Below are 54422 nucleotides of genomic sequence, written 5' to 3' on the forward strand. Positions count from 1 at the left end.
GACCGAGAAGCGGTGCTTGCCGCGCGCCGAGGACCCCTGTGCGGCGAAATCCTTCGTCTTCTGATCGGCGACCAACTGGGCGCCGATGGTCTTGTGAGCGGACGTCTTGTCGCCCGGGCGGCGAACGATTTCCTGCTCTGCCGCCGTGAGGCGCGCCTGGGCTTCGTTCAAGGCTCCCTTGAGAGACGTCTGCTCGATAAGAAGCTTGTCGACATCGGACTTGGTGGCGGTCAGAAGTTCGCCCTTGTTCTTGACCTCGGCCAGGGCCTCTTCGGCCTTTTTGGACAATTCGTCCGACTTCTGGTTGAACTTGGTGGTGACCTCCGCGAGTTTGTCGGTGAGGGCCTTGAAGTCCTGCGCCGATACTGCCGCCGCACCCTCGGCGATCAGCAAGCCGCTCGAATGATGTGTGGTCAGGATGTCCGGTCCAAGGCCGAAGGCTACGGCGATCACGGCAAGGGTGAGCAGCCCGGCAATCGCCAGGAGCGTATAGGTCTTATTCATTGGATTTCTCCTAGGGGTTGATGTCTATGCGCGACAGGACGTTCATCGCCTGGCGCATTTCGGCTTCACCAACGTCACGTGTGGTGTCATCGGCAACGTCACGTGTGCCGGTCTTCAGTTCGGAAATCAGGCGCTTGCGTTCGGCCTGTGGCAGGCCGGCCTTGGCAAGTGCCAATTCGACCCGGCGAGCGGCTGCGCTGGCGCCGAGTTCAAGGCTGGCCTTGGCGTCCTTGGCGACCTGGTCGGCCGGCAGGAACGCATCGGCAAATCCCTTGTCGACGGCGTCAGAGCCGGCAAGCCAGGTTTCCTTGTCCATCATCTTGGCAATGTCCTTGGCGTCCATACCAGAGCGGGCGGCGTAGACGTCCGCGGACGCCTTATCGAAGGATTGAAGGACATCGGCAATGTCATGCAAGTCGTTGCGATCGCCGACCGCCATTACCCAGGTATTGTGGATCATCAGGAACCCGGCGCGGGGAACCTCGATGCGGTCGCCCGCCATACTGATGATCGAGGCCGCCGATGCGGCCATGCCTAGAACCTTGACGGTCACCTTCTGCTTGTGATCTCGCAGCAGGTTGTAGATGGCGAGGCCTTCCATGAAATCGCCGCCGGGCGAATTGATGTTGACCACGACCTCACGATCGCCAATGGCGCGCAGCGCGCCGGCGATGCGGCGAGCCGTAACGCCATCGCCGAAGAAGTCGGCGCCGATGACGCCGAGGATCGAAATCGTGTTCTCGGTGGTATCGTCGGATGCTGCACGGATGTCGGCCTGCCAGCGACCAAGCGCCGACGGGCAAATTTCAGATCCAAGACCGGAGCGCATGGATATGGCCGGCATCGCCGGCAGGTCACGAACGGTCATGCCGCTTTCCTTTCCTCGCGCTCTTCGATCAGCCAGGCACGCAGCGCATTGCGCACCGAGTTCGCGTCACTTTGCTGCTTTCCGATCTGGTCAAGAGGCACCAGGGCGGACTGGACGGTGAGAACGTCGCCGCCCGGCTTGGGCGCCAGATTGTCGAGCTTTCGCAACTCGTCCCGGGTGCGCAGTCCGTTCTGCGCCAGCGACGACATCAGCGCGGCACGGCCGGCGCTGTCGGCGCGGAGGAGCCCCTCGAAGTTGAATTCGAAATAGATGCCGGCGGCCCTGTCGGTCGGCGTGACCAGGCGCGTGTTTACGGCTGATTCGATGCGCTTTAGGTAGGCCCGCAGACCAAGGATCAGCCAGCCGAGGATGATCTGTTCGACGCCGGAACCCCACATCGTCTGGCCTTCCGAGGCATGGCCGACGAGAATTGGCGGCACACCCATCCAGCGGCAGACATCTTCCACGGAGAAGCCGCGCGCCATGATCAGTTCGGCATCGCGAGGCGTGATGTTGAGCGACTGCCAATCGAAGCCCGGCGGCATGATGATGCCCGAGCCCTGGCCTTCGTGGCCCTCGAAAGGCTTGACGTAATTGTCCATGAACTGCTGGCGTTGATCCTTGTCCATCGTGACCGGCGGCTTCCAGAACCCGCTGTTGCGAAGGCCCTTGGAAAACAGCCGGGCGGACGCCCGTTCCGCCGAGATGGCTGCGCCAAGCGAACGAGCGGCATAGGCGACGGGCGAAAGCCCCTCGTCCTCGTCGTTGGGTGCGAATCCCTTGATGTGGAAGACCTTGTCTTTCGGCAGGTCTTCGTTCTTGCCGCGGTCATTGAACCTATAGAACAGCCGGTCCGACGAATCGCGCAGCGGTGTGGTGTTTTCGGCCTTCATCGGCTGCAGGGCCACCAGCCTGTCACCGATGAATTTTTTCTCGGCATACGAATTGCCGAAGTCGCAAAGCGGGGCGATACGCCCTTCCCAGAACTCCACCGCCGTCTGATCGGCATTCGGCGTGATCTGAAGGATCTCGTAGAGCCGATGGTCCTTTCGCGCCGTGCGCTGATCATTCGATGCTGTCGCGAAGACGCCGGCGGGCAAGGTGGAAATCGTCTCCGAGATCAGCCGCTTCGCCGCCCACCATGTCGACAGCTTCATGGCGCTGTCCGGCGTCACGTTCTGGCCGGAATCGTGGTCGAAGCCCCACATCATACGCCACTTGTCCAGATCGGAGGTGACGTTCAACCGGCCGGTGAGCCATTTCCAGATCGCCATCTACATCACCGCGGCCGGTTGTGAGAGCCATGAAGCAAGATCGACACGTGGCTTTGCCTCCGGGTTCCAGCTCATCAGGATCGCCGCGCAAAGCATGGCGATGACGGGATCGATCTTGGTCCGGCCGGCAGCCTGTTTGGTTGCCATGTTGCCGTTGCCCTTGACTTCGATTTTCACATTTCCGACCGACCAGGCCATCATGGCCGAGCCGTCATGGCTAATCGAATTGTCGCTCAACTTGTGCTCCAGGCCCCACAAGGCCGGAGACAATGCCGGACCCTGGCGCAGCCGGTGCAGCATCAGCCCTGTGATTTCCTTCAAGGCCAGCGCGTCGACGAAGGCGGCGATGTTGTTAGGATCGAAGCCGACCGCGTTCTTTTCAGGCAGCAGGCCGGCATCGAGCAGTCGTTCGGCAATCGCCGCGATTTTCGCCACATAGGCCGAAACCTCGCACAGCGTGAGCGAGCCTTCCTCGACGAAGCCGAGCAGCCGCGGCGCAATCTCCTTACGGATTTCAAGCACCTTCGGATGCGCGAATGCATGGGTCCAGACCAGCCAGCGTCGCGTCACCTTCTCGCGACCGATGACGCAGACGCCGAACAGATCGTCGAGACCGCCGCCATCGGCGCCGACCACGGCCACTTCAGAGCGCCGAATCAGCTCTTCCAGCGTCAGCGTCTCGTCGGCGCATTCTTCCCAATATTCGGCACCGCGCCAGCCGTCGCCGGCGATGCCGACGCCGATCTCGATATTGAGATGCTGGCTGGCCCAGATCTGTTCCGTCTCGGCTGTCGCCGAGCCGTTGTTCTCGTAGTCCTCGATCAGGCGCTGCGGGCTGATCGAGCGGCCGATGTTCGGCAGCAGGTATTTCCAGTGTTTGCGATCGCGCCAGAACGTCTGGTCGCGCTGCTGCTCGGGAGGAAACTCGTATAGGACCGGCAGCATGATCGGCGCCTGGCCGCCCCTGCCGTCGCGTATCTTGCGCGCCTTGTCGAGTTCCGTCTTCCAGATACCGGCCGGCTGTTCGTCCGACTGTGTCGTGATCATCAGCAGTTGGCCACCCTGCATGGTGATGCCGCCGCCCCTGATCTGCTGCATGACCGCCGCGGCCTTCGCTTTCTTGCCCAGCTCGTGCACCTCGTCGATGATCGTCAGGATCGGTATTTCGCCGGTGACGATCGAGGTGTCGAAGGATTTGACGTCGAGCTTCGTGCCGGTCTTGCGGCGCTCGATGCATTTCAGGTGATCCTGCACCTTGAAGATGGCATCGAGCCGAGGATCGAGCCTGATCATGCCCTGCGCCTGGTCGAAACACCGTTCCGAGATGTTCTGGCTGGGCGCGACGATCAGCATCTGTCGGTTCGGCGCTTCCTCCATGAACAGCGCGGTCAGGCCGAGGGCGGCGACATAGGTCGTCTTCGAATTCTTCTTGGGAACCATGCAAAGCAGTTCCCAGACCAGGCGCTGCTTGGTGTCCGGATCCTCGCTCGCCAGGAAGGCGCACAGGATATCGCGGAACCATTCGCCACAGGCCTCAGACAGCGGCGGATTGCCGGGCACGTCTGGCAGCTTCAGCCTGTTGAAGAAAGCCAGCGCCTTGGCCGCCTTCTCCTGGTTGAGCGGGACATCGGCCATTGGCGTCTGTCCGGCCTTGATACGCTCCCACCAATCTGGACAGGCGAACCGCGGCAACGCCTCAATGGCGAGCATTTTGCGCGGCTGCTTCGCTTTCGAGCTCGGCCATCAGATCGGCGTCTGCGGCATGGGCGCGCTGCTCGTCGATCATCTTCTTGCCAACCTTGTCTTTCGATGCCGCCGGCTGGTCGCTGCCCTTGCCCATGGAAGCCTCGATCGTCATGCGGTCGTTGCGGTCGATCATGGCGCCGAGTTCACGCAAGGCCGTGACGTTGCCGGCATTGGCTTGCTCGAGGGCGATCTCAAACCGCCTGGCATCGAGCCGATCGCGCATTGCGTCGCGCTCTTTCATGTCGGCTCTAAAATACCGCTTCAACGTCGCCGGCGAGATGCCAAGAGCGTTGGCGATCCGGATGTTGACCCAGCCCAGCGCCATCAACAGCTTGACTTTGTTGCGATCTTTTTCGGTCGGCTCATACGGCGGACGGCCGCGGTTACCGAAGCCCTCACGAACCGGCTGACCGAACAGGTCAAAATTCGGCTCCATCAGAAAAAAATCTCCGAATGTGGGGGACGCGGGTCCGGCGGGGAGGGGCTTCCGGACTTTCGACCCGCCCCCCCGGTTGGTCGGCGATGGTCAGTACCAGACGCCTCGATGTTGCAGGCTGACCTGCTCGGCCTTCTGCGCTTCGCTGTCGTGCCATTCCTTGGACACGGCTATCAGGTTGTCTTCATCCCAGAACAGCACCTCGTCGCCACGATGTTCCTTGTCGTGGTGGATGACTGGGCTGTTCGGGGCAGGGTGCTTGCCGATCAGCAGCACGCCTGTCTTGCGGCAGGTGTACATGTCGCGAAGCAGGATGCGCTGCCGCACCTGCTGCCAGCGTGCGGTCTTATACCAGCGCCGCCAAGGCGCTGTGTTGCTGCTCATTGTCTGGAATCTTTTCCATTGCGGTGAAGCTGCTCGCTTCACCTGGGTCCGCCTGGCGCTTCCCTCATCCTCACTGGGATGGGTGCGAACACAGCCTCGGAAGCGAATGTGCTTCACGGTTCGGATCGTCCTAGGACGGACTCGCTATTCTGTCTTGCTGAGATTCGCAAGGGGGATCATCGCCGACACGGTGCCGCCGAACAGCATTATGTCGACCCAGAGGGAGGCGTCATTAGCCTCCCGCGATACCGTGCCTTTGCGACCAGCCAATGCGCCATCGGTCACCGTCACTCGATCACCTTCGGCTATAGGCTTGCGCCTCTTCATCTCCTCGGCTGCAAGCTTGCGGCGCTCACGCTCTGAGAGCTTGAGGAAAGCACGAAAGCCATTGATATCGCTTTCCGAAACAGGCTTTGGCTGCATCCATCCGCCGACGATGTCGACAACCTCATCCACTGCCTTGATGCCGATCAGAACACGGTCGGTGTCCGAGACGTAGATCATCAGATAACCGGGCAAAGCAGGGTTGTCCTGTTCTTCCCGCTTGGCCTTGGAACGACCTCCGCGGCGCTTGGGCTGTGTGCTGTCGACCGGCAACCACGTTTCCACGAAGAGTTTCCGCAGAGCTTCATCCACAGCATTTTCATGACCAACCGAAACGCGAAGAACGTACCAGCAGCGCACCGGTCCTGATTCGCCGGCTCCCGCCAGCAGCGCTTGTGCCCTTCGGCTCATGCCCTGCTGCCTGTCCGATTCGGCATAGCAGCGGTCGAGATTGATCACTTCCGCATCACTCAGCCGCTTCACGTCCGCCCGCATCATGGTTTCCTCGCACCGCTTGTTCAAACGTTTCCAATCCTGCCGGCCCGCCAGCCGGCATCCACACCCATTCGACGTGTCCCGGTGCAGGCAGCCAGGGCCAGCCGCGCCGATGGTGCTCGACCTCCCACTCCGTCCAGCGATCGGTGCCGACACGGACCTGCTCCATCATCTCGGCCAAGGGCTGCAGCGTTGCCGCCACCGTCACGCCACCGCCGAAGCGGGCACGGTCGTGCATGGCGTTCACCGCTGGCCATCCGTGCTTGGCCTGACGCTCCAGCTGCAGCGCTTCGCCGTCCATGGTGCCGGCCGCAATTGCGTCCTGCTGGAACCGCGTCATTGGCGGCATGGCGGCTTTCGGCCCGGTCAGCAGTTGCTTCATCCGGGCTGCCTGCCACAGCTTGCCGAAGGGTGCCGCGGTGGCTTCTTGCGCCGGCGCCGTCGCTGCGGCCAGACGCGGCAGGAACGGCACCCACATGCGGTCCTTGATGAAGGTGGCCACGGCGCAGGCCTGCTTGACGCCGGCCTTGCGGCACTCGGCCAGGAACAGCGGCACGCACGGTGCGCACTCGGCTTGGTCGGCGGCGGAAAGCTTGAACCACTCGGCCAGCATCGGCGGCTTGGGCGAGACGTCGAAACGGTCCCATCCCTTGAACGATTTGTAGAAAAGCGCCTCTGATCTTCGTCGATCCTCGCGCTCGCGCTCTCTCTCAAAACTACTGTCAGGTTTTGCTAAACCATCAGTATTTACTAGTGTTGGATTCACCGTCGACGGCATCACCGTCGACGGGTTTTCAGTCTGCGGCAAAGATGCAACACCTTCGCCGGCGGCACTGTCGCGAAGCTCGCGCGGCTCGTCGAAGATGACCAGCGAAAGCTTGCCGAATCGCCCGTCTTCGCGCTCCTGTTCCTTGTCGGCATAGCCGTGCTTGACCAACTCGTTGACGATCTTGCGCGCCTTGTCGCGCCCGCAGCCGCCGCGCCTGGCGATGTCGCCGAGAATGACGGTCCAGTTGTCCGGCTTCGACAGGAGATAGCCCAGCAGCCAGCGCGCCTCCATGGAGAGGCGCACATCTTCGAACACGTGGTTCGGCACCGTGGTGTAGCGGGCATTGCGGACGCCGCGCCGGATGGTGGCTTCCTCGCTCATGCCGCCCTCCGATTGGACAGCGGCAACGGCATCTGCCAAGGGGCAGGAGGTAGCGCGATGGCAATTCCGACAGCATCACAGTAGCGAGCTGCTTCGGTCCAGGAATTGGCATTACGGCCTTGTTTGCGCGCCGCATCGCTCCAGGCCATGCTGTCGGCGCTGTAGAGCAGGGCTCTGACGCCGGGATGGCTGAGCGCGGTGAGCTTGATGCCGAAGCCATGCAGCCGCAGATCGGCCCGCGCGGCATGGATGGCGCTCAGCACCTCGACGATGCGTGCCGGGTCGCCATTGCGCTTGCACACCGAGCCGACACCGACCCACATGTCGGGTTTCAGCCGGTCGCCATACATCTCGATGTGCCGGACATAGTCCTCGGGCGCATAGCCCTGCAGGACCGGCAGGATCGGAAACGGCAAATCTTCCGCGACCAGTAAGTCGTAGCGCTCGATGGTCAGCTTCTGGTGTTCGATTATGGTCAGGCCGGTGCTTTCCAGCGCAATCGGCTCGCACATGTAATCCTGCGCCACGGCGCCAACGATGGTGGCGACGCCATCGGCATGAAGACGGCGCAGTGCGGCGGCGTATTCGGCCACGCTGCTGCGATAGCCGCCATGCTTAACCACCTCGGTAAAAGCACCGCTATCGATCAGCACCTCGCCGCAACCGAGCGGCTTTTTGCGGCCGAGCAACCGCCGCCAGCTGATACAAGCGCGGCCGAAATGCTGACCATCGGATGGCTGGTGTAGTCCGACGTAGAAGAGGACTTCGCTCATTCCGCAGCCTCCGCAAAGGCATGCCGCACCAGCCCATCGCAGCCACCGCCCATGCCGGCGGAGAGAACGACCGTCATCCGGTTGTCGAGTGAAAAGGGTGCGTTCATCGTTCCGCCTTCAGCCATGCGGCGAAGCTGGCGCGCAGCGCTTTCCACGCTTCGCTTGCCGCCCCGCCATTGTTGAGTTCTTTTCGCGATTGCACGCCGAGCAGGCTGCGCACCTTTTGCGCCACGCGCTCGTCGGTCAGTGGCTTTTCCAGCCCATGCCGCTCATGCAGGAACACCTTGAACGCCGGCTCCTGGCACTTCATGCCGCACTCGGCGGCGAAGTTTTTCACGTCGCTCGCCGCCGGTTCGCCGCGCTGCTCGATCTGGCGGCGTGGCGCCGGCTCGCCCCTTAAGTCACGGATCTTGCCGAACGCATCGTCGAGCAGCCGCAGCAGGAAGGCCACGGTGTCCGGCGCATTGCAGACGAAGTCGATCTCGTCGACCGTCGCGGCATCGAAGCGCAGCAGCACCAGCAATTCGCCCATCTCGCCGCGCGCCTCTACGAAGGCTCCGGCCTCGCCATGCACGCGCGTCCAATCGGCCGGCGCGATGGCCGCGAGTGACTCGCGGATGGCGAGCAGCTTTGTCGCGTTGGGCGAGAGAACGGCGGCGTTCATGGCATGCGCCCGTGTTTGCGCATGGCGCGGCCCAAGACCTTCGCCGCCCGTTCCAGCGATTTACGAGCGGCGATCTCGCCTGCACCGAACTTCGCCTGCGCCAAACGGTCGGCCGCGCCGGCAACCTGGCGACACGCCTCCATGATGTCGTCATCGGCCTTGCTGATTGTCCTCGGCTTTGCTGCCGGGATCGCAGCCGCTATTCGCTCGACCTCCGCCATCAGCATTTCGCGCACCACGGGCGCCAGCGCGCGGGCAAGGGGATCGACTTGTCTGCCGAGCGCGGTCATGAAGCACCTCCCGCGAATTCAGCCAGGCCGGCGCGGAACAGTTCGGCACTGGCGGCGAGATCAGCGGGCGGCATGCCTGCGGCATCGCGCACGGCGAGACCAAGCGAAAGCCGCAATGCGACGAAGTTCCAGCCGGCTTCGAACCCAGCCCGGCGACAGGCGGCTGCGATGACCTCGTGATATTTGAGGATCACGGAATCGGGCATGCGGAGCAGGGTGTCGGCGCGCGCGCGATCACCATCGGCATCGTGCAACTCGCGCAGGATCGGGAGCATGAAATCGGTCATCCATCCATCCTCCCGATTGATGATCTCCGCCAATTCCTGCGACTGGCGGTCTTGTTCGGCCTTCCAAGAACCAGTCATCGCGCATCGCCTTCATGCCGCGTTTCACATGGAACGCATGCTGTAACAGGTTGACTAAGCAGTGTTTTCCGCGTCACACGGCGGCGTTTCACATCGGCGAGATAGAAATCCATCGGTCGCAGTCGAAGCGCCTTGCAAAGGGTCAGGAAGCTGCCCACCGTCAGGTTTGAGCGGCTCTGCTTGGCCCGTGTGATCATGGCGACGTTGAGCGCAGGGAAGGCGTCCACAGCTTGGCGGACAGAGACGCCGTCAAGACGGCGGCGCACGGTTGCGGCGAAGCGGTCGCGGTCGAACGGGTCAGCCATTGCCGGCCTCCCGCAGCTTGCGGTCAAGCGCACGCTTCAGCTCCTTCAACTGGCGTTCGGTCTCAGGATCCGGTGCGCGCTCTTTCGGCTCGGGATAATGTGCATCTCCTCGGAGCCGCTTCGCCTCGATCGCGGCTGCATAACAACCTGCTGAATTCTTATCGGGATCGTATTGGGGCGGCTCGCACGGTGCGTGCTTTCCGCCGCCAAAGATGTATTCCCGCCACGGCGTCCAACACCAGGTACCGTCACGGTAGCGGAAAAATCCCCACTTTCGTGATGGTCGCCCAGTCCAGACGATGGTGATGATCTTGCGCCCATCGAAACACGGCAGAGGCGGGGCTCCACGCACCCGCCCGGGCCAGTCGTGCCACCATTCTCCTGAGAAGCGCCCCAGAACCCTGTGCAGGTATCTGGCATTGCGGTGGTGGATGCGAAACGCGCGAACCAGCCTTCGCTTGGTAGCCCATCCCATCTTGAGGGCCACCATTGGCAACTCGGCATGATCGCGATCACTTTCGAGTATCGGGAGCGTGAACTCCTCGACGTAGCTGGTCAGCGGGAACGTCCAGAAATCCCACGGATGGTCATGAGGATTGGGATCGGCATCGCCACGATGGAAGATGTGCAGGCGCAGCCGGCCAAACCATAGACGGGTCATGTACGGCGTCGAATACTCGCCGTCGGTGCCATAGATCGTTTCGCAGCCAAGGAAGGTCACTCCGCCGCCTCCGCAACATTGCCACCGATCACAAGCTCATCGCCATCCTCGCCGTAGGCGTAGAGCAAGCCGTCGTCGAACCCGTTCCATTCGCGTGCAAGGTCGTCATCGGACAGGGTGAGCAACCGATCACGCAGTGCCCGCAACGTGCGCCGGTTGGTGGTTCGCGCCTCGGCGATCGTTTCCGCCACGGCCTCGCGATATTTCTGCTTGCCCTTCGCCTCGACGGCCTGGTCGATCTCATCAATGCCCAGCATGTCGAACATGGTCGGCACGGCGCGCTTGGCTTCCGCCTCGCGGCAGTAGCGCGTGCCGTCGCGAAAATAGGTGTCGGAAAGTTCGGAGGCCTGCCCGCGCCGGCCCTTCAGGATGGCGCGATAGGGCACGGTCATCAGCCCGCCGAACGGGTCGTAGACGATGTCGCCGGGATTGGAGTAGCGGTCGATCAGCCGGTCGACGATGTCGAACTGCAGCGGGCAGACATGCTTTTCCAGGTTGCGGAACGCCTGCTGCCCGTTCAGCGTCAGCATGCGCACCACGTCCGTCCAGATTGCCGGATGCTTCGAAGGCGGATCGAGCGTCATGTAGGTCTTCGACAGGCTGTCGCGCGCGGCCAGTTCCTCGCCCAGCTTCACATGCATCTCGAAATCGTAGATCGCCTCTTCCGAGACTTTTTGGAACAGCGTCCGCAGCGGCTTCGGCCCGAGCCGTACAAGCTCATCGGTGGTCAGCAGCCGGTCGCCTGACGACGGCCAGAAGGCGTGCGCGTCGAGCTGCCAGCGCGCCAGCGTGTAGCCGCTGTCGGGCACCTGCGGCCGGCGGTCGCCATCGCTCCAGCGCTCGTGCTGGCCATCGGCCGCAACCACCAGCGGTTTTGCATGCGCCACCGGCTGGTCGGCATAGCCGCGCGACAGGTCGCTCTGCGGCCGGCGAAACAGCAGCACATATTCCGGACAGCCGACGCCCATCTTGGTGGCGTCCTTCATCATCTCGGAATAGGTCAGCCGGTAGGTCTGGTTGTTCTCCTTCACCACGTCGGTGGCGATGGTGATCATGCCGATGTACTGAAAGCCGTGCTTCAGATAGTGGAAGATCGCCTCGGCGTGGAACGGCGACACGGTGGGCACGCCTTCACCGGTCACCGAGCCGAACAGCACCCGGTCCTTGACATGGATACAGGCCAGCCGGCCGGGCTGCAGGATGCGCAGCAGCTCCGGCGTCAAAAAGTCCATCTGCGCCCAGAAATGGTCGTTGTCGTCGGTGTGGCCGTAGTCGTTGTAGCTCGCCGTGTATTCGTAGTGGTTGGCGAACGGGATCGAGGTGACGATCTCGCCGACGCTGGCGCTTGCCGTCTGGCGCGCCTCCAGCACCGCATCATTGTGGGCGATGACGAACATGTCGCCGCGCTCTTCACGTCTAGCGACGCCGATCGAGCGTGATAGCACGTCGTCGAGCGGCAGGCCGTCGAGTCCATAGCGGAGGATGATCTCCGCCATGCGCGCCATCAGCCGCTCATGCTCGGCCCATTTGCCTTCCAAGTTGCGGCGCACCTCGCGCTCGGCTTCCGAGAAGATGATGTCGATGCGGCATTCCTGCAGCTGGCCGAAGCGCACGATGCGGTGCACCGCCTGGATGAAGTCATGGAACTTGAAGCCGACGCCGACGAAGATCGCCCAGTGGCAGTGTTTCTGGAAATTGTTGCCGGCCCCCGACATTTCCGGCTTGGTGGCCAGGTATTTGAACTTGCCGTCCTTGAAGCCGATGGCGTTCTGTTCGTTCGGGTCCAGCCCCTGCGTGCCATAGATCGAGCGCACGCCCGGCACCACCGCCTCGATCGCCCGCCGCTCATCCTCGAGGTCGTGCCACAGCAGGGCGTGCGAAGCAGGATCCTCGGCAAGCAGCGCGCTCATCTTGTCGATGCGGGCTGCCAGGCTGTCGCGCTTGGCGGCACTGGCCTGCACCACGCCGAGCGCCGTGTTGCGGATCAGCAGGCCTTGCCCATCGCGGTCGTAACCGGCCGTCGAATGGTCGATCGGCACCTCGTGCCAGTTCACCGTCACCGCCGGCAGCACATAGCCGTCGTCGGGAAAGCCGAGATCCGACGGCGATTGCAGGAACACCGCCCAGCTGTGCACCCACAGCCAGAACTCATCTTCCTTGTGCGGGAACAGCGTCAGGTCGCCGGCCGTCTCCGAATTGCGCTGGAAGAACCGCGTCAGCGCCTGGCCGGTGTCCATGATGCCGAGGAAGCCGGCATAGTGAATCAGTTCCTTGGTCCGGTTCGGCGACGGCGTCGCCGTGGCGACGAACTTGAAGCGCACCGCCTTGAACAGCGGCAGGAATGTCTGGAACGTCTTGGTGCCATAGCCGCGCAGCACCGCCGCCTCGTCCAGGCTGGCGGCAACGAAGCGCGACGCGTCGATCTTGCCGGCCAGCACGCTTTCATAATTGGTCAGGTAGATCGTGTCGGCGCTGTCGACCTCGGCATCGCTGCGGATGAATTTCAGCGTGACGCCGAATTCACCCTGGAACCGCTCCGCCGCCTCGGCGAAGAACTCATGCCGCACCCCCAACGGAATGACGATCAATCGCAGCCCGGGCGCGAACTTGCCGATCAGGCGCATCAGCTCGATCTGCATGAACGTCTTGTGCAGCCCGAACGACGCGAAGATGCCGCGGCTGCCGCCCTTCAGCGCCCAGCGCACGATCGCCCGGCAATGCGGGGCACCGGCCGGGTTGATGTCGTCGAGTGCTACATCGAAGCCGTCGGCTTTCGCCAGCTGCATCTTGCCGCGCAGGAAGGTCAGGTAGGGATCGTCGGAGGCGAGCGCGTTCATGCCGGCACCGCCTTGATGTCGCGCCCGAACTGCACCGCAATCTGGGCAAAGCCGCATTTCTCGGCCAGGGCGAACATCCGGGTGTTGTGACAGAGCGCGCCGAAATCCAGTCGCCCCGCGCCCATCGTCGCAGCCGCTGCGGACGTGCGCTCGATCAGGGCCGTGGCGATGCCGAGGCCACGATGCGACGGCTCGACATAGAGCAGATCGAGCCAGACCAGGTCATGGCCTTCCGGCTGGTAGTAGATCGCCATGCCGACCGGCTTTGACCGCTGCCCCGTTCCTTCGAGCGCGAACACGCCCCATTCGAAGCCTGTCAGTTTCTCCCGTCCGGCATCGATCGCCCCCTCAGTGATCATCCTGGCGAAGAAGCGTTTCGCAATCTTCATCCAGTCGGGCGCCAGAGGCACGTTCATGTAACGGATCGTCATGCCGGCCTGCCCTCCGTAGCCTTGGCGAAGGCGGGCACCGCCTTCTGGAGCCTGTCCAGATCACGGCCAATCATCGCGTGCTGAACGCGCAGGGCCGCCAGGTGAGCAGCCATTTGATCCGGCGGGATATCCTCAGTCCGCTTGAGCAAGCTACGCAGCTCAAGCGCGTCGGCGCGGGCGAAGGCGAGATGTTTCGTAAATTCGGTCATGCCGGCACCGCCTTGCGCGGGCGCCCTCGTTTGGAAACAGGTGCCGTCTCTCCGGCTGTCGCACCACTTTCGGCGGCTGCTCGCTCGCAGGTGTCGCTACCCGTCTCTCCGGCTGTCACGCCATTCTCGCTGGCGTTCACGTCCAGTTCTCTCCGCATGACTAAGGCGCTGCAGGCACTGGCAACCCCGCCCACCTTCTCGGCTGCCGCTTCCGGCAAATCTCCAACCTCAAAGCCCCAATGATCCCAGCCCGGCCGTGGCGCGCGGCAGAACAGTTCGATCTTGGCCACTCCGGGGAAAAGCCGCTCGATCGTCTCGGCGAAGAAATCCGGCTTGGCGGAATGCTTTGTCTTGCGCTCGCGGTGCACCGTCTCCGGCTGCGAGCCAGGCAAGGGCGCGGCGACATCGCCGCGGCGGCCGATGAGCAGGATTTCGTGACGGTCGCGGCCCCAATAGCCGGTGCCGGCAACTTCCTTGTCCCAGATCCAGTGATGCACATAGGTGAAGCCGAGCTCGGCCAGCACCCGCAACCCGTCGAGCAGCATCGGGTTGGTCGCCCAGCAATAGATGACGGCGTTTTCGCTGAACGGATCGAGCTGTTTCAACAGATCGATGATCTCGTCGGTCGTCATCGTCGGATAGTGGTTTTCGGCGCTCTTTTCGCGCCCCGTCACTTCCGAGCGGACACCATATTTCCACGGACAATCGAGATAGCCGACCGGATAGGTGCGCTTGAGCTTGCCCGGCGCCGTGGCTCGGCCGTTGGCCCGCACCATGTCCATATGCGTCAGCCGCACGGCGTGGCGCAGCTTCTGCCGCTCGGCACGGATCTCTTTCGCCCGCGCCACGATGTGCTTTTCCTCGCGCGCCAGCACCTCACGCTGCGCCTCGACAGCCAGGTCGGACAGCGCCTCGCCGGCGTGCACGGAAACCCGGCCGTCGCGGATGGCCTCAATCAGTTCGGCCGCACCATGGTCTCGAATGCGCTTGGCGGCGATCACCGCGCGTTCCGAAATCGACAGCCGTCTAGCTGCCTCCCGGGTCGGCAAATTTGCTGACCCGGCGGTGCTCTGGTTGATGCCGATATCCCAGTCGACCAGCCGCGCCGCCACCATGGCGCGTTGGCTCTCCGACAGATGCCGGCGGTGCAAGTTCAGCGACAGCACGAAGCCGAGCGGATCATCGCCGTCATAGTCGACCAAGACCGGCTCGACCTCGGCGAAAACGCACGCGGCATAGCGGTTGCGCCCGTCCAGTATCTTGCCGTCCAGCAGCACGATCGGCTCGCGCTGGCCATAGGTGACGATGTCGTCGGCCATCTCGTGCATTTCCTGCTCCGACAGCATCGGAAACAGTTCGGCCAGCGGGTGCGCTAGAAGGTCGCTCACTTGGCCACCTCTTCGGCAGGCCACACGCCACGCCTGCGAAGCTCCGCTTCCCACCCCTCGCGAACAGGCGTCGAGCAGTGCGCGATCGCGTCTCGCCAGGTCGGCCAGCGGCCGTTATCGGCATAGAACGCATACTGGTAGTAGAGGCTTTGCGCGTTGTGCGGCTCGTCTGAACCGTGCGCTGGACGATGGCCGCACACATGACACGCGTCCAACGCGGGAGGCATGAGGCCACAAGAGGCCTCCCGATCTTCGGTCACCTCACCCGTGGCCATGTCGACGACTTGGATTTTCCCAGGGAGGGCCTTCATTTCTTCACCGCCTTCCGCCGCCTGCGCTTCCGCCGCACCACGCCGTTGGCGGCGTCACGCCGTTTCTGGTTTTCGATGTGACTGACCATCTCCAGATGATCCGGATTGACGCAGCGCCGGTTGTGGCACTTGTGGTCGATCTGCTTGTTGCGCGGCACATAGCCGAATTCATTGGTGAAGCTGACTATGTGAGCGGCGACCGTGCGGTCGTTCAGCTTCATGCGAGGATAGCCGCCGCCGCGACCGGTGCCGCTGTCGCCCATAGTCCAGAACCAGCACGGCGTGCTGAAACCGCCATCGCGGATATCGATGGCGGCGTTGATACGCTCTGCGATGTGGGCGCGGCGGTCGAACATCAGGACACCTTCGCCATGCGATAGGACCCGGGGTTGCGCGACGCCGGTCGCACCACGGTTGTGACTAGGCCGGTGTCGATCAGCTCGGCCATGTAGTCGCTGCCATGCCCGGCACTGATCCTGGCGGCGCTGGCGAACTCGCGCAGGCCGCCGCTCACCACGCCTGCGGCATTGGCTTCCCTGCGCATGACGTTCCACAGCTTTGCGGCCTGGCTCGAAACGCCGTGCTGGCGGGCGAACGCATCGGCGCAAAAGCCGGTGTCATCCGGCGGCTCGTCAACGATCGCTTCGAAGTGCCGCTGCACGAAGGTCGTAGAGCTGACCCCCGCCTTGCGCGCGGCGGCTTCGATCTTGAGGTTCGTCAACCGGTCGCACTTCACCGAGAACCGGTAAAAGCTGTCGGCGCGCTCTTCGGGGTCACGGCGGGCAAGGCTGGCCATCACGCTGCCACCTTCCGGCGCGCCCGGTAGAGCGAGCTGATGCCTTCGTCGATCTCGCGAACCGCCGCCCGCTTTGCCGCGGCGATGTCGGAACGCCCGGCGACGACTGCCGCGAGCGATGTCACCGCCTCGCTGGTTTCCTTGTGCACGTCGGCCAGGTCATCGACCCCGACGGCTGCCGGCGGTTCCGGTTCAAGCGGCACGAGCGTGTAGCCGAGCATGTTGGCCAGCTCTTCCAGCATCATCGGCGCGCCGAGCTGCCGATCGAGTGCCACGATGACGGCGGCGTTGATGAAGTTCGGCTCCGAGCGGGAGCCGTATTTCGACAGCATGTCGGTCGGCACGCCCGCGACGTGCTGGAAGACGCCAGGTCCGCCGGCGAGCTTGATCAGCTGCTCGGTGCGCGCCTTGATCCGAATGCGATCTTCGGCCGTGGTCAGGAAAAGGGCAGGGTCGAGCTTGGACATGGCAGCTTCCGGACAAAGCAAAGCCGTCAAGGAATTTTTCTTGCGAAAAGATTCCGTGCAGGCAGGAAGGGGTTTGATTCAGTGTGCGGGCGTCAGTTCACGGAGGCCCGCAAGCAGATGCACTCATGGTCCGCCACCTCGAAATCGGTTTGCCGCCCGGCGCGCATGCGCGCCGGCGAGATCGTCATCCAGATCGGCCACCGCACGGGCCAACACCCCGGCGCCGATCATCGTGGCGTATTCGGTCAGCGCCAGGGCGACGGCGCGCGCGTTCGTGCAGCGCTCGTAGGCGGCGACCGCGCGCACCAGCACCATCACATGGTCGGGCAGCAGGATCGCGTTGCTGGAAAGATCAGGCGCGCCGGCCGAAGAGGCATCAACTGCCGGCGCGCTGTCCTGGCCGGCACGAACGCTAGCCGGACAGGAGGACCCGTCCTCCGAAGCACGCAGTGCGCAGGAGGATTCAGTGAAATGGGCAAAGGGGGCGCCGCCCAGGGAGGAGCCGGACGGCGCGGCTGCGGCTTGGGAGGCCAACGCAGCGGGGAATTCATAGTCGACGGCGCCAGCCTGGCGCGGCACGAGGCGTTCGGTGAAGCCGACACCGGCAAGCCGTGCGCCACGATCGGCAAGAGCAGGAGAGGCGAGGCGCTGGCTCATGCTGGCACCGCAATCTCGGGTGCACGATGATGGCCGACAGAAGCAAGCTGACCGAACCGACCATCATCTTCGACACGTTCTGCACAAGCGTCGATGTCGATGCGCACGAAGAGTTCGTCAGGCTGACAGGGTGCGATGAAGTACCGGTCGTCGGCTACGACGGCCCGGAACTGCGCATCGTCGCGCGCATGGTGCTGCCGCGCGAAACCGCGCGAGACCTGGCGGTTGATCTGCGAAGACAACTCGCGAAGCGGGAGCGCTGAAATCATGCCGCGTCCTCCGCTGCCGGGTTGGCGATCAACCGCTCGAGCAAACGCTTCACAGGGCGGCTCGGCTCGGAACCTGTCTCGATCCGGGAGACGGTGGCCTGGTCTACGCCGAGTTCATCCGCCAGCTGCTGCTGCGTCCACTTGCGACTGGCGCGCAGGGCCTTGACGGACTCTCCAGTGATCGGTGCGGCGATGTTCATGGCGCGCAGTTATGCGCAACGCATACTCACCTGTCAATGCCCTGCGCATAATGAAATTCCTCAGAGTGCATATCATGGCTGAAGAAATCCACGACAGACTGAAGGCTTCCCGACTCGCTGCCGGCTTCCGAAGCGTGCGCGAGGCGGCAACCTCGCTAGGCATCCCCTATCAGACCTATGCGTCGCACGAAAATGGCAATCGGGCGTTCGACAACCAGGCCGCAGCGCAATATGCGCGTCGGTTCAAGGTCTCGATCGACTGGCTTCTGACCGGCCGTGGCGAAGCGCCAGAGGCGATGCCGTCGCTGGTGCCGCTGATGGGCTACGTCGGCGCCGGCGCTGAGGTTGAGCCGGATTTCGAACAGGTCCCGGAAGAGGGCATGGAACAGATAGAGGTTCCTTTCCCCCTGCCAGCCGACATGATCGCGTTGCAAGTGCGGGGTGATTCGATGCTTCCGCAGTTTCGCAACGGCGTGATCATCATTGTCTATAGGGAACAGCGCAGGTCGACCGAAAGCTTCTTTGGTGAGGAAGCAGCCGTGCGCACGACTGACGGCCGCCGCTTCATCAAGACGATCCTGCGCGGCACCACCGGCGTCAACCTGATCTCGTGGAACGCACCCGCCATCGAGAATGTGCATCTTGCATGGGTCGGCGAAATTTTCACCTATTTCCCGGCGACGGCTATCCGGCGCATCGAAAAGCAGGGCGGCATCCAGGGGCAACTCAGATTGAGAGCTTAAGCCGAATTATGCTCTGTGTATAATTTCCTTTGACTTGATATTATGCAATGTGCATAGTCACCTCCACTCGCAATCCCGCGATGGAGGCATGGCGTGTCGCTATCTCATCCAGTTGCCGTCAACGACAGAGCCGAGGTCTTCCTCGAGGCTGCCTTTGACCATGGCCACGCCGGTGCCGTCGGCCGCGGCGACCTGGCAATAGGCCGCCATTGCGATTCCGACGTGTATCTTGGTACCGACCAGCGTCCATCGCGCCGTGACCACTTCGACAAACGCACCGTTGATTGCCCCGATACTGCTACGCCGGATATCTCGAATGATGCCGGCGTCCCTGGCCTGATCCAGAACCTGTTGGCCGTTCCAGCCCTTGCAAATGTCGGCGCCCGCGACCTTCGGCGCTTCCGCCTGGTTCCCGCCCTTGTGCAGGCCAACCCACACCAGCACGGCGAGAGCCGGAATAATGAACCATTTCGAGAGCGCCTTCTTTGCCGGCGCATCCGGAGGTCCGCGCGTCGCGTTGCCGGCGAAGTCATGCCGGCAGAACCGGCAGATGCGCGCGTCGCGCTGAACTGTTTCCGCGCACTCCGGGCAAGTCTTGGTGTCGCCCTCCATAGTTCCCCCCCACAGCATTTTCCCCAACGAGAAAGGATAGTCCTATGATCACCTTCCAGCAACCGCCCATCGGCTCGCTGTCCACTTCCCCCGCAGTCTTCACCCAAGGCATCGTCGAGCTGATGGCCGATAAGATGCTGGAAATGGGCATGAACGGCACGGCGGTCACCGCCGACAGCCTGGCCGAACATTCCAGCTTCACCCGCGCCCAGATCGAGGAACACGGCCACGAAGCGGCGGACCTCGCCAAGTCGCGCGCCGTCCACAGGCTGGACTGACGGCCATGCAAACCGTCGCCGAACGTCTGATCGCGGTGGCCGGCCAGTCCGCCGAGATGGAAGCGTGGATTTCCCGCCAGCTTATGGCCGGCCAGAAACCATCGCAGATCCTGGCCGAACTGGGGCAGGGCGGTTTCGACCGCGCCTGCGCCACCCTGGCCAACGTGCACACACGCCTCGCGCTGGCATCGGCCTTCACCTTCGCGCTGGCTTTCGTCAGCGTCGCCGTGGGGCTGCGCTGATGAAGCCCCGCGTGCGCTGCCCGAACTTTCCCGAATGCCGCTGCGGCGACGACTGCACCGACCGCAGCGACACCCGCATGCTGCGCCTGCTGTTCGGCCTCTTCATCACCGGCACCGCGCCATCGGCGCAGGGCTGATTTACGTGGGAATGCGCTCATGAACCAGTCCGTCACGCAGCCTTGGGTGCAAGGCATCAGCTTCATGCAGCAGACCGTGCTGCTCACCGCTATTCGCGGCCCTGACGGCATAGGCAAGTATCATCCGTGCAAGTTCATGCTGCGCTGGTTTCGCCGATGCGTCCTGCTCTCGGCGATGGACGGCCGGGCGCTGACCGACCCTGCCGAACGCAACGGCGGCTCGTTCACCGGCCCCAGCTACGAGGCAACGGTCAGGCCGGTATACAAGGAATGGTATGGGCCGATGGACAAGATCGTCGGTGACTATCTGCGCTCACTCGACGAGTTGCCGCACCATTTCCAGATGCACTTCCTGCATGCGGTTCAGATTGTCGGCTTCAAGCATCCCGACGAGGTAATCCGCAGCTGGTGGGCGCAGGTCTATCTGCGGCTGGTCAACGACCTGCATCTGCACCCGGAGAGCGAAGCCGAAATGGATCGCCGCCTCGGCGACAATCGAGCCCAATGGCTCGAACGCAACGACGCTGCGACGGTGGATTGAGATGGCTGACAAATCCGCCATCGAATGGACCGACGCGACGTGGAATCCTGTCGTCGGCTGCACCATCGTCTCGCCCGGCTGTACGCGTTGCTACGCCATGGGCATGGCCGCCCGTATCGAGGCGATGACGAAGGCGCTGCAGGCCAAGGGCCAGACCGGCGCGCCGCATTACAACGGCACGACGCGCAAGGTGAACGGCAACACCATCTGGACCGGCAAGCTGGCCATGGCGCCCAACCACATCGTCTTGGAGCCGCTGGCCTGGCGCGCCCCGCGCCGCATCTTCGTCAACTCCATGGGCGATCTCTTCCACGAGAACGTTCCCGACGACTGGATCGACAAGGTGTTCGCCGTCATGGCGCTGGCGCCGCATCACACCTTCCAGGTGCTGACCAAGCGCGCGAGGCGGATGCGGTCATACATAAGAAGTCTTCCAAACCGCGATGATATCGTCGGCAAAGCTGCGGCTCATCTATGGGGCGGCACGGATCCTGACGGGGTTTTCGATGCTGCAATGCATGCGGTGCGTATGCCGCTGCCGAACGTCTGGCTTGGCGTCTCCGCCGAGCGCCAGCAGGAAGCCGACGAGCGCATCCCGGATCTGCTGGCGACGCCGGCAGCAATCCGCTTCGTCTCCGCCGAGCCGTTGCTTGGGCCAATCGACTTTACGCGCATGCGCCCTCCGGTCGACAAGCAGGTGTATGGCTTCCCTAACCTCGACGCGCTGCGCGGGAGTTGGTTTGTCGATGGCCATAGGCCAGACGAAGAGATGCCAGACACCGGCGTCCGCCTCCACTGGATCATAGTCGGCGGCGAGAGCGGTCATAAGAGCCGCGCAATGCACCCGGCCTGGGCGCGGTCAATCCGCGAGCAGTGCGCAGCGGCCGGCGTGCCGTTTTTCTTCAAGCAGTGGGGAGAGTGGCGCCCATCGACGCCAGAGCTTGCTTACGGGAACCCGCGATCGGGGTGGCGCTGTCTAGCCGCGCACCCGCATCTGCCGCGTCCGCACGAACTCTATCCCGAGGCTGGCGCCGAATTCGTCGAACACGTCGGCAAGAAAGCCGCCGGCCGGTTGCTCGACGGCGTCGAGCACAACGCCATGCCCGAACTGCGGGAGGTACTGGCGCTATGAGCGTTTACGTCGACAACGCCAAACATCCATTCGGTCGTCTTCTCATGTGCCACATGTGGGCAGACACGCGCGCAGAACTGTTCGCCATGGCGGACCGCATCGGCGTCCAGCGCAAGTGGTTCCAGCGCCCGGCCGGGCTTGGCGTCGCCGGCATGGATGCAACGTGGGAGCATTTCGACATCGCTCAATCGAAGCGTGCTCTGGCCGTCGCAGCCGGCGCGATCGAGACAGATAAATATGGCCCGGTCGAGCACACCGCCCGGCTGAAAGGCGACCAGGTGAAGCTCGAGCAGATAGCGGAGCTTCGCGCCAAGGGCTTCGGTGCCGGCGCAAGGCCCGCTGATCCAAAGCAGGGAGCGCTGCTATGATCGAGCTTCCCGACCTCGCCATTTCCGTCCGCCAGCCATGGCCATGGGCGATGATGCACTGTGGCAAGGATATCGAAAACCGCGACTGGCCGACGAAGATCAGGGGCCGTGTCTGTCTGCATGCCGCCAAGGGCATGACGCGCGACGAGTACGAAGACTGCCTCGCCACAATCCATGAGATTAGTCTGACGCACCCTTTCAAGCCGGGCTTGATGCTGCCGGCATTCGAGGAACTGCCGCGGGGCGGCATCGTCGGAACGGTCGACATAGTCGATTGCGTCGCTGAAAGCGCCAGCCCGTGGTTCTTCGGTCGCTATGGATTTGTTCTGCGCAACGTCGAGCTGCTTGACGAGTTCATCCCCGTCAAAGGCGCCCTCGGCTTTTTCAGATGGCGTGACAACCTCAATGCCGTGCCGGTGTTAAAGGCAGCGCCAAGACAGGGGAGCCTGCTATGACACAGACTCATGCTCCACAACCGTCATCCGTCCGCTTCCCAGTGCAGCCGCGCCTGGTGCCGGCGATCAAGGCGGCGCGCTATCTGCACCTGACGCTGCCGGAATTCATGGAATTGCTGCCGGCGCTGCAGCATCAGGGTTTTCCACGGGCTTGCCCGATCACCGGCAATTACGACCTGGTGGCGATCGACGCATGGCAGGACAAGCGCTCTGGCCTTGCCGGATCAGGATCCGGCGCGCAGTCTAGCGCCGAAATCGCAAGAGCGAGGCTGGCGACCCTTGGCTAAGATCAAGCTGAAGCACTACGTCATCCGCAAGGGCAAGTACGGCTACTGGCTTCCGACGCCGAAGATGGTCGAGGCGGGCTTCGAATGCATCTCCTGCGGCACGGATGGGCCGGATGCATGGGCGATTGCCAGGCAATGGGAAGACCGCTGGCAGGAATTCCGCAAGGGCAGGGAGCCGCCGCGCCTGCATGTCTGGCCGAAGGATTCGATCGGCGACGCCTTTACCCGCTATCGTAAGATGGATGCCTGGAAGCGCAAGCCGCCGCGCACGCGTGAAGACTGGGAACGTGGCTGGACGTTCATCGAGCCGTACTTCGCCGACCTGCCGCCGGCCGACATCACGCTCGAGCTGCTCGACGACTGGTATGGCCGCCTGCTGCGCGTCAGGGGCGTCGACATCGCCTATCGCGCCATGAAGACGTGGCGGTCGCTCTACAACGTCATGGCCGGAATGAAGCTGTGCCCGCCCAAGGCCGACCCCTCGCAGGCGATCCGCCGCCAGACGCCGCCGCCGCGTCACCAGACGTGGACGGAAGGCGAAGTGGTGCGCATGGTCAAGGGCGCCTGGCGCGCCGGCTACCGCGGCCTCGCCTGCATCATCGCCGTCGCGTGGGACACCAGCTTCTCGCCGGTCGACGTGCGCACGCTGACCCCGGCGCAGGCGATGCAGACGGCGCAGGAATGGGGTTTTCTCATCGCGCGCACCAAGAGCGGCGAGGCGGCTTTCGGCACGCTGTCGCCGCGCACCCAGCGCCTGGTGCTGGCCTACATCGAATCGCTCGGCGTCACGCTGCTCGACGATGCGCCGATCTTCCGCTCGCGCGGCTTTGAACCGGGACCGAAGGGCGGCCGGCCGCGCGCCGGCGTGCCCTACACCAAGGACTCGCTCGTCGACGATTTCGCCGACCTGCGCAAACTGGTGTTCGGGGCTGGGGAAAAGCGCCGGCTCATGGACATGCGGCGTTCGGGCGCGGTCGAGGCCAACGCCGGCGGCGCATCGGTCGAGGCGATCTCGGCCAAGATGGGTAATTCGATCGATGAGAACAAGGCGCTGCAGAAGACCTATATGCCGGTCAACCTGGCAGCCGTCCGTTCCGCCGATGCCAGCCGCCGCGAAGGCAGGAAACTGCTTGGTCAGGAACGGAATGAATACAAAAAGTTGAAACTCTCCGGAAAATGAGAGTTGAAACTTTTCAAGGGGCGGTAGCTAACCCCTTGAAATAAATGGCGCGAGTGACGGGGCTCGAACCCGCGACCTCCGGCGTGACAGGCCGGCACTCTAACCAACTGAGCTACACCCGCGCATGGCGAACACGTGTCAGCCGTGTTCGTCGTTGGGGCGCTGGATAAGGGGTTCGCCACCGGGTGTCAAGCGTGACAGGACAGCATAACAGCAAACAGGAGAAGGTTTTTTGACAGCCGGCGTTTTGTTGGCAAAACCGGCATCCAACCAGGGCATCCTGCGCTCATTTGGCCTTGCGAAGCGGACCCTGACCGCTTAAAGGTCCGGCCCGGAGCGGGCGATTAGCTCAGTTGGTAGAGCGCTTCGTTTACACCGAAGATGTCGGCGGTTCGAGCCCGTCATCGCCCACCATTCCATTAGTCCATTCAAACTGTTGCCAAGACACGGAACCGAGTCGTTCGGTAGATGCTGCAATCACGGCGGCAACAGTCGAAAATCATTGCCCTCCGGCAGCAACTGCCCGCCATCGACGACGATGGTCGTGCCGGTGATGTAGCTGGCATCGTCGGAGGCGAGGAACAGGAAGGCGTTGGCGACGTCGCGCGGGCTGCCGAGGCGGCCGAGCGGAATGGAGTCCTCCATGTTCTTGATGTAAGCCGCGCCGCGATGCAGCTCGATGGCTTCGGTCAGGATGTTGCCGGGCTCGACACCGTTGACGGTGATGCCGTAGCCGGAGAATTCGAGCGCGGCGGCACGGATGAAGCCGTTGATGCCGGCCTTGCTGGCCGAATAGTGGCCGTGGCCGGGGCTGGTGACATGCGGGCCGGTGATGGAGGAGGTGTAGAGCATGCGGCCAAAGCCTTGCGCCTTCATCGGCACCAGGGCCGCGCGGCTGGCATTGAAGGTGCCGCGCAGATTGACCGCCATGACGCGGTCCCAGTCGTCGGCGCTGGTATTCTCGATCAGTTGCCAGGGATAGATGCCGGCATTCTGCACGATGATGTCGAGGCGGCCATGCTGCTTCAGCGCCAGCGCCACGGCGGCCTCGGCGTCGCTCATTTGCGAGATGTCGGTGCGGATGAAGGGGACGCCCAACTCGTCAGCGGTGGCTTGCCCGGCATCGGCCTCGGTGTCGGCGAGCACCAGCCTTGCGCCTTCCTCGGCAAAGCGTAGCGCGATGCCCTTGCCGATGCCGCGGGCGCTGCCGATGATCAGCGCTACCTTGCCTTGTAACCGATTGGTCATGCGAGCCGTCCTGTCATGCGAGTCTTTGGCGAATGGTTTGCTTGAAGGCGTCGAGCAGCACGGCCGCCAGCACCAGCAGGCCGTGGATCACCTGGGTAAAATTGGCCGGCAGGCCCATCAAATTGATCGCCGTGTTGATGGCCGAGAGCAGCAGCACGCCGGCATAGACGCCGGGCAGGGTGCCGACGCCGCCTTTGAGGCTGACGCCGCCGATGACGACCGCGGCGAAGGCGTTGAACAGCAGGCCGACGCCGAGATTGGCGGTGGCGCCCGACGTGCGGATCGCCAGCAGCCAGCCGGCAAGGCCGGCAATCGCGCCGGCAAGCACGAAGGCGATGATGAGATTGCGGTTCACCCGGATGCCGGCGCGGAAGGTCGCCGTCTCGTTGCCGCCGATCATCACCAGATGCCGGCCGAACGGCGTCTTGGCCATGATCAGCGAAAAGACCACGAAACAGCCAACCGCGATCCAGGCGGTAAGTGGCAGGCCGACAAGGCGCTGGATGCCGAACCAGCGGATGGCCGGTGCAAGATCCTGCGCCGAGCGGCCGCCCGACACGACCAGCACGAGGCCGCGCACCCAGATGTAGGACGCCAGCGTGATGATGAAGGCGCTCATCTTCACCTTGACCACCAGATAGCCGTTGAAGGCGCCGATGAGACCGCCGACGGCCAGCGCCAGCAGCAGCGAAACCGGAACCATCAGCCATTCGGGATGCAGTTGCACGCCCATGCCGATGCCCGACGAGCAGAACAGGATGCCGACCGCCATGGCGCTAAGCGCTGCGACGGATTCGACCGACAGATCCATGTGGCCGGCGATGATCACCAGCGCCAGGCCGATCGACATGACGCCGAGCACGCTGGAAGCCTCGATGATGTTGGCGAAGATGCCGAGCTGAAAGTAGTTCGGGACGAAGATGGAGAAGACCACCAGCACGAACAGCAGCATGAACCAGACGAGGTTGTCGAGTACGAACTCCAGGGCTTTGCGTGTGCGCGGGTTCATGGGCTGATCCGGTTGGCGCATGCCCCGCGAAATCAATTCGATTTCGTCGGGTTCGGGCGCGGATTCAAATTCGCCACGGCGTCTTTTGGACGCGGCGTCATGAAAGGGCAGGCTCCGGGCCGTAACGGCCCGGAGCGCTTTCAATGACTATTCGACCGATTTGACGGTGTCCGTCGGCGGCTTCTGGTTGCCCCAGAAGGCCGGGTTGTCGACGTTTTGCTTGGTGATGGCGTCACCCGGGATCTTGATGCTCGGACCCCAGGCTTCCTTGGTCACGGTCGATTTCAAGCCGAGCACGTCGTATTCACCGGGCTTGATTTCTTGCTTCTTGACGATCTTGTCCATGAACATCGCGACAGCCGCGGCCTGCGCGTAGAGCGGCTGCTCGATTTCGGCGTTGAGCCAGCCCTTGCGGATCAGGTCGAGGCCGACCGGAGCGCCGTTCGAGCTCATCAGCATGACGTCGCCCGGCTTCTTGCCGGCCGCCTCGAGCGAGGCGACGGCGGCGACCGACAGGTGCGCGGCATGGCTGAAGATCAGGTCGATGTCGGGGTTCGCCAGCATCTGGTCGGCAACGATTGTGCCGGCATTGCTGGCTTCCCATTGCATGGCCGGAAGCGAGATGATCTTGACGTCCGGCAACGCCTTCATCTTCTCCTCGAAGCCCTTCTGGATGTCGAGCGTATAGGGGTCGCCGGGGTCGCCGAGGACCTGCAGCACCTTGCCCTTCACCGAACCGTGCTTTGCCTTCAGCAGCTTCTCGGCCTGGTCCGCGGCTACGTAGCCGATCTCGACCGTTCCGGCGACAGAGGTGAAGTCGGATGGCGTCGAGGTGATCTGGCGGTCGAACTCGACCACCGGGATGCCGGCGGCCCGGGCCGCCTCGATCGACGGTTTCAGGGCATTGAAGTCGACTGCCGCCAGGATGATGGCCGCCGGCTTCAGCGCGATGACATCGTTCATCTGCGATTGCTGGGCGTCGGTCTTGTTGTCGGCGTTCAGCGTCTTCATCTCGTAGCCGGTCTGCTTCAGGAACAGTTCCAGCGCGCTCACCGAGCCGGTCTGGAACTCGTCCAGCAGCGTCGGCACCATATAGTAGATGATACCCTTGGACTGGGCGAATGCCGGCGTGAGCGTGGCAAAGGCCAGTGCAAGGATACCGAAGACAGCAAGAAGTATTCGCTTCATGTCGTTCGCTCCTCTTAAGCCGGACCCCTCTTTTGTCCCTCAGCCTGTCGGTCCGGCACCGGCAAGCGTCTCACCGGTGATCATGTTGATCACCGCATCGGGACTTGTTTTATTGCGTGCGACATCGCCGGCCACGACGCCCTGGCGGATCACCACGATCCGGTCGGCGACCTGAAAAGCCTGCTGCATGATATGGGTGATGATGACGACGCCGATGCCCTGGTTCGCCACTTGGCGGATCATGTCGAGGCCGCGCCGTGTCTGTTCGACGCCGAGGGCGGCGAACGGTTCATCGAGCAGCACCAGCTTGCCGCCCCAGTGCACGAAACGGTTGAGCTCGATGGCTTGCCGTTGGCCGCCCGAGAGATGCTCGACATTGGCCCGCAGCGAGGGAATGCGGGTGCCGGCATTGGCCAGCGCCCTTCCGACGACGGCTTCCATGGCGCGCTCGTCGAGCACGGGAATGCCGAGAAACTTGCGTGTGATCTCACGGCCCATGAAGAAATTGGCGACCACGTCGACATTGGTGCACAGCGAGAGATCCTGGTAGACGGTCTCGATGCCGGCCGCCTTGGCCTCGGCTGGTGATTTGGCAAGGAATTCCTTGCCCTCGAACAGCATGCGCCCGGAGGTCGGCTCCAGTCCGCCCGATATGATCTTCACCAGTGTCGATTTGCCGGCGCCGTTGTCGCCCAGCAGCGCCACGACCTCGCCCTTGCCGATCGAGAAGCTGATCCCCTTGAGCGCTTCGATCGCGCCATAGTTCTTGGTGACGTTGTCGAGCACCAGCAGGGGTTCACTCATGCCGCAATCTCCCTGCCTTTGAGAAGGTCGCGCTCGCGTTCGCGTTCGGCCGCGAACATCTGCCCGAAGCGAGGTGACAGCACCCCGGAAACCGCAAGGGCGGCGGCGCCGCGCAGCACGGAATGCTGTCCGCCGCGCGCGACCACAACCCTGGGCGTCGTGCGGTCCTTGCGGGCCGAGACGGAGTTGTGCAGGCCTCCGGCCGAACCAGCCAGCATTTCGAGCAGGTCGGTGGACGCCAGCCCGCCGAGGATGACCGTCTCCGGGTCGAACAGGTTCTCGATGACGGCGACGGCGTTGTGAAAGATCGGTGCGACTTCGGCGACCCAATCCGCCTCGCTGCCGTTCCAGCGCCGGCGTGCCTCGAGCGACAAATATCTTTCGAGACAGCCGCTGTTGCCGCACGGGCAGGCCTCGCCGCCCGGAATAACGGGAATGTGCCCGATCTCGCCGGCATTTCCCCAGGCGCCGCGCAAGGCGCTGCCGTCATGAACCATGACGCCGCCAAGGCCAACGCCGAAATAGAGATAGTAATATTCGGAAAACTGGGCGCCGAGGCCGTAGAGGCGCTCGCCCATGGCGGCCGCTGCCATATCGGTTTCAAAGAAGGCCGGCAATCCGGTGGAGGCCGCCAGCCGTTCGCGCAGCGCCACATCCTTCCAGCCGGTCATGGTGGTTGGCCCGACGAAACTCATGGACTCCACGTCGAATGGGCCGGGCAGGGCCATGCCAACGCCCAGCACCCGTCCGCCAGCCCGCAGTCTGGTCAATTCCACCACCATCGCCCCGATCAGCTCGAAGGCGTGGTCCGGCGCCGCGTTCGGCGCCTCGCGGTAGATGCTCTCGATCACGTCGCCGCTCAGATTGATCAAGGCGGCGCTGATACCAAGCGGAGTGATGTGGATGCCGACGGCATAGCCGCCATCGGGGTTGATCCGGAGCGTTGCCGGCGGCAGGCCGCGCCCCTTCGGCTCTTCGCGCAGCGACAGGATGTAGTCCTGATCTTCCAGTTCGCGAACGATGGTCGATACCGTCTGGACGGTGAGGCCGACGCGCCGGGCGATCTCGCCGCGGGCGATCGGTCCATGAAGGCGGATGGACTCAAGCACGATGCGCCGATTGTACGGCCGCCCGAACTCCTGATTGGTCCCCCGCAGTGCCATGCCTTGCGCCCCTTAGGAGAGCGCAGCTTTGCATTGCTTATTTATTCAGTCAAATGGAATTCAAAAATAAATTCACGCCGAAGTTTTCCTGGGGAAGGCCGTGGAGGGCCTATTCGGTTCAGGACCTGCCCACGCGTCGTCCTGGCCGATTGCCGCCGTGGCGAAACCCCTTCAATGGTGAGCGAACCCCGCGACCGTTGATCTGACAAAGATGGAGCAAAGATGATTGAATTGCCGTTTGCCCGAGACGAGTACCAACAGCGGCTTCGCAAGATACGCACCGAGATGGCGAAGCGCGGTCTCGAACTCCTTGTCGTCAACGACGTTGCCAACCAGCATTACATCACCGGCTATGACGGCTGGTCGTTCTACACGCCGCAGGTGGTGCTGGTTCCAATCGAGGAGGTCGAGCCGGTCTGGATCGGGCGCGCCATGGATGCGGCCGGCGGTCTTCTGACCGCCTGGATGAAACCGGAAAACGTGGTCGGCTTTCCGGAAGACCATGTTCAGCGCGTCGATCGCCATCCCATGGACTGGATCGCGAGCTGGATCGTCGCCAGGGGCTGGGGTGTCAGACATATCGGCATCGAACTCGAAGCCTATTATTTCTCCCCCAAGGCGCACGCCCGGCTTGTCGCGGGACTTCCAAATGCAAAATGGCATGATGCCGACCTGCTGGTGAACTGGATCCGCGCGGTCAAATCGGCGCCCGAGATCGCCTATTTGCGCAAGGCGTCCACCTTGGCCGAAGCGGCCGTCACGCGGGCCTTCGAGGTGATCGCACCGGGTGTTCGCGAGTGCGATGCCATCGCCGCCATCCAGGCGGCGCAGATCGCAGGCAGCCCGGATTTTGCCGGCGACATCACCGCTCTTCCACCGACAATCCTCGGTGGCGAGAATGCCTCGGCGCCGCACATCATGTGGAGCGACAGGCGGTTCGGAGACAACGAGACGATTGCGCTGGAACTTGCCGGCGTTTGCCGCCGCTATGCCGCCGGCCTCGCCAGGACCATGCAGCTTGGCAAGACGCCGACAAATGTTTCGGACACGGCAAAAGCGGTGATCGAGGGCATGGATGCGGTGCTCGACGCGGTCAAACCGGGAACATCAGCCGAAGCCGTCGAAGCCGCCTGGCGCAAGGTCATCCAGCGCTACGGACTGAAGAAGGAATCGCGCATCGGCTACTCCATCGGCGTCGCCTATCCGCCGGACTGGGGCGAGCATACGATCAGCCTCAGGCCGGGCGACAAGACCGTGCTTGAACCGGGCAATGTCGTTCATTCCATCCTCGGCATGTGGATGGATGGCTGGGGCATCGAGATCAGCGAGACCATCCTGGTCACCGAAACCGGCCATGAGACCCTGACGAAGTTCCCGCGAGAGATCCATGTCAAATCCTGAGGGTTCGGCCACGGCGGGTGGTGTTGCGAAAACCGTGACGACCGATATCGACGCCGGAATTCTCGATCGGATGATCGAGGTCCGCCGCCACCTGCACCGCAATCCCGAGCTTTCGAACCAGGAGGCCGGCACGCAGCGCTATCTCAGGCAGATGCTGGTGGATCAGGGAATTGCCGACATTCGCGACGTTGCCGGCTTTGGCCTTGCCGTCGATATTGTCGGCACCGGCAAGCCGTCGAATCGAAAGATCGCCATTCGCGCCGACATCGATGCCTTGCCGATCGAGGAGGCCTCCGGCGTCGATTATGCATCGACGAATCCAGGCGTGATGCATGCCTGCGGTCACGACGCCCATGCATCGATGGCTTTCGCGGTGGCCGCGCATCTTCACCGGTCGCGGGACAGTTTTGGCGGCACCGTTCGCCTGATCTTCCAGCCGGCCGAGGAAGACGAACCGTCGGGCGGCAGGCGGGTGGTGGAAGAGGGGCTTCTCGACGACATCGATGCCGCCATCTGCGTCCACGTCGATCCCTACACGCCGTCCGGCAAGGTTGCCGTCGGCTCTGGTCCCTACACTCTGGCCTGCGACACGTTCGATGTGGCCGTCATCGGCTCGGCCGCGCACGCGGCAAAACCGCATGAAGGTGTCGATGCGTTGGCCGTGGCTTGCTCCCTGGTGAGCGAATTGCAGAAGATCGTTTCGCGCGAGATCGACCCATACGATCCGCTGGTGATTTCCGTGACGGCCATCAATGGCGGCAACGCCTATAATGTCACCGCCGGCAAGGTCACGTTGAAAGGCACCATCCGCAGCGGCAGCGACGCCACACGCGAGCGGGCCTGGCGCCGTGTTCGTACGATAGCCGAGGGTACGGCGACGAGCCACGGGGCGCGTGTCGAGGTCGACATCCACAAGGGCGAACCGGGTGTCGTCAACGATGTCGAGATGACTGAGCTGATTGCCGCCAGCGCCAAGGCCTGCATCGGCGCCGACAACGTCCTCAACACGCCCGGATGGACCATCGCTGACGATTTTGGCTACTACAGCGAGAAACGCCCGTCGGTCTACTTCCGGCTCGGCATCCGCAACGAAGCGGTCGGATCGGTGTTTCCGCTCCACCACGCCGGTTTCGTGTCGACGAGGCCGCGTTGAAGGTCGGCGCGGCCACCCTGGTTGCGGCAGTGACGGCGTTTCTGTCGACGGGAGCGCCTTAGTCAGCCATCATGATGGTCATCGGCGCATGGGGCAGGAGCCCAGCATCGCTTACAGATACTGGGCGACCTTCTTGCCGACCGTGAGGAAGCGCAAGGGATCGATCGCTTCGCCATTGTGGCGCACTTCGTAGTGCAGATGCGGGCCGGTCGAGCGGCCGCTGCTGCCGGTCTTGCCGATGACGGCGCCGGCGTCCAGTTTCTCACCGACGGTGACGTCGATCTCGCTGAGATGCCCGTAACGTGTCGCAAAACCATTGCCGTGGTCGACTTCCACCATGCGGCCATAGCCGCCGTTCCAGCCGGCCTTGGTGACGGTGCCGGGTGCGGTGACCTTGGCGGCCATGCCGATCGGGGCCCTGAAATCCATGCCGGAATGCAATGCCGCGGTGCCGAGGATCGGGTCGGTGCGCACGCCGAACGGGCTGGTGACGGAGTGGCCCGGTGCGGGGTTGGTCAGCGGCAACTGGCGCGCTTCCTTCTTGAGATGGTCGAGGGCGTCAAGCGCTTCGTCCAACTCCTTGACCTTGCTGTCGAACATCATGGAGCTGTCGAGCGGGATCAGCGGTCCGCCGACATCGCTGTCGCCCTTGCCGAAATCGCTGTCGACGGGCAGTCCGGCCGCCTCGAGCGCCTGGGTAATGGCATCGGCACTCTTGTAGGCATTGTCGGCAAGCGTGCTGATGCGGGTCAACTGGTCGCTCTCGATGGATTTCAGCGACTGGTTGATCGAGACGAAGAGCTTGTCGGCACGATCGGCGGCTGAATCGTTGGGCAGCGGATCGGAGCGGGTCGACCACAGCGAGAACGGCCTTGTGTCGCCGGCGCCGGGATCGGCGCTCAGGCTGGCGACCGCATAGTTCCGCGCGGGCTCCTTGATGCTGCCGGTCACTTCGGCGCGTTTGTCCGGCTTCGCAACCGCTGCCGGATCTTCGGCCGGCGCTGCGCCGACTTCGCTCTCGGCGCGTTCGAGCAGCGGGCCAAGGCGGCCGTGACGCTGGCTCAGCTGGCTCTGCCGTTCAAGCAGTTCGCTGACCTTGGTTTCCATCAGCTGCTGGTCGAGCAACTGCCGGCTGGTGATGCGGTCGACCTGGGCGCGAAGCGCCGAAATGCGATCTTCATAGGCTTGCTGCATGCGCGCCTGGCGCGCCGTGGTGGCGCCTATCAGATCGTCGCGCAGCACCAGATAGGAGGTGGCCATGAGGTAGCCGACGGCAATGGCGGCGAGCGCCGAGCCGATAAAGGCCGCCAGCCACGGTCGGATCGTGAAATGCCTGATCTCGTTGCCCCGGGCGATGATGACCGTATGGGGCTCCTTACGCCTGCCGAAGACTGCGGACTGACCGGTTGCGTTCACGGGACCAAGCTTTCGTTTACGACACCACGACAGCTTGACTACACATTATTAAGGTTAACAAAGGCTTGCAGGGCCGGCTTGCCCGCAGCGAACGCCCGCCAGGCGTGCGTATGGTTGTAAGGGAAACCGGGCCAACCTCGCCGGCAAAACCTCAAAGCGCGCGAACGGCCTCGAGCACCTCTTCCGCATGGCCCTTGACGCGGACCTTGCGCCAAATCCTGGCGATCCGCCCGTCGCGGCCGATCAGGAACGTCGCGCGCTCGACGCCCATATACTTGCGGCCATACATCGATTTCTCGACCCACAGATGGTAGGCTTCGATCACCTTGCGCTCCTCGTCGGCGGCGAGGTCGATAGTGAGATTGTATTTCGACTTGAACTTGTCGTGCTTCTTGACGGGGTCGGGCGACAGGCCGATCACCACGGCGCCGGCCTTCTCGAAGTCCGGCTTCAGTTGCGAGAAGCTGATCGCCTCCTGCGTGCAGCTTGTTGTGTCGTCCTGCGGATAGAAATACAGCACGATGGGCTTGCCGGACGATGCGGCAAGGCTGACTGATCCGCCGCCGTCCCGCGGCAGGTCGAATTGCGGCGCGAGATCGCCTACGTCGAGGTCAGCCATACCGATGCCCTTGTTTGAGGTTACGCGCGAAGCCACACCGATATAGTGTCGGACGGGGATTCGTCCACGATCGAGTTCGTACAACGGAAAATTGCGTGGATCAGGAGCGACCGCAGCACGAGAAGATCCGGTTCAGGCGTGATGAGATCACCGACCTGGGGACCTTTCCGTCCGCCTGCCGTGTGCCGCCGCTCGGTCAGGCTTCGATCGGACGCGGTTTTCGCATCCTGTCGCGACTGTTCGCCGGTCTGGTCGCTTTCGTGCTGCTGGCCGCCGTGCTCGTTTATCTGGTTGGCGCCTCCGGCATCGGATCCGACCGGCTTCGCACCGAGGCGGAAACGGCGCTCGAGAAACTGGCGGGCGTCGATGTCAATGTCGCGGTCGGGCCTGCCCGCATCACGCTCGACGGTTCGAGTTTCATCGCGCTTCAGGTCAGCGACGTCAGCTTGAAGACTTCGGACGGTAAGCCGATGGCCGATGCCGGCCGCGTGCGCTTCGGCGTGCGTCTGTTCCCGCTGCTGTGGGGAGATGTGCGGCTGACCAGCGCCAGGATCTCGGATGCCCGCATCGTCGTGGCGGCGATGCCGTCAGGCGGCGACTGGACCGCCGGCCTGCGCAATGCGGACGGCCTCATCGATCCGGAGAAGCTGTCCGCCGCGGTGTTCGGAAACATCAACCACGCACTCGATGCCGTGCGGGAGGATTCGCTGCGCCGGATCGACCTTCGCAATGTCGAATTCGTGCTGCCCGAAACCGGAGCGATCAAGCTCGTCAAGATCACCGACGCCACCGTCGTGCAGTCGGGCCCGGGCGGCATGCAGTTCTCGTCCACGGCCGACATCGACGGCAGGACGGCTACCGTTGCCGCTTCCGCCTCCCGCGATATCGCGGCGCACCGCGTCACGGCACTGGATGCGAGCGTCGATCTGGCCGATACCGGCGATATGGCGGCCGCTGCCGGCAAGCTGGGAACCGTCGCGCTGAAGCTGACGGGATCGGAAGGGTTCGGCGCGAACGCATCGCGGCTGACGGCCGCTTTGTCGTCGACGGGTTCTGTCCTCGATCTCGGCACGCGAGGACTGCTGCCGGCGGACGTCGATATCAATGCGACGCTGGTTGCGGGCAGCAACAAGATCCAGGTCGACAGATTGCTGCTGAAGACCGGCCGCTCGACATTCGATTTCGCCGGTTCGATCGGGCCGAAGCCGGCAAGCGGAGCGGTGGGTGAAGAACCCTCCTATCGCTACGACCTGACCAGCGACGGATCGTCGCTTGCGCCTTCGGAGTCGCCCGAGCCGGCGCTCACCTTCCTGGCCCGGATTGCCGGCGTCTACAACACGGTGAGCCACAAATTGGTCGCCGAGCAGATCGCGCTCCGGTCCGCCGGCTCCGGCGAGATGCTTGGCACCGCCGCCGTGGCGTTCGTCGACGGCAAAGTGCCGGGGATCAATCTGGCGTTCAACATCCACGACATGCAGGTCTCTCACGTCAAGCAGCTGTGGCCGTGGTTTTCGGCGCGCAATGCCCGGCTCTGGGTGCTGGCCAATCTGTTCGGCGGCCGTGTCGTCGACGCCAACCTTCAGTTCCAGGTGGTGCCGGGCCGCCTGGGCAACGGCGTGCCGCTTTCGGCCGATGAGGTGTTCGGCCGCTTCCAGATCGAGGGATCGCGCTTCGACACCGCCGGCCGCATTCCGCCGATACGCGACGCGGTCGGCGTCGTCGGTTTCCACGGCAACGATGTCGATATCTCGCTATCCTCGGGCACCGTCTACATGCCCAGCGGCCGCACCGTGGCGGCCAGCAACGGCACGCTGACGGTCAAGGCGGCCAACCGCCCGCCGGTCGTCGGCGCGCTCGATATCGACGTCGACGGCGAAGCGTCGGCCGTAGCCGAACTCGCATCCTACGAGCCGATCAACGCCATGCGCCATGTCGGCATCCTGCCGGAAGACCTGTCGGGCAGCGTCACCGGCCACGTCAAGGCGGATATTCCGCTGCAGTCCGGTGTCGACTCCTCGAAGCTCGATTGGCTGGTGTCGCTCGACTATAGCGGCATGTCCTTGGCCAAGCCTTTCGAGGGCCAGATCGTGACGGATGCCGACGGTTCGATCACGGTCGATCCGGAGAAGGCGGTGATCTCCGCCAAGGCATTGCTGAACGGCATTCCGGCCGAACTCGATCTGGTCGAGCCGCTCAGGGATGACGGGCCGGCGCGCAGCCGCAAGGTGGCTCTGGTGCTTGACGACAAGATCCGCGCCGCCGCCATGCCCGGCCTGAAGCCGCTGCTTGCCGGAACGGTGAAGGTGGCGATCGACAAGAACGGCGGCGGCGACCAGAACGTCTCGGCCGATCTGACCAACGCCAGGCTGGACATTCCCTGGGCCGGCTGGGGCAAGGGGGCAGGGGTTCCTGCCAATGTCACCTTCGTCATGACCAAGTCCGGCGACACCACGACGCTGTCCGATTTCGACCTTGACGGAAAGACGTTCTCCGTCGACGGCAGCATCGTGCTGGTCAATGGCGCCTTGTCGTCGGCGCGGTTCAGCAAGGTCACCTTGAACAGGGGCGACGACGTTGCCGTGTCGGTGAAGCGGTCCGGCAAGGGCTATGCGGTCGAGATATCGGGCAACGCGCTCGATGCCCGCTCGCTGATCAAGCAGTTCACCTCGGACGTCGACACGGCTACCAAGACCACCGGTTCCGATGCCATTTCCGTCAGCGCCGATGTCGACCGGCTGACCGGTTTCCACGACGAGCAATTGTCCAATCTGAAGCTCGACTACAGTGCTGCCGGTTCGCGGGTGAACGGGCTGAAGGTCAGCGCCACGGCAAGTTCGGGCGCCGCCATATCGATCAGCAACACCACCGGCGCCGGCCGGCGCGCGCTCAACATGCAGTCCGCGGACGCCGGCGCCATCCTGAGATTCCTCAATATCTACGAGCATATGGAAGGCGGAACGATCACCCTGGCGCTTGCGGGGCCGAGCGACGGATCGCTGAGGGGCAAGGTCGACACCAGCAACTTTTTCGTGGTCAACGAACCGAAATTGGCCTCCATCGTCTCGACCACGCCGGCCGGCGACAACCGCAGCCTCAATCAGGCGGTCAAAGGCAAGCTGGATACGTCGCGGGTGAAGTTCGAACGCGGTTACGCCGAGATCGACAAGGGCAGCGGCTATCTGAAACTGGCCAATGGCGTGCTGCGCGGACCGCGCATCGGCACGACGTTCCAGGGCACGCTCTACGACCAGGACAACAACATGGACATGACCGGCACATTCATGCCGGTCTATGGCCTCAATCGCATCTTCGGCGAATTGCCCATCGTTGGCGCGCTGCTCGGCAATGGCCGTGACCGTGGCCTGATCGGCGTCACCTACCGGCTCAAAGGCAATGCCAACAAGCCGCTGCTGGACATCAATCCGCTGTCGGTGATCGCGCCCGGAATATTCAGGTCGATTTTTGAGTATAGGTGAGTGGCGCGGATCATGGTCGCCGCGCGCAAAGTGTCAAATCAACCGGTCCGTCGCTTCGGCACCGCAAGGCGGCGGGGATGGTCAGTTGATTGCCTGTTGGAAGTTGCTTGAGCCGGAATTAGCCGAGTACAGGATACCGTTCTTGCCGAGCCAGTATGTGCCGCTGGCAACGTTCTCCCAGTAGAAACCCGTAGTGCCGACGCCGATGGTCGTTCCGCCGACAAACCCTTCGAAGGCGCTCGCCGATGACGAATATTGGTATTGGCCAAGATTGTTGTACACGGCGGCGTTGCCGACGCTGTCGAACCTGACATATCCGAGATCGTCGGAGCCGTTGCCGTATCTGTTGTAGTGAGGATCGTCCGCAAGGGTGATCCGGTTTCCGTTCGCCATGAAGAACGTGCATCCGGGCGTTGGCTCGACACTCTGGCATGGCACGTCGAACACAGTCTTGAACGGGGAATTGATCTCGGTGGAAACCGCCGCGCGGGCCGTCTTGGGAACGCCCGGCATCGTCATTTCAGCATATTGCATCTGGCGGTCGAGGCGGTTGATGAGGCCACCGCTTTCCTGCGAAGCGTGCGGTCCAAAATCCATCGACAGTTTCGCGCCCAGATAGGCGCCTTGCGTCATCCCGTCACGATAGCCGGCGTAGACGCTTGCCGTCATGTCGTTGTCGAAGGCATAGCCCAATCCGATCTGCGCGCCCGCGCCGAAATTGGGCGAGGTCCAGGCCGTTCCCTCGATCGAGGTCTTGCCGAACGCCTTGCTGAAATCAACCTTTGCGAACAGCCCGTCATCGCCATTGTCGATGGCACGCTCGTAGCCGATCCTGGCGCCTAATCTCAGGGTCGGATCGAGATAGGTTTCGAAGCCGGGCGCAACCCGAACGCCGCTCGCGCCGTCGAAGCGCGTCTTCGCGAAGGGCTCGTCAATCAAAATGGCGGACGGGCTGTTCCAGCCATCGACACCGAGAGAAACCGTGGTCGCCGCGCTCAGGCGCAGGTCGAGCGAGCTGGCAAGGCTCCAGGTTTCGACACTCTTGTCTGTCGTCAGGCCGAACAGCTGATCGGCATCCTCGCGGACGAATTGTCCGGTAACCTGCACGGCGAGCAGTTCGCCCAGGTTCGCCGCACCGCCAACCATCAGCCGCGCGACGCCGTTTCCCTTCTCCGCGGCCATGCCGAAGGCTACCGGAAGGTCGGAGAATGCAGCGACGATCCTGGCATTCAGCCGCTGCTGGTTGTCGTCTTCCGAAACCTGCCCGTTTACGACCAGGCGGACCGATTTCTGCGAGGGCTCCGGCGTTTGCTCCTGAGCGCCGGTCGGGAAGGCTCCCGCGATCCAGGCCACGGCCGCCGCCATCATCTTGCCTGTTCTCATTTTCGTCCCCAAGCCTGCGTCGGGCTTCCCCAGAGCCAACGTTGCAACGTTGGTCAGATCGCCTGTTTCGACGACTTATGCTCGGTGGACGGATTCCTCGCATCACCCATTTGGGCTATGCGGCCGCAGGAACGGCCTGAAAATCAAAGTCTTAGCTAGAGCTTGCTTCGAGGCGGCGGTGCCTGTCGCTCTAGTGGCGCAGGATCAGGGCGGCGAGCTGGCTTTGGCGACGGGTCTCGGTCTTGGCAAAGACGGACTTCAACTGCGCCCTGACCGTGTGAATGCTGACGTCGCGGCTGTCCGCATGGTCGCGCAGCGAGATGCCTTGGGCGATGGCCACGGCCAGCTCCGATTCAGCCGGTGTCAGCCCATAGCCGGGCAATGCAGCGACGGAAGGCTGCGGCGTCGGCTGGTTGCGCAGGACCAGCATTGCAATCGGAAGGTCCTCGAAAATCTGATCGAACATTGTTTGCGTGGTTCTGTGGGCGAGCGGCACGATCATCGCGCGCATCGGCGAACCGGCCGCCCGACGAACGGGGAAGCTGCCTGGAATTGCGGGAAAATCCGCTCTCGCTATCGCGGCCAGGGCAATCCGCAGGGTCGTATCGGCCCTCGGATCCTTGAGGTGCAGGTGCCCGTCGCGGTCGACGGCGAGGAAAGACGCGTCCTTGCGCATCGCCGTTCCGGCACGGTTGCAGTGGGTGATACGCCCGGCTCTGTCGATGAACAGCACAGCGTCGGTCGATGTCTCAAGAGTGGCGCGATAGTCTTCTCCCTCCACCTGGTGCGGGATGTGCCGCATCAACTCGAACGAGCGGGTGATATGCGGCCCAAGCAGGTCAAACGTCCTGTTTACCCGCGCCCGCACGAGATCATGGTTGCGCAGGCGAATATTGCCCGAAAGGAAGAGCATCCTGTCCGATGAGCGATGCAGCGCAACGGCGCTCGCGGACACCAGACTCTGGCTACGCAGACAGTCATTGTAGAACTCGGTTTTGAGAAGTTTGTCCGGGTCGTATATTTCTTCCGATTGAACAAGCTTGCCGATCGGGGCGATAGCCATTCCGTTCGCCCAGACGTTGATCGTCGCATAGTCTCGCACATAGGAATCAATAAATTCCGGCGCAGCCCCGGACGCAAGCAAGCCCAGGCTTGCTCGCGCGACGGTATCATGCGCATGCAGGCAAATGAGCGTGTCGTCCAGATGGCCTGACAGGTCCCCGACGAACGCGGACCATTTGTGCGGGTTGATGCCTGCCTCGTAGACCGTGTGGATAAGGCTGTTGAAGTCGTCGAGCGTGATCTCAGGCAAGGTCGGTGCTCCGCAAACCATAGCTGGCGGCGGGAGCGGACGCATCGCCTGGGCGTGCTCGTGCGTTATGCTTGCGTGGATTGATCTTCACAGGCGGCCCCCCGGCGCATGGACGATGCATTCAACGCAATTTATGCGCCCAAGACGGAGCCGTCAAACGCTGATCCTGACAAGCGGTTGGCTCGGTCCCACCGTGCGGATCAGGTAGGCCGTACCAGAATGTGTTTTTTCTTTCCCAGAGAAAGCTTTACGACGTTTTCCGGACTCAAATCCTGAGGAGTCACCAGGCGGCGCTCGTCGCTCACCGGCTCGTCGTTCAGGCGCACGGCACCGCCCTGCACATGCCGCCGCGCTTCGCCGTTCGACGCCGCCAGTCCGGCGGTGACCAGCAGCGACAGGATACCGACGCCGGTTTCAAGCGCCGTTTTGTCGACCTCGACGGTCGGCAGCGACTCCGCGAGCGCGCCTTCCTCGAACGTCTTGCGCGCCGTATCGCTGGCTTGCTCGGCGGCTGCACGGCCATGCAGCAGGGCGGTGATCTCGGTGGCGAGGATCTTCTTGGCCTCATTGATCTCGGATCCGCCGAGCCGTTCGAGTCGCGCCACCTCGTCCAGCGGCAGCGTCGTGTAGAGCTTCAGGAAGCGCGCGACGTCGGCATCCTCGGTGTTGCGCCAGTACTGCCAGAATTCGTAGGGGCTCAGCATCTCCGCATCGAGCCAGACCGCGCCCGAAGCCGACTTGCCCATCTTGGCGCCCGACGAGGTGGTGAGCAGCGGCGTGGTCAGCGCATAGAGCTGCGCGTCCTCCATGCGGCGGCCGAGATCGATACCGTTGATGATGTTGCCCCATTGGTCGGAGCCGCCCATCTGCAGGCGGCAGCCGAGACGCTTGTAGAGTTCGACGAAATCATAGGCCTGCAGGATCATGTAGTTGAATTCGAGGAACGACAGCGACTGCTCGCGATCGAGCCGCAGCTTGACGGAATCGAACGCCAGCATGCGGTTGACGGAAAAGTGACGGCCGACATCGCGCAGGAAATTGACGTAGTTGATCTCCATCAGCCAGTCGGCGTTGTTGACCATGATGGCGTCGTTCGGACCGCTGCCGAATTTGAGGTAGGGCATGAAGTTGCGGCGGATGCCAGCCAGATTGTCTTCGATGTCCTGCGGGGTCAAAAGCTTGCGCGCCTCGTCCTTGAAGGACGGGTCGCCGATCATCGAGGTGCCGCCGCCCATCAGCGCGATCGGCCGGTGACCGGTCTGCTGAAGCCAGTGCAGCATCATGATCTGGATCAGCGAGCCGGCGTGCAGGCTCTTGGCGGTGGCGTCGAAGCCGATATAGGCCGTCACCGTTTCCTTGGCGAAGATAGTGTCGAGACCGGCATCATCCGAAGTCTGGTGGATGAAACCGCGCTCGCTCATCGTGCGCAGGAAATCCGATTTGAAGGCAGGCATTTTTTCTTTCCCGAAAGCGTCCGGCCAGCGTGGCTCGGGTGTGCATGAACGCGGGCGTTTAGCATCCAAGCGCGATCAGCAAAAGTGGTTTCCGGTTTTGCGACTGATCGTGCGCCAGACAAAGGTCCAGCGATCAGCAAAAGTGGTTTCCGGTTTTGGTGCCCGCGCGGATGGCATTTGCGAATCCTTGCTTCGTCGTTTGGGCTGGCGTATTGAGGCGCCGCGCAGGGCAGGGCCTGAGGCGCCGCGACGGGGCCATCCCGCAGATCAGATCCGGAAAGCTCCGCGATGAACAGGAACTATCTTTTTCTCTTTCTGTTCAGCGTGCTGATGACTTTCAGCGGACTGGCGAGCCTTCCACCCGTCGACCGGGACGAATCCCGTTTTGTCCAGGCCACCAAGCAGATGGTCGAAACCTCCGACTATGTCGACATCCGTTTTCAGGATGCCTCGCGCTACAAGAAGCCGATCGGCATCTACTGGCTGCAATCGGCGGCCGTGGCGCTGAGCGGCGAGGGGGCGGCGGCGCCGATCTGGGTCTACCGCCTCGTCTCCATGCTTGGCATTGCCTTGGCCGTCGTCGGCATTGCCTGGACAGGCACCAAGCTGTTCGGGGCCAATGCCGGTCTCGCCGCCGGCCTGATGATGGCGGCGATCTTCGCCACCGCCTTCGAGGGGCGTGACGCCAAGACCGACGCCATGCTGCTGGCCTGCTGCGTGGCGGCGCAAGGCGCGCTCGCTCAGATCTATCTGGCATCGCGCCGCAACGAACCGGTAGCGGCCCATCTGCCGTGGATATTCTGGGCCGCTCAAGGCCTTGGAATCCTTATCAAGGGGCCGGTGGCTCCGCTGTTGTCGGTGCTGACGGTCGCCGCCCTGTTTGCCTTCGAGCGCGACTGGCGCTGGCTCCTGAAGCTGAAGCTCGTGCGCGGTGTCGCCCTGGTGCTGTTCATCGTGCTGCCCTGGGTCGCCCTCATCACTTGGAAGAGCGGCGGCGCCTTCCTCAGTGATGCCGTCGGCAAGGACATGATGGCCAAGGTCGCCTCGGGCGAGGAATCGCACGGCCTGCCGCCGGGCTTCTACATGCTGACCTATTCCTTGTTCATGTGGCCGTTCGGTCTGATCGCGGTTGGCGCCGGGCTGCAGGCCCTCAACCGGTTGCGCGACGATCCGCGGCTGCGTTTCTGCCTCGCCTGGTACATTCCGTTCTGGCTGGTGTTCGAACTGATCCCGACCAAGCTGCCGCACTATGTCCTGCCGGCCTATCCCGGCATGGCGCTGCTGATCGGTTGGCTGTTGACCTTGCCGCCCCAGGAGGCGAATGCGCCGCTCAGGCGCTGGCAGGATTGGTTGTGGTGGTCGACCGCATTCGGTCTTGCCGTGGTCAGCCTTGGCCTGGCGGCGGTCTGCGTCGGAGCGCCGATCTATCTCACCGGCGCCTTCTCCTGGTGGAGCATCCCGGCCGCCGCGGCGGCGCTGGCGGCAGGATATTTCGCTTTTTCGCGACAGCTGCAAGTGCCGCTCTCCCGCATCGGCACAATCGCCGTCTGCGCGGGCATCACCTATGGACTGTTGTTCGGCGTCATCGCGCCTTCGCTGAAACCGATCTGGCTGAGCCCGGCGATCGAGGCGGCGTTCCAGGCCAACAGGCCTTGCGACACCACGGTGCTCGCTTCGGCGGAATATCACGAGCCGAGCCTGGTGTTCCTGGTCGGCACCAAGACCGTCCTGACCGATGTCGATGGCGTCGCCAAGCATCTGCTCGGCGATCCTGCCTGCGCCCTGGCTCTGGCGCAGGTCGGCGACGAGCAGAAACTGAATGGGTTGCTGGCGGCGCAAGGCAAGTCGGCGAACCGCGTTGCCGAGGTCGACGGCCTCAACTATTCGTCGGGAGACAAGCTGTCGCTCGGCCTCTATCGTGTAACCCAGTGACGGCTCGCCGATGCCCATGACGGCGACAATGGGGTCGAATTTCCTATGCTGGTGAAATCACGCCCGCCCGTTTCGAGCCTGCTCCTTGGGGTAGGGCGCCGGTCGCTCGACAATTTTCGCGATACGATGCAGATCGCCAAAAGCCGCCTTGCCACCCGCCCGGCCAGATACCCGAACGTTTTGTGGTCGGTCTGGGTGCTGGTCTGGGTTTTGCTGACGGCGGCAGCGTTTGTTCGTCTCGACACCCCGGCCGGAATGCTTCACGGCAAGTGGTCGGCGGGATTTGCCCGGACTGCCGACTTTTTCACCCAGTTCGGCCTGGGTGGCTGGTATCTCATTCCCTCAGTGCTTCTGCTTGTCGCCGCCAACCTGACGGATTGGCGAAGCCTCTCGCGGCGCTCGCTGATGCTGCTCTACAACTGGACCTGCCTGGCTTTTCTGGTGCTGTGCGCCACCGGCCTGTCGGGGATCGCCGTCAATGTGCTGAAATATGCCATTGGCCGGGCTCGCCCCCTCTATTACGAGGACTTTGGCGTGCTGACCCTGCACCCCTTCGCTTTCGATGCGCGCTTCGCCGGCTTTCCGTCCGGCCATGGTACGACGATGGGCGCGGTGTTCGGGGTCGCTTTGCTGTTGTTTCCGCGGCGCTGGTACATCGCCCTGGCGATCACCGCTTGTATCGCCTCGACCCGTATCTTCGTTGGCGCGCACTATCCCAGCGACACCGTCGCCGGCTTCGGCCTTGGCTGCGGCTTCGCGCTCGCCTGCGGGCTGGTCTTTGCCCGGCTCGGCTTCATTTTCCGGCCGATGCCGTCGGGACTGCCGGTCCGCAAGAGAACGTTTCGGCTGATCGGACCGACAAGGAAGGCTGCCTGAGCATTCGAAGTTCAGTTGCCGTCCAGTCCGCCATAGGATCTGACCAGGCCGGCCATGCCGGGCGACTGGTGGTCTTCGCTTTCCAGCCCCTGTGCAACGCCGACGCGATCGGCGACCGGCCGGTTCTGGCTGACCTTCCACTTGCCGTGGATTTCGCTGATCTCGATTTCCAGCCCGATAATGCCCTTGATCTGCGACTGGATGAAGGGCTCCGGCGCATCGGTCACCGCCCAGGGTGCGGCGCGGGCGCCTTCCTGGGATATGGTCAGATCGGCGATCTGCTGCGCCAGCCAGTCCTGATCATCCATCACCTTGACGGTGCCGCGAACCTGCACGATGGCGTAATTCCAGGTCGGCACCACCTTGCCGGTCTCGCGCTTGGTCTCGTACCAGGACGGCGTCACATAGGCATCGCTGCCCTGGAAGACGATCAGCACGGGGGATGCCGGGTTGTCGGCCAACAGGCGCCATTGCGGGTTGGCCCGCGCCAGATGGGCGCGCAGCGTGCCGTTAGGCCCGATTTCCGCGTCGAGCAGGAACGGGACAGCGTTGGCGACCGGCCCATCGGGCCCGTTGGAAACCAACAGGCCCAGCGGATGCGTCCGGATCAGCCCGTGCAGGATTTCCGGCCGCGTTTCCCTGAAATGAGGAGGTTCGTACATCGCCGTCCGTTCTTGCCTTGTTTATCTCAGCCGCTTCGGACGCGGATCCGACAATTCGCCGGCCAGCCGGCGGTCGAGATAGTCGGCGCATTCCTCGAGCAGCAGGTCGGCATCGTTGGCGAAGAAATGGTTGGCGCCGGGCAAGGTCTTTTGCGTGATGGTGATGCCCTTCTGCGTGTGCAGCTTGTCGACCAGGCCCTGCACATCCTTCGGCGGCGCCACCTTGTCGGCATCGCCATGGATGATCAGGCCCGATGACGGGCAGGGCGCCAGGAACGAGAAATCATAGGTGTTGGGCTGCGGCGCGATCGAAATGAAGCCTTCGATCTCCGGCCGGCGCATCAGAAGCTGCATGCCGATCCAGGAGCCGAAGGAGTAGCCGGCGACCCAGCAGCTCTTGGAATCGGGATGCAGCGACTGCACCCAGTCCAAAGCGGCGGCGGCGTCCGACAGCTCGCCGGTGCCATGGTCGAACTCGCCCTGGCTGCGGCCGATGCCGCGGAAATTGAAGCGAAGCGTGGTGAAATCCCGCTTCTGGAACATGTAGAAGAGGTCGTAGACGATCTTGTTGTTCATCGTGCCGCCGAATTGCGGGTGCGGGTGCAGGACGATGGCAATCGGCGCGCTCTTTTCCTTGGAAGGCTGATAGCGACCCTCCAGGCGGCCGGCAGGACCGGTGAAAATGACCTCAGGCATAAAATACTCCACTTGGTAATACGAACGCGCGGTGCCTGGAACGTTTCCTCTGGCCTTGACGCAGGGCGAGCGTCTTCTTAGAAGCTAGTTTAGAATTGTTCAAAACTGAGTGGCAAGACATCGAGCCCGGCCACCCGCGCCGCAAGCCGCGTAAATAGGACGGCTCGCCTTGGAATTTCAAGGAAATAACGCCATACGACAGCGGAATGGCTTCTGACGGGATTTGACGGACGAAAATGGCCGGAATACGCGCCTATCTCGACTACAATGCCAGTGCGCCGCTGCTTGCCGTGGCCCGCGAGGCTATGGTCGCGGCCCTTGACGTCGCGGCCAATCCGTCATCGGTTCACGCCGAGGGGCGCGCGGCCCGCCGCCTGATCGAGACCGTCAGGCGTGACGTGGCGGCGCTAGTCAACGCCAAGGCGGAGCATGTCGTGTTCACCTCCGGTGCCACGGAAGCAGCCTCGACGCTGCTGTCACCCGACTGGCAGATGGGGCGCGGCACGGTGCGTATGAGCCGGCTTTACGTGTCGGAGGCCGATCATCCCTGCCTGTTGAACGGCGGACGGTTCCCCGCAGCGCAGGTGACGCGGATCGGCGTCGACGCCAACGGCATTGCCGATCTCGGCGCCTTGGAGTCGGCGCTCGGCGGTCACGACAAGAGCGAGGGCCTGCCGCTGGTCGCAATCCACGCCGCCAACAACGAGACCGGCGTCATCCAGCCGATCGATCGTATCGCCGCGATCGTCAAGGCGGCGGGCGGCATCCTCATTGTCGACGCCGTGCAGGCCGTAGGGCGTGTTTCGACCGATCTATCAGCGGGTTACGCCGATTATCTGATTCTGTCCTCGCACAAGATCGGTGGACCCAAGGGCGTCGGCGCCATCGTCGCGGCTTCCGATTTGATGATGCCGAAGCCGCTGATCAATGGCGGTGGCCAGGAAAAGGGCCATCGCGGCGGAACTGAGAACCTCGCCGCCATTGCCGGTTTCGGCGCCGCCGCACGCGAGGCGCTTGCCGGATTGCCGGCCATGGATGCGGTGCGCCAGCGCCGCGACGAGATCGAGGCCATCGTCAAATCGCTGGTGCCGGACGCGGAAATCTTTGGAACCGGTGCGCCAAGGCTTGCCAATACGGCATTCTTCGCTATTGCGGGCGTCAAAGCCGAAACCGCGCAGATCGCCTTCGATCTGGCCGGTGTAGCGCTGTCGGCCGGCTCTGCCTGTTCGTCGGGCAAGGTCGGACCGAGCCATGTGCTGAAAGCCATGGGCTACGGTGACAGTCTCGGCGCCTTGCGGGTGTCGATCGGACCGGCGACCGGCGCGGAAGACGTTGAGCTTTTCCGCACCGCGCTTGCGGGTATTGCCGCACGAAGGGCGGATAGAGAACGGGCCGCGTAGCGGTTGGACGAATTTGGGCCTTTCGGCCTGGTAGAGCCGTGCGTTTCATGCTGGCCGGGTGAATTCCCGGTCGAAGCGCACTATATTAAACTTACGCTGCCGCGAGCACCTCTTCGGGGTTCGTTTTTGGCGGTGCCATAGTTTGAAAACTGTCGGGCCTTGACCCCGGCGTGGATGGAGAACGCTTATGCCTGCTGTGCAGGACACGATCGATCGGGTCCGAAAGATCGACGTCGACCAATACAAATACGGATTCCAGACCGAAATCGCTGTCGATAAGGCCCCCAAGGGCCTCAGCGAAGATATCATCCGTTTCATTTCGGCCAAGAAGGACGAACCGTCCTGGATGCTGGAATGGCGTCTGGAAGCGTATCGCCGCTGGCTGACGCTTGACGAGCCGACTTGGGCGCGCGTCCACTATCCCAAGATCGATTTCCAGGACATCTACTTCTACGCGGCGCCCAAGAGCACGCCCGGCCCGACTTCGCTGAGCGATGTCGATCCCGAACTCTTGAAGGTCTACGAGAAGCTCGGCATTCCGCTGCGCGAGCAGGAAATCCTTGCCGGCGTGCAGAAGACCGACGCCTCGGAACTCGAGGAAGTCAGCGACAATGTCTACAAATCGGGCCGCGTCGCCGTCGATGCCGTGTTCGATTCCGTCTCCGTCGTCACCACCTTCAAGAAGGAGCTGGCGCAGGCCGGCGTCATCTTCTGCTCGATCTCGGAAGCCATCCGCGAGCATCCGGAGCTGGTGAAGAAATATCTCGGCTCGGTCGTGCCGACCTCAGACAATTACTACGCCACGCTGAATTCGGCTGTGTTCACCGACGGCTCGTTCGTCTTCGTGCCCAAGGGCGTGCGCTGCCCGATGGAGCTGTCGACCTATTTCCGCATGAACGAGAAGAACACCGGCCAGTTCGAGCGCACGCTGATCATCGCCGAGGAGGGGGCTTACGTCTCCTATCTCGAGGGCTGCACGGCGCCGCAACGCGACGAGAACCAGTTGCACGCGGCGGTCGTCGAACTGGTAGCGCTCGACGATGCCGAGATCAAATATTCCACGGTGCAGAACTGGTACCCCGGCGACGCCGAGGGCAAGGGCGGCATCTACAACTTCGTCACCAAGCGCGGCGACTGCCGTGGCGACCGCTCGAAGATTTCGTGGACGCAGGTCGAGACCGGTTCGGCGATCACCTGGAAATATCCGAGCTGCATCCTGCGCGGTGACGATTCCCAAGGTGAGTTCTATTCGATTGCGGTATCGAACGGCTATCAGCAGGTCGACAGCGGCACCAAGATGATCCACCTCGGCAAGAACACGTCGAGCCGCATCATCTCCAAGGGCATCGCCGCCGGCTTCTCGCAGAACACCTATCGCGGCCAGGTCTCGGCGCACCGCAAGGCGACCAACGCCCGCAACTTCACCAACTGCGACTCGCTGCTGATCGGCGACCAGTGCGGCGCGCACACCGTGCCATACATGGAAGCCAAGAACTCGACGGCGCAGTTCGAGCACGAAGCGACGACCTCGAAGATTTCCGAGGACCAGAAATTCTACGTCATGCAGCGCGGCATCCCCGAAGAGGAAGCAATTGCGCTGATCGTCAATGGTTTCGTCAAGGACGTCATCCAGCAGCTGCCGATGGAATTCGCCGTCGAAGCGCAGAAGCTGATTGGGATTAGCCTTGAGGGCTCGGTCGGCTGACCGGACAAATATTCAGGAAACAAGAATGCTTGAAATCAGAAACCTGCACGCCCGCATCGTCGATGACGGCACCGAAATCATCCGTGGCTTGAACCTGACGGTGAAAGCCGGCGAGGTTGCCGCGATCATGGGGCCGAACGGCTCGGGAAAATCGACGCTGTCCTACATCCTCGCCGGCCGCGAGGACTATGAGGTGACCGAAGGCGACATCCTCTACAACGGCCAGTCGATCCTCGAAATGGATCCGGCCGAGCGCGCCACGTCAGGCATTTTCCTCGCCTTCCAGTATCCGATGGAGATACCGGGCGTGGCCACCATGGAATTCCTGAAAGTGGCGATGAACGAGCAGCGCAAGGCGCGTGGCGAAGAGCCGCTGAAGATCCCGGAATTTTTGAAGCGCGTGAAGGAAGCCGCCGCCTCGCTCAGCATGGACATGGCGATGCTCAAGCGGCCGCTCAATGTCGGCTTCTCCGGCGGCGAGAAGAAGCGGGCAGAGATTCTGCAGATGAAGCTGCTGGAGCCGAAACTGTGCGTGCTCGACGAGACCGATTCCGGCCTCGATATCGATGCGCTGAAGATCGTGTCCGACGGCGTCAACGCGCTGCGGGCGCCGGACCGGGCGTTCTTGGTCATCACCCACTACCAGCGCCTGCTTGAGCACATCGTGCCCGACACCGTGCACGTGCTCTACAAGGGCCAGGTCATCAAGTCCGGCGACAAGTCGCTGGCGCTCGACCTGGAAGCCAATGGCTATGCCGGCGTGATCGGCGAAGCCGCGTGAGATGCCAGAGGTAATACCGATGAACATGCACACACAACCGCAGCGGACACCGGCCGAGACAGCGTTGATCGACGCGTTCGGCGACCGGCTGTCGCTGCTGCCGGGTGACGGCGCGGTGATGCTGAAGCGCGACGACGCCATCGAGACGATCAAGCACGGCCTGCCGACGCGGCGTGTCGAATCCTGGCATTACACCGACCTGCGCCGGTTGCTGAATACCGTGCCGGACTTCGACCCCGCCGCCATGGCCAAAGCCGTTGCACCGATCGTCGACGGTTCCACCGTGGTGTCGATCCTGAACGGCAAGTCGGACGCCAAAGTGCCGGTTCTTGAAGGCGTTTCTTTCCAGCGCCTGTCGGAAAAGCTGATCGACGGCAGCGCAGCAGCTGGGCTCGATCCCTATGGCAGCGACGACGCCATCGGCGCGCTGAACACGGCTTTCGTCGCCGACGGGTATTTTGTCGACATCGCCGATGGTGTGGAACTTGAAAAGCCGGTCGAGCTGCAGAACCTGCAGGCTGGCGGCCAGACCCATGTGCGCCTGCGAGTGCGTGTCGGCGCCGGCGCCAAGGCCGTCATCGTCGAACGTCAGACGGGTGACGGCGCTGCCTTGGGCAGCTCGGTCAGCCAGCTCGTGCTCGGCGAGGGCGCCGAGGTGACGTGGCTGATCGTCCAGGAGCAGCCGGAAACGGCGGCGCATCTGGCGCAGTTCAAGGCCCATATCGGCAAGAATGCGAAACTGACGTTGTTTGTCATGAACGCCGGCGGCAGACTGGTGCGCCAGGAGATCATGGTCAGGACGACTGGCGAAGGCGCCGATTTCAAGCTGCGCGGCATCAACCTCCTGGCCGGCGACACCCATACCGACGTGACCATGGTGCTCGACCACGCCGTGCCGCACACGACCTCGACGGAAGTCATCCGCAACGTGGTGACGGGCAAGGCGCGCGGCGTCTTCCAGGGTCGCATCAACGTCCATCAATATGCGCAGAAGACCAACGCCAAGATGGCCTGCAACACGCTGCTGCTGTCGGACGACGGCGAGTTCTCGACCAAGCCCGAGCTTGAAATCTTCGCCGACGACGTGATTTGCGGCCACGGCGCGACGGTCACCGAGATCGACCATAACCATCTGTTCTACCTGATGGCGCGCGGCGTCGACGAGAAAAGCGCGCGGGGCTTGCTCGTCAAGGCCTTCGTCGCCGAGGTGATCGAGGAACTTGACGACGAGGCAATCGTCGAAGCGCTGGAGGCGCGGCTCGACGGCTGGTTCGCGGCGCACGGGTGATTTGATGAACGCACCGGGCAAGATCGGAGATTTCTACGACGTCGAAGCGATCCGCCGCGATTTCCCGATCCTGTCGCGGGAAGTCTATGGCAAGCCGCTGGTCTATCTCGACAATGGCGCCTCGGCACAAAAGCCGCAGGCGGTGCTGGACACAATCCAGCATGCCTATTCCCAGGAATACGCCAACGTCCATCGCGGCCTGCATTTTCTCTCGAACGCCGCGACCGATGCCTACGAAAAGGCGCGAGAGACGGTGCGCCGCTTCCTCAATGCGCCGAGCACCGACAACATCATCTTCACCTCGAACACGACTTCGGCCATCAACACGGTCGCCTATGGCTATGGCATGCCCAACATCGGCGAGGGCGACGAGATCGTGCTGTCGATCATGGAGCACCACTCCAACATCGTTCCCTGGCATTTCATCCGCGAGCGGCAGGGCGCCAAACTGGTCTGGGTGCCGGTCGACGATCTCGGCGTCTTCCACATCGAGGAATTTGAAAAGCGGCTGACCAGCAAGACAAAGCTCGTTGCCATTACCCACATGTCGAACGCGCTTGGCACTGTGACGCCGATCAAGGAAATCGTGCGCATTGCGCATTCGCGCGGAATTCCGGTGCTGGTCGACGGCAGTCAGAGCGCCGTGCATATGCCTATCGACGTGCAGGATCTCGACTGCGACTTTTTCGTCTTCACCGGGCACAAGGTTTATGGCCCGTCGGGCATCGGCGTGCTCTACGGCAAGAAGGACATTCTCGCTGGCATGCGGCCCTTCATGGGCGGCGGCGAGATGATCGAGGAGGTGACGGAAGACATCGTCACCTACAACGAGCCGCCGCACCGCTTCGAGGCCGGCACGCCGCCGATCGTCCAGGCGATCGGGCTGGGTGCCGCGCTCGACTATATGGAAACGATCGGCCGCGAGCGCATTGCCGCCCATGAGGAAGACCTCAAGAACTACGCGCATGAGCGGCTGCGCTCCATCAATTCGCTGCGCATCTTCGGTGATGCGCCCGGCAAGGGCGCCATCATCTCGTTCGAACTGCAAGGCATTCATGCGCATGACGTGTCGATGGTGATAGACAGGCAGGGCGTTGCGGTGCGGGCGGGCACGCATTGCGCCCAGCCGCTGTTGAAACGCTTCGGCGTAACCTCCACATGCAGGGCATCGTTCGGCATGTATAATACCAGGGCCGAAGTCGACGCTTTGGCCGAGGCGCTTGAAAAAGCGCGCAAATTCTTCGGATGACGAGTTTTTTGGGTGACGACCATGGATGATGCAAGCATCGCTGCCGAGACCACTCCGGAAACCGCGCCCAATACGCTGGTTTCGGGATCAGCCATTCCAGCCGACGAACTGGCGCGGCTGACCGACGACATCGTCTCGGCGCTGAAGACGGTCTACGATCCGGAAATCCCGGCCGATATCTACGAGCTCGGCCTGATCTACAAGATCGACATCGAGGACAATCGCTCGGTCAAGATCGACATGACGCTGACCGCTCCGGGCTGCCCTGTCGCCGGCGAAATGCCCGGCTGGGTCGAAAATGCCGTCGGCGCCGTCGAAGGCGTGTCCGGCGTCGAGGTCAACATGACCTTCGACCCGCCGTGGTCGGCCGACCGCATGTCGGAAGAGGCGCAGGTCGCGGTGGGTTGGTACTAGCGTTGGGCCTGGCATACTTGCGCCAGGGGTAAAACTTCACCATTTTAGGTGAGGAATCATTCGGCAGGCCTTGAACCTGCATGGAATGGAAGGAAAAAGAATGGGACGCTTTGCCGTCATCACGATGACCGAAAAGGCCGCCGACCGGGTGCGCGAGATTGTCGCCACGCGTGACAATGCGCACGGCATCCGCCTCGGCATCAAGAAGGGCGGCTGCGCGGGCATGGAATATACGGTCGATCTGGTGACCGAGCCCAATACCAAGGACGACCATATCGAGCGCGACGGCGCGCATGTCTATGTGGCGCCCGAGGCAGCGCTATTCCTGTTCGGCACCGAGATGGATTTCGAGCAGACGACGCTGCGCACCGGCTTCACCTTCCACAATCCGAACCAGAGTTCGGCCTGCGGCTGCGGCGAATCCGTCGAACTGAAGCCGGCCGACCTGAAGGCGCTGGCAGAGGCACGCGCCTCCGCCTGACCCTCCTTCGCCCGTTTACGGGGCTAATCCACCCACATGCCCGTGCGCTTGTGCCAGTCGGCGATCGATTCCTCGGGATAGACGTCGAAGACCTTGTCATGCTTGCCAACCACCGGCTCCACCCAGTTCGCCTTGTATTTCAGCATGAGGTGCACCTTGCTTGGCGGAATGGGTAAATCGCTGTCGATCGCCGAAGCGAAGGGATGCACCAGCTCCGGCCATGTCGGGTCGTAGAGCCAAAGGGCTGATCCACATTTCTTGCAGAAATTGCGCTCGCCGGTCGAGATTTCGCAATGCGGATGCTCGTCGTCCTCGATCTCCGCCCGAAAGACGCCGAGGCTGCGCTTGCCCCTGATGTTCAGTGTTTCGTTGTCGGCACCGAGATTGATGGCAAACCCGCCGCCGCCCTGCTGCTTGCGGCAGATCGAGCAGTAGCACAGCATGAATGGCGCCGGCGTGTGGCTCTCCACCTCGAAACGGACGGCATTGCAGCGGCAGGAGCCTTTGAGCAGCACGGGCATAGCGGGAACTCCGATCGACCTCACACAACCTGTCAGCATGATTTTGGTTGCGGCGATGACAAGGCCAAACGCCGGTGACATGATCGCGGCATGGACAATGAACGCATCGCCGAACTGTTCGAAGGCCTCGGCCCGGTCAGCATCCGAAAACTGTTCGGCGGCAAGGGCATCTATTTCGACGGTGTCATCGTCGCCATCGTGCTGCGTGGCGAATTGCTGTTGAAGGCCGACGAGCAAAGCGTGCCCGAGTTCGAGGCCGCCGGCTGCACGCAATGGACCTATACCGGCTCGCGCCACGGCAAGCTGGTCGCCATGCCCTACTGGAGCGTTCCAGACAGCGCTTTCGATGATCCCGACGAGATGACGATCTGGGCACGCCGGGCCTATGAGGCGGGGCGACGGGCGGGGAAGTAGATTCCCGCAAGCGCGAGGCCACCCCCTCATCCGTCCGCTTCGCGGCCACCTTCTCCCCGAGGGGAGAAGAGGTCGACGTCGGCGCTGCAAGCTCCTCTCCCCTCGGGGAGAGGTCGGATTGCCCCGAACTGTTCTTTGCAATTCGGTCTTGGGAATCCGGGTGAGGGGGAACCTTCGCTGCGTGACCCTAAAGCGCCTTCGCAATCCTCGCCGCCAGCCGCGCATTATTCTCGACCAGCGCGATGTTCGTCTTCAGGCTCCTGCCGCCAGTCAGTTCGAGAATCTTTCCCAGCAGGAACGGCGTCACCGCCTTGCCGGTCACGTTGAGCGCCTCGGCGGCCTTCTGCGCGGCCTCGATATAGCCGGCCATCTCCTCAGCCGGGATTTCGTGGTTTTCCGGCACCGGATTGGCAATCAGCATGCCACCGGCGAGCCCCAGCGCTGCCCTCGTCTGGTAGAAATGCGCGATCTCTTCCGGCTCGTGCAAGGTCAGCGGCGCGCGGAACGGCGAATGCCTGGACCAGAAGGCCGGCATCGT

Annotated in this window: 63 protein-coding genes and 2 tRNA genes (2 of these 65 only partly in view); 25 read left to right on the forward strand and 40 right to left on the reverse strand. The window is 63.1% G+C overall.

Annotation, left to right across the window (positions count from 1 at the left end; translation table 11 throughout):
* The 23 genes from NP503_RS09120 to NP503_RS09230 all read right to left on the reverse strand — a co-directional run.
* Positions 1 to 504 carry the start of a phage major capsid protein gene (locus NP503_RS09120; protein ID WP_127266778.1) on the reverse strand. It extends 867 nt beyond the left edge of the window, so 504 of the gene's 1371 nt are visible here — the first part of the coding sequence; its start codon is at positions 502 to 504; its stop codon lies beyond the left edge, outside the window.
* 10 nt (positions 505 to 514) lie between these two features.
* Positions 515 to 1372 carry a head maturation protease, ClpP-related gene (locus NP503_RS09125; RefSeq protein ID WP_127266777.1) on the reverse strand — a complete coding sequence of 286 codons (858 nt, stop codon included), beginning with the start codon at positions 1370 to 1372 and terminating at the stop codon, positions 515 to 517.
* Positions 1369 to 2646, reverse strand: a complete 1278-nt coding sequence (locus NP503_RS09130) for a phage portal protein (protein WP_127266776.1) — start codon at positions 2644 to 2646, stop codon at positions 1369 to 1371. The genes NP503_RS09125 and NP503_RS09130 overlap by 4 nt, the downstream gene beginning before the upstream one ends.
* Positions 2647 to 4356, reverse strand: a complete 1710-nt coding sequence (locus tag NP503_RS09135; protein WP_127266775.1) for a terminase TerL endonuclease subunit — start codon at positions 4354 to 4356, stop codon at positions 2647 to 2649.
* On the reverse strand, positions 4343 to 4828 hold the full coding sequence (locus NP503_RS09140; protein ID WP_127266774.1) for an AraC family transcriptional regulator: 486 nt from the start codon (positions 4826 to 4828) through the stop codon (positions 4343 to 4345). The genes NP503_RS09135 and NP503_RS09140 overlap by 14 nt, the downstream gene beginning before the upstream one ends.
* 90 nt (positions 4829 to 4918) lie before the next feature.
* Positions 4919 to 5212, reverse strand: coding sequence for an HNH endonuclease (locus tag NP503_RS09145; protein WP_127266773.1), 294 nt, complete (start codon positions 5210 to 5212; stop codon positions 4919 to 4921).
* Positions 5213 to 5356: 144 nt separating this feature from the next.
* On the reverse strand, positions 5357 to 6031 hold the full coding sequence (locus NP503_RS09150) for a transcription termination/antitermination protein NusG (RefSeq protein ID WP_164748672.1): 675 nt from the start codon (positions 6029 to 6031) through the stop codon (positions 5357 to 5359).
* Positions 6003 to 7181: a helix-turn-helix domain-containing protein gene (locus tag NP503_RS09155; protein ID WP_127266771.1), complete on the reverse strand. Its 1179-nt coding sequence runs from the start codon at positions 7179 to 7181 to the stop codon at positions 6003 to 6005. Before NP503_RS09155 ends, NP503_RS09150 begins: the two co-directional genes overlap by 29 nt.
* A complete protein-coding gene (locus tag NP503_RS09160; RefSeq protein WP_127266770.1) occupies positions 7178 to 7954 on the reverse strand; it encodes a hypothetical protein in 777 nt (258 codons plus the stop codon). Before NP503_RS09160 ends, NP503_RS09155 begins: the two co-directional genes overlap by 4 nt.
* Before the next feature lie 103 nt (positions 7955 to 8057).
* Positions 8058 to 8618 carry a hypothetical protein gene (locus NP503_RS09165; protein WP_127266769.1) on the reverse strand — a complete coding sequence of 187 codons (561 nt, stop codon included), beginning with the start codon at positions 8616 to 8618 and terminating at the stop codon, positions 8058 to 8060.
* Positions 8615 to 8908, reverse strand: coding sequence for a hypothetical protein (locus NP503_RS09170; RefSeq protein ID WP_127266768.1), 294 nt, complete (start codon positions 8906 to 8908; stop codon positions 8615 to 8617). The genes NP503_RS09165 and NP503_RS09170 overlap by 4 nt, the downstream gene beginning before the upstream one ends.
* Positions 8905 to 9273, reverse strand: a complete 369-nt coding sequence (locus tag NP503_RS09175) for a hypothetical protein (protein ID WP_236383315.1) — start codon at positions 9271 to 9273, stop codon at positions 8905 to 8907. The genes NP503_RS09170 and NP503_RS09175 overlap by 4 nt, the downstream gene beginning before the upstream one ends.
* Positions 9270 to 9578 (reverse strand): hypothetical protein, encoded by a 309-nt coding sequence (locus NP503_RS09180; protein WP_127266767.1) that lies wholly within the window; start codon positions 9576 to 9578, stop codon positions 9270 to 9272. Before NP503_RS09180 ends, NP503_RS09175 begins: the two co-directional genes overlap by 4 nt.
* On the reverse strand, positions 9571 to 10299 hold the full coding sequence (locus NP503_RS09185) for a hypothetical protein (protein WP_127266766.1): 729 nt from the start codon (positions 10297 to 10299) through the stop codon (positions 9571 to 9573). The genes NP503_RS09180 and NP503_RS09185 overlap by 8 nt, the downstream gene beginning before the upstream one ends.
* Positions 10296 to 13136, reverse strand: a complete 2841-nt coding sequence (locus tag NP503_RS09190; protein WP_127266765.1) for a DNA methyltransferase — start codon at positions 13134 to 13136, stop codon at positions 10296 to 10298. Before NP503_RS09190 ends, NP503_RS09185 begins: the two co-directional genes overlap by 4 nt.
* A complete protein-coding gene (locus NP503_RS09195) occupies positions 13133 to 13567 on the reverse strand; it encodes an N-acetyltransferase (RefSeq protein ID WP_127266764.1) in 435 nt (144 codons plus the stop codon). Before NP503_RS09195 ends, NP503_RS09190 begins: the two co-directional genes overlap by 4 nt.
* Positions 13564 to 13776, reverse strand: a complete 213-nt coding sequence (locus tag NP503_RS09200) for a hypothetical protein (protein WP_127266763.1) — start codon at positions 13774 to 13776, stop codon at positions 13564 to 13566. Before NP503_RS09200 ends, NP503_RS09195 begins: the two co-directional genes overlap by 4 nt.
* Positions 13773 to 15122: an MT-A70 family methyltransferase gene (locus tag NP503_RS09205; RefSeq protein WP_127266782.1), complete on the reverse strand. Its 1350-nt coding sequence runs from the start codon at positions 15120 to 15122 to the stop codon at positions 13773 to 13775. The genes NP503_RS09200 and NP503_RS09205 overlap by 4 nt, the downstream gene beginning before the upstream one ends.
* A 38-nt stretch (positions 15123 to 15160) precedes the next feature.
* A complete protein-coding gene (locus NP503_RS09210) occupies positions 15161 to 15475 on the reverse strand; it encodes a hypothetical protein (protein WP_127266762.1) in 315 nt (104 codons plus the stop codon).
* On the reverse strand, positions 15472 to 15831 hold the full coding sequence (locus tag NP503_RS09215) for an HNH endonuclease signature motif containing protein (protein ID WP_127266761.1): 360 nt from the start codon (positions 15829 to 15831) through the stop codon (positions 15472 to 15474). Before NP503_RS09215 ends, NP503_RS09210 begins: the two co-directional genes overlap by 4 nt.
* On the reverse strand, positions 15831 to 16271 hold the full coding sequence (locus tag NP503_RS09220; protein ID WP_127269937.1) for a hypothetical protein: 441 nt from the start codon (positions 16269 to 16271) through the stop codon (positions 15831 to 15833). Before NP503_RS09220 ends, NP503_RS09215 begins: the two co-directional genes overlap by 1 nt.
* A complete protein-coding gene (locus NP503_RS09225; protein ID WP_127267942.1) occupies positions 16271 to 16738 on the reverse strand; it encodes a hypothetical protein in 468 nt (155 codons plus the stop codon). The genes NP503_RS09220 and NP503_RS09225 overlap by 1 nt, the downstream gene beginning before the upstream one ends.
* Positions 16739 to 16861: 123 nt before the next feature.
* Positions 16862 to 17395, reverse strand: coding sequence for a hypothetical protein (locus NP503_RS09230; RefSeq protein ID WP_127267943.1), 534 nt, complete (start codon positions 17393 to 17395; stop codon positions 16862 to 16864).
* A gap of 26 nt (positions 17396 to 17421) precedes the next feature.
* Between NP503_RS09230 and NP503_RS09235 the strand changes: the two genes are divergently transcribed.
* On the forward strand, positions 17422 to 17658 hold the full coding sequence (locus NP503_RS09235; RefSeq protein WP_127269939.1) for a hypothetical protein: 237 nt from the start codon (positions 17422 to 17424) through the stop codon (positions 17656 to 17658).
* A 2-nt stretch (positions 17659 to 17660) separates the two neighbouring features.
* Here the strand turns inward: NP503_RS09235 and NP503_RS09240 are convergent, their stop codons facing one another.
* On the reverse strand, positions 17661 to 17864 hold the full coding sequence (locus NP503_RS09240) for a helix-turn-helix transcriptional regulator (RefSeq protein ID WP_127267945.1): 204 nt from the start codon (positions 17862 to 17864) through the stop codon (positions 17661 to 17663).
* 74 nt (positions 17865 to 17938) lie between these two features.
* Here NP503_RS09240 and NP503_RS09245 point away from each other — a divergent pair, with 74 nt between their 5' ends.
* Positions 17939 to 18607, forward strand: coding sequence for an XRE family transcriptional regulator (locus tag NP503_RS09245; protein WP_164748671.1), 669 nt, complete (start codon positions 17939 to 17941; stop codon positions 18605 to 18607).
* Between the two features lie 99 nt (positions 18608 to 18706).
* Here NP503_RS09245 and NP503_RS09250 read toward each other — a convergent pair whose 3' ends face one another.
* The gene (locus NP503_RS09250) at positions 18707 to 19219 is read right to left on the reverse strand and encodes a zinc ribbon domain-containing protein (RefSeq protein ID WP_127267947.1); all 513 of its coding nucleotides are present in this window, start codon (positions 19217 to 19219) and stop codon (positions 18707 to 18709) included.
* A 44-nt stretch (positions 19220 to 19263) separates the two neighbouring features.
* Between NP503_RS09250 and NP503_RS09255 the strand changes: the two genes are divergently transcribed.
* From NP503_RS09255 to NP503_RS09295, 9 genes are read left to right on the forward strand one after another with little or no spacing between them, the layout of a single operon-like run.
* Positions 19264 to 19497, forward strand: a complete 234-nt coding sequence (locus NP503_RS09255) for a hypothetical protein (protein ID WP_127267948.1) — start codon at positions 19264 to 19266, stop codon at positions 19495 to 19497.
* 5 nt (positions 19498 to 19502) lie between these two features.
* Positions 19503 to 19739, forward strand: coding sequence for a hypothetical protein (locus tag NP503_RS09260; RefSeq protein WP_127267949.1), 237 nt, complete (start codon positions 19503 to 19505; stop codon positions 19737 to 19739).
* A complete protein-coding gene (locus tag NP503_RS09265) occupies positions 19739 to 19876 on the forward strand; it encodes a hypothetical protein (RefSeq protein ID WP_164748670.1) in 138 nt (45 codons plus the stop codon). Before NP503_RS09260 ends, NP503_RS09265 begins: the two co-directional genes overlap by 1 nt.
* 19 nt (positions 19877 to 19895) lie before the next feature.
* Positions 19896 to 20417, forward strand: coding sequence for a hypothetical protein (locus NP503_RS09270; protein WP_127267950.1), 522 nt, complete (start codon positions 19896 to 19898; stop codon positions 20415 to 20417).
* Position 20418: 1 nt separating this feature from the next.
* A complete protein-coding gene (locus NP503_RS09275) occupies positions 20419 to 21549 on the forward strand; it encodes a DUF5131 family protein (RefSeq protein ID WP_127267951.1) in 1131 nt (376 codons plus the stop codon).
* The gene (locus NP503_RS09280; protein ID WP_127267952.1) at positions 21546 to 21917 is read left to right on the forward strand and encodes a DUF4031 domain-containing protein; all 372 of its coding nucleotides are present in this window, start codon (positions 21546 to 21548) and stop codon (positions 21915 to 21917) included. Before NP503_RS09275 ends, NP503_RS09280 begins: the two co-directional genes overlap by 4 nt.
* Positions 21914 to 22372 (forward strand): ASCH domain-containing protein, encoded by a 459-nt coding sequence (locus tag NP503_RS09285; protein ID WP_127267953.1) that lies wholly within the window; start codon positions 21914 to 21916, stop codon positions 22370 to 22372. Before NP503_RS09280 ends, NP503_RS09285 begins: the two co-directional genes overlap by 4 nt.
* Positions 22369 to 22659: a hypothetical protein gene (locus tag NP503_RS09290; protein ID WP_127267954.1), complete on the forward strand. Its 291-nt coding sequence runs from the start codon at positions 22369 to 22371 to the stop codon at positions 22657 to 22659. The genes NP503_RS09285 and NP503_RS09290 overlap by 4 nt, the downstream gene beginning before the upstream one ends.
* The gene (locus NP503_RS09295; RefSeq protein ID WP_127267955.1) at positions 22652 to 23839 is read left to right on the forward strand and encodes a hypothetical protein; all 1188 of its coding nucleotides are present in this window, start codon (positions 22652 to 22654) and stop codon (positions 23837 to 23839) included. The genes NP503_RS09290 and NP503_RS09295 overlap by 8 nt, the downstream gene beginning before the upstream one ends.
* 45 nt (positions 23840 to 23884) lie before the next feature.
* On the opposite strand, the gene NP503_RS09300 is transcribed toward NP503_RS09295, so the two are convergent.
* Positions 23885 to 23961, reverse strand: a tRNA-Asp gene (locus NP503_RS09300).
* A gap of 216 nt (positions 23962 to 24177) precedes the next feature.
* Here NP503_RS09300 and NP503_RS09305 point away from each other — a divergent pair.
* Positions 24178 to 24253, forward strand: a tRNA-Val gene (locus tag NP503_RS09305).
* Between the two features lie 63 nt (positions 24254 to 24316).
* Here NP503_RS09305 and NP503_RS09310 read toward each other — a convergent pair.
* The 5 genes from NP503_RS09310 to NP503_RS09330 all read right to left on the reverse strand — a co-directional run bounded on the left by NP503_RS09310 (position 24317) and on the right by NP503_RS09330 (position 29251).
* Positions 24317 to 25087 (reverse strand): SDR family NAD(P)-dependent oxidoreductase, encoded by a 771-nt coding sequence (locus tag NP503_RS09310; RefSeq protein WP_127267956.1) that lies wholly within the window; start codon positions 25085 to 25087, stop codon positions 24317 to 24319.
* 13 nt (positions 25088 to 25100) lie between these two features.
* Entirely contained in the window at positions 25101 to 26096 is a 996-nt protein-coding gene (locus tag NP503_RS09315) for an ABC transporter permease (RefSeq protein ID WP_013532177.1), read from the reverse strand.
* 147 nt (positions 26097 to 26243) lie between these two features.
* Positions 26244 to 27284 carry a sugar ABC transporter substrate-binding protein gene (locus NP503_RS09320; protein WP_127270911.1) on the reverse strand — a complete coding sequence of 347 codons (1041 nt, stop codon included), beginning with the start codon at positions 27282 to 27284 and terminating at the stop codon, positions 26244 to 26246.
* Between the two features lie 39 nt (positions 27285 to 27323).
* Positions 27324 to 28088, reverse strand: a complete 765-nt coding sequence (locus NP503_RS09325; RefSeq protein ID WP_127268132.1) for an ATP-binding cassette domain-containing protein — start codon at positions 28086 to 28088, stop codon at positions 27324 to 27326.
* Entirely contained in the window at positions 28085 to 29251 is a 1167-nt protein-coding gene (locus tag NP503_RS09330) for an ROK family transcriptional regulator (RefSeq protein WP_127268133.1), read from the reverse strand. The genes NP503_RS09325 and NP503_RS09330 overlap by 4 nt, the downstream gene beginning before the upstream one ends.
* 222 nt (positions 29252 to 29473) lie before the next feature.
* On the opposite strand from NP503_RS09330, the gene NP503_RS09335 reads away from it, so the two are divergent.
* Positions 29474 to 30652, forward strand: a complete 1179-nt coding sequence (locus NP503_RS09335) for a M24 family metallopeptidase (protein WP_127270913.1) — start codon at positions 29474 to 29476, stop codon at positions 30650 to 30652.
* The gene (locus NP503_RS09340; protein WP_236383312.1) at positions 30639 to 31805 is read left to right on the forward strand and encodes a M20 family metallopeptidase; all 1167 of its coding nucleotides are present in this window, start codon (positions 30639 to 30641) and stop codon (positions 31803 to 31805) included. Before NP503_RS09335 ends, NP503_RS09340 begins: the two co-directional genes overlap by 14 nt.
* Positions 31806 to 31916: 111 nt before the next feature.
* Here NP503_RS09340 and NP503_RS09345 read toward each other — a convergent pair whose 3' ends face one another.
* Positions 31917 to 33221: a M23 family metallopeptidase gene (locus NP503_RS09345; RefSeq protein WP_127268135.1), complete on the reverse strand. Its 1305-nt coding sequence runs from the start codon at positions 33219 to 33221 to the stop codon at positions 31917 to 31919.
* 151 nt (positions 33222 to 33372) lie between these two features.
* Positions 33373 to 33840, reverse strand: coding sequence for a peroxiredoxin (locus NP503_RS09350; protein ID WP_127258257.1), 468 nt, complete (start codon positions 33838 to 33840; stop codon positions 33373 to 33375).
* A 95-nt stretch (positions 33841 to 33935) separates the two neighbouring features.
* Here NP503_RS09350 and NP503_RS09355 point away from each other — a divergent pair, with 95 nt between their 5' ends.
* Complete coding sequence (locus NP503_RS09355) at positions 33936 to 37316, forward strand: DUF3971 domain-containing protein (RefSeq protein ID WP_127270915.1); 3381 nt, start codon at positions 33936 to 33938, stop codon at positions 37314 to 37316.
* An 81-nt stretch (positions 37317 to 37397) separates the two neighbouring features.
* On the opposite strand, the gene NP503_RS09360 is transcribed toward NP503_RS09355, so the two are convergent.
* The 3 genes from NP503_RS09360 to tyrS all read right to left on the reverse strand — a co-directional run bounded on the left by NP503_RS09360 (position 37398) and on the right by tyrS (position 41465).
* Positions 37398 to 38699, reverse strand: a complete 1302-nt coding sequence (locus tag NP503_RS09360) for a hypothetical protein (RefSeq protein WP_127270917.1) — start codon at positions 38697 to 38699, stop codon at positions 37398 to 37400.
* 190 nt (positions 38700 to 38889) lie between these two features.
* Positions 38890 to 40011, reverse strand: coding sequence for a PAS domain-containing protein (locus NP503_RS09365; RefSeq protein WP_127270919.1), 1122 nt, complete (start codon positions 40009 to 40011; stop codon positions 38890 to 38892).
* Positions 40012 to 40211: 200 nt separating this feature from the next.
* Entirely contained in the window at positions 40212 to 41465 is a 1254-nt protein-coding gene (gene tyrS, locus NP503_RS09370) for a tyrosine--tRNA ligase (RefSeq protein ID WP_127270921.1), read from the reverse strand.
* 288 nt (positions 41466 to 41753) lie between these two features.
* On the opposite strand from tyrS, the gene NP503_RS09375 reads away from it, so the two are divergent.
* Both NP503_RS09375 and NP503_RS09380 read left to right on the forward strand, forming a co-directional pair.
* The gene (locus NP503_RS09375; RefSeq protein WP_127268787.1) at positions 41754 to 43397 is read left to right on the forward strand and encodes a glycosyltransferase family 39 protein; all 1644 of its coding nucleotides are present in this window, start codon (positions 41754 to 41756) and stop codon (positions 43395 to 43397) included.
* Positions 43398 to 43442: 45 nt separating this feature from the next.
* Entirely contained in the window at positions 43443 to 44273 is an 831-nt protein-coding gene (locus NP503_RS09380) for a phosphatase PAP2 family protein (RefSeq protein WP_127268786.1), read from the forward strand.
* A gap of 11 nt (positions 44274 to 44284) precedes the next feature.
* Here the strand turns inward: NP503_RS09380 and NP503_RS09385 are convergent, their stop codons facing one another.
* On the reverse strand, positions 44285 to 44935 hold the full coding sequence (locus tag NP503_RS09385) for an FMN-binding negative transcriptional regulator (RefSeq protein ID WP_127268785.1): 651 nt from the start codon (positions 44933 to 44935) through the stop codon (positions 44285 to 44287).
* Positions 44936 to 44956: 21 nt separating this feature from the next.
* Complete coding sequence (locus NP503_RS09390; RefSeq protein ID WP_023669128.1) at positions 44957 to 45631, reverse strand: alpha/beta hydrolase; 675 nt, start codon at positions 45629 to 45631, stop codon at positions 44957 to 44959.
* A 236-nt stretch (positions 45632 to 45867) separates the two neighbouring features.
* Here NP503_RS09390 and NP503_RS09395 point away from each other — a divergent pair, with 236 nt between their 5' ends.
* The 7 genes from NP503_RS09395 to sufA all read left to right on the forward strand — a co-directional run bounded on the left by NP503_RS09395 (position 45868) and on the right by sufA (position 52949).
* Positions 45868 to 47031 (forward strand): cysteine desulfurase family protein, encoded by a 1164-nt coding sequence (locus NP503_RS09395; protein ID WP_127268784.1) that lies wholly within the window; start codon positions 45868 to 45870, stop codon positions 47029 to 47031.
* 187 nt (positions 47032 to 47218) lie between these two features.
* Positions 47219 to 48736 carry a Fe-S cluster assembly protein SufB gene (gene sufB, locus NP503_RS09400; protein ID WP_027037002.1) on the forward strand — a complete coding sequence of 506 codons (1518 nt, stop codon included), beginning with the start codon at positions 47219 to 47221 and terminating at the stop codon, positions 48734 to 48736.
* A gap of 25 nt (positions 48737 to 48761) precedes the next feature.
* A complete protein-coding gene (gene sufC / locus NP503_RS09405; protein ID WP_023810312.1) occupies positions 48762 to 49517 on the forward strand; it encodes a Fe-S cluster assembly ATPase SufC in 756 nt (251 codons plus the stop codon).
* Positions 49518 to 49536: 19 nt separating this feature from the next.
* Positions 49537 to 50805, forward strand: a complete 1269-nt coding sequence (gene sufD / locus NP503_RS09410; RefSeq protein WP_127270923.1) for a Fe-S cluster assembly protein SufD — start codon at positions 49537 to 49539, stop codon at positions 50803 to 50805.
* Positions 50806 to 50809: 4 nt separating this feature from the next.
* Entirely contained in the window at positions 50810 to 52054 is a 1245-nt protein-coding gene (locus NP503_RS09415) for a cysteine desulfurase (RefSeq protein WP_127270925.1), read from the forward strand.
* Positions 52055 to 52075: 21 nt separating this feature from the next.
* Complete coding sequence (locus tag NP503_RS09420; RefSeq protein WP_127270728.1) at positions 52076 to 52468, forward strand: SUF system Fe-S cluster assembly protein; 393 nt, start codon at positions 52076 to 52078, stop codon at positions 52466 to 52468.
* Between the two features lie 100 nt (positions 52469 to 52568).
* On the forward strand, positions 52569 to 52949 hold the full coding sequence (sufA, locus tag NP503_RS09425) for a Fe-S cluster assembly scaffold SufA (RefSeq protein WP_013532156.1): 381 nt from the start codon (positions 52569 to 52571) through the stop codon (positions 52947 to 52949).
* A 23-nt stretch (positions 52950 to 52972) separates the two neighbouring features.
* On the opposite strand, the gene NP503_RS09430 is transcribed toward sufA, so the two are convergent.
* Positions 52973 to 53470, reverse strand: coding sequence for a GFA family protein (locus tag NP503_RS09430; RefSeq protein ID WP_127270730.1), 498 nt, complete (start codon positions 53468 to 53470; stop codon positions 52973 to 52975).
* Positions 53471 to 53560: 90 nt separating this feature from the next.
* Here NP503_RS09430 and NP503_RS09435 point away from each other — a divergent pair, with 90 nt between their 5' ends.
* A complete protein-coding gene (locus NP503_RS09435) occupies positions 53561 to 53884 on the forward strand; it encodes a TfoX/Sxy family protein (protein ID WP_127270731.1) in 324 nt (107 codons plus the stop codon).
* A gap of 187 nt (positions 53885 to 54071) precedes the next feature.
* On the opposite strand, the gene NP503_RS09440 is transcribed toward NP503_RS09435, so the two are convergent.
* Positions 54072 to 54422, reverse strand: partial view of a pseudouridine-5'-phosphate glycosidase gene (locus tag NP503_RS09440; RefSeq protein WP_127270928.1) — the final stretch only. The gene runs 567 nt beyond the window's last position; 351 of the gene's 918 nt are visible here — the last part of the coding sequence; its start codon lies beyond the right edge, outside the window; its stop codon occupies positions 54072 to 54074.

This window comes from Mesorhizobium sp. SEMIA396, assembly GCF_024518615.1.
Classification (GTDB): Bacteria; Pseudomonadota; Alphaproteobacteria; order Rhizobiales; family Rhizobiaceae; genus Mesorhizobium.

Bases quoted from the DNA above. Each gene is read 5' to 3' on its own strand.
- NP503_RS09130 (WP_127266776.1), bottom strand. From the start codon at position 2,646: ATGGCGATCTGGAAATGGCTCACCGGCCGGTTGAACGTCACCTCCGAT.
- NP503_RS09335 (WP_127270913.1), top strand. From the start codon at position 29,474: ATGATTGAATTGCCGTTTGCCCGAGACGAGTACCAACAGCGGCTTCGC.
- NP503_RS09135 (WP_127266775.1), bottom strand. From the start codon at position 4,356: ATGCTCGCCATTGAGGCGTTGCCGCGGTTCGCCTGTCCAGATTGGTGG.
- NP503_RS09145 (WP_127266773.1), bottom strand. From the start codon at position 5,212: ATGAGCAGCAACACAGCGCCTTGGCGGCGCTGGTATAAGACCGCACGC.
- NP503_RS09215 (WP_127266761.1), bottom strand. From the start codon at position 15,831: ATGTTCGACCGCCGCGCCCACATCGCAGAGCGTATCAACGCCGCCATC.
- NP503_RS09265 (WP_164748670.1), top strand. From the start codon at position 19,739: ATGAAGCCCCGCGTGCGCTGCCCGAACTTTCCCGAATGCCGCTGCGGC.
- NP503_RS09380 (WP_127268786.1), top strand. From the start codon at position 43,443: ATGCTGGTGAAATCACGCCCGCCCGTTTCGAGCCTGCTCCTTGGGGTA.
- NP503_RS09390 (WP_023669128.1), bottom strand. From the start codon at position 45,631: ATGCCTGAGGTCATTTTCACCGGTCCTGCCGGCCGCCTGGAGGGTCGC.
- NP503_RS09415 (WP_127270925.1), top strand. From the start codon at position 50,810: ATGAACGCACCGGGCAAGATCGGAGATTTCTACGACGTCGAAGCGATC.
- NP503_RS09320 (WP_127270911.1), bottom strand. From the start codon at position 27,284: ATGAAGCGAATACTTCTTGCTGTCTTCGGTATCCTTGCACTGGCCTTT.
- NP503_RS09210 (WP_127266762.1), bottom strand. From the start codon at position 15,475: ATGAAGGCCCTCCCTGGGAAAATCCAAGTCGTCGACATGGCCACGGGT.
- NP503_RS09240 (WP_127267945.1), bottom strand. From the start codon at position 17,864: ATGAACATCGCCGCACCGATCACTGGAGAGTCCGTCAAGGCCCTGCGC.
- NP503_RS09270 (WP_127267950.1), top strand. From the start codon at position 19,896: ATGAACCAGTCCGTCACGCAGCCTTGGGTGCAAGGCATCAGCTTCATG.
- sufD (WP_127270923.1), top strand. From the start codon at position 49,537: ATGAACATGCACACACAACCGCAGCGGACACCGGCCGAGACAGCGTTG.
- NP503_RS09340 (WP_236383312.1), top strand. From the start codon at position 30,639: ATGTCAAATCCTGAGGGTTCGGCCACGGCGGGTGGTGTTGCGAAAACC.
- NP503_RS09375 (WP_127268787.1), top strand. From the start codon at position 41,754: ATGAACAGGAACTATCTTTTTCTCTTTCTGTTCAGCGTGCTGATGACT.
- NP503_RS09325 (WP_127268132.1), bottom strand. From the start codon at position 28,088: ATGAGTGAACCCCTGCTGGTGCTCGACAACGTCACCAAGAACTATGGC.
- NP503_RS09250 (WP_127267947.1), bottom strand. From the start codon at position 19,219: ATGGAGGGCGACACCAAGACTTGCCCGGAGTGCGCGGAAACAGTTCAG.
- tyrS (WP_127270921.1), bottom strand. From the start codon at position 41,465: ATGCCTGCCTTCAAATCGGATTTCCTGCGCACGATGAGCGAGCGCGGT.
- NP503_RS09385 (WP_127268785.1), bottom strand. From the start codon at position 44,935: ATGTACGAACCTCCTCATTTCAGGGAAACGCGGCCGGAAATCCTGCAC.
- sufC (WP_023810312.1), top strand. From the start codon at position 48,762: ATGCTTGAAATCAGAAACCTGCACGCCCGCATCGTCGATGACGGCACC.
- NP503_RS09245 (WP_164748671.1), top strand. From the start codon at position 17,939: ATGGCTGAAGAAATCCACGACAGACTGAAGGCTTCCCGACTCGCTGCC.
- sufB (WP_027037002.1), top strand. From the start codon at position 47,219: ATGCCTGCTGTGCAGGACACGATCGATCGGGTCCGAAAGATCGACGTC.
- NP503_RS09315 (WP_013532177.1), bottom strand. From the start codon at position 26,096: ATGAACCCGCGCACACGCAAAGCCCTGGAGTTCGTACTCGACAACCTC.
- NP503_RS09125 (WP_127266777.1), bottom strand. From the start codon at position 1,372: ATGACCGTTCGTGACCTGCCGGCGATGCCGGCCATATCCATGCGCTCC.
- NP503_RS09220 (WP_127269937.1), bottom strand. From the start codon at position 16,271: ATGGCCAGCCTTGCCCGCCGTGACCCCGAAGAGCGCGCCGACAGCTTT.
- NP503_RS09285 (WP_127267953.1), top strand. From the start codon at position 21,914: ATGATCGAGCTTCCCGACCTCGCCATTTCCGTCCGCCAGCCATGGCCA.
- NP503_RS09230 (WP_127267943.1), bottom strand. From the start codon at position 17,395: ATGAGCCAGCGCCTCGCCTCTCCTGCTCTTGCCGATCGTGGCGCACGG.
- NP503_RS09235 (WP_127269939.1), top strand. From the start codon at position 17,422: ATGATGGCCGACAGAAGCAAGCTGACCGAACCGACCATCATCTTCGAC.
- NP503_RS09170 (WP_127266768.1), bottom strand. From the start codon at position 8,908: ATGACCGCGCTCGGCAGACAAGTCGATCCCCTTGCCCGCGCGCTGGCG.
- NP503_RS09330 (WP_127268133.1), bottom strand. From the start codon at position 29,251: ATGGCACTGCGGGGGACCAATCAGGAGTTCGGGCGGCCGTACAATCGG.
- NP503_RS09205 (WP_127266782.1), bottom strand. From the start codon at position 15,122: ATGCTGTCGGAGCAGGAAATGCACGAGATGGCCGACGACATCGTCACC.
- NP503_RS09430 (WP_127270730.1), bottom strand. From the start codon at position 53,470: ATGCCCGTGCTGCTCAAAGGCTCCTGCCGCTGCAATGCCGTCCGTTTC.
- NP503_RS09395 (WP_127268784.1), top strand. From the start codon at position 45,868: ATGGCCGGAATACGCGCCTATCTCGACTACAATGCCAGTGCGCCGCTG.
- NP503_RS09160 (WP_127266770.1), bottom strand. From the start codon at position 7,954: ATGAGCGAAGTCCTCTTCTACGTCGGACTACACCAGCCATCCGATGGT.
- NP503_RS09190 (WP_127266765.1), bottom strand. From the start codon at position 13,136: ATGAACGCGCTCGCCTCCGACGATCCCTACCTGACCTTCCTGCGCGGC.
- NP503_RS09260 (WP_127267949.1), top strand. From the start codon at position 19,503: ATGCAAACCGTCGCCGAACGTCTGATCGCGGTGGCCGGCCAGTCCGCC.
- NP503_RS09165 (WP_127266769.1), bottom strand. From the start codon at position 8,618: ATGAACGCCGCCGTTCTCTCGCCCAACGCGACAAAGCTGCTCGCCATC.
- NP503_RS09155 (WP_127266771.1), bottom strand. From the start codon at position 7,181: ATGAGCGAGGAAGCCACCATCCGGCGCGGCGTCCGCAATGCCCGCTAC.
- NP503_RS09420 (WP_127270728.1), top strand. From the start codon at position 52,076: ATGGATGATGCAAGCATCGCTGCCGAGACCACTCCGGAAACCGCGCCC.
- NP503_RS09360 (WP_127270917.1), bottom strand. From the start codon at position 38,699: ATGAGAACAGGCAAGATGATGGCGGCGGCCGTGGCCTGGATCGCGGGA.
- NP503_RS09255 (WP_127267948.1), top strand. From the start codon at position 19,264: ATGATCACCTTCCAGCAACCGCCCATCGGCTCGCTGTCCACTTCCCCC.
- NP503_RS09175 (WP_236383315.1), bottom strand. From the start codon at position 9,273: ATGACTGGTTCTTGGAAGGCCGAACAAGACCGCCAGTCGCAGGAATTG.
- NP503_RS09275 (WP_127267951.1), top strand. From the start codon at position 20,419: ATGGCTGACAAATCCGCCATCGAATGGACCGACGCGACGTGGAATCCT.
- NP503_RS09180 (WP_127266767.1), bottom strand. From the start codon at position 9,578: ATGGCTGACCCGTTCGACCGCGACCGCTTCGCCGCAACCGTGCGCCGC.
- NP503_RS09280 (WP_127267952.1), top strand. From the start codon at position 21,546: ATGAGCGTTTACGTCGACAACGCCAAACATCCATTCGGTCGTCTTCTC.
- NP503_RS09200 (WP_127266763.1), bottom strand. From the start codon at position 13,776: ATGACCGAATTTACGAAACATCTCGCCTTCGCCCGCGCCGACGCGCTT.
- NP503_RS09290 (WP_127267954.1), top strand. From the start codon at position 22,369: ATGACACAGACTCATGCTCCACAACCGTCATCCGTCCGCTTCCCAGTG.
- NP503_RS09150 (WP_164748672.1), bottom strand. From the start codon at position 6,031: ATGCGGGCGGACGTGAAGCGGCTGAGTGATGCGGAAGTGATCAATCTC.
- NP503_RS09195 (WP_127266764.1), bottom strand. From the start codon at position 13,567: ATGACGATCCGTTACATGAACGTGCCTCTGGCGCCCGACTGGATGAAG.
- NP503_RS09435 (WP_127270731.1), top strand. From the start codon at position 53,561: ATGGACAATGAACGCATCGCCGAACTGTTCGAAGGCCTCGGCCCGGTC.
- NP503_RS09350 (WP_127258257.1), bottom strand. From the start codon at position 33,840: ATGGCTGACCTCGACGTAGGCGATCTCGCGCCGCAATTCGACCTGCCG.
- NP503_RS09225 (WP_127267942.1), bottom strand. From the start codon at position 16,738: ATGTCCAAGCTCGACCCTGCCCTTTTCCTGACCACGGCCGAAGATCGC.
- NP503_RS09310 (WP_127267956.1), bottom strand. From the start codon at position 25,087: ATGACCAATCGGTTACAAGGCAAGGTAGCGCTGATCATCGGCAGCGCC.
- NP503_RS09140 (WP_127266774.1), bottom strand. From the start codon at position 4,828: ATGGAGCCGAATTTTGACCTGTTCGGTCAGCCGGTTCGTGAGGGCTTC.
- sufA (WP_013532156.1), top strand. From the start codon at position 52,569: ATGGGACGCTTTGCCGTCATCACGATGACCGAAAAGGCCGCCGACCGG.